The following is a 45,450-nucleotide window of genomic DNA, read 5'->3' as shown; positions in this document are numbered from 1 at the left end:
AGCGCAGGGTGCGAGATGGGCTTCCGCTCGCAGTGAGTCCATGAGCCGAAGAGCCGGATGCGGGAATTCCGCACGTCCGGATCCGTGGGGGGCCGGGGAGGTAACTCCCCGGTCTACCCGACCAAGTCTGACGACACCGCGCCCGGAGCGCTCCCTCCTGCTCTCCCGTACACCAGTCGTAGTCGACTACGATTGATGTGGGATAAAGGCATACGCCGCTCGTAGTCGACTACGAGTGAAGGGGGCGGCGGGCACGGTTTGCGTGGCCCCAGTCGGAACACTCAACCTGCTAAGTTGAGGTTCTACGAGGTAGGCCCCGCGTGTCCACACATTCGCCCTCTCCCAGCCCCGAGAACCCCGTCCCCCCGCACGGCGCGGGCGCCCAGCATCCCTTCGAGACGCCGCCGCTACCGCCCGGCACCCGCATTGGCGGAGACGTGGTGGAAGGAGTGCTGGGCCGCGGCGGCTTCGCCATCGTCTACCGGGTGCGCAGCCCCGAGGGCCGCCTGTTCGCCCTCAAGGTGCTGCCGCTGGAGGCAGGCCCGGAGCGCGCCGAGCGGGCCTGGCGCGAGTTGTCGCTGGGCATGCTCCTGCGCCACCCCAACCTCGGGCGCCAGGTGGGCGCCGGCCAGTGGCCCGAGCACGAGCCACGCTACGTGTGGCTGAGGATGGAGTTGATTGAAGGCACCACCCTGGACGCGTGGGGGCTGGCCCCCGGGCGCACCGTGGGTGAGGTGGTGGACCGGGTGCTGGAGGTGGTGTGCGGCCTGGCGGTGGTGCACGAAGCGCGGGTGGTGCACCGTGACGTGAAGGAGGCCAACATCCTGGTGCGCCAGAAAACGGGCCAGGCGGTGCTGGTGGACTTCGGCGCGGGCTACCACGAGGGAGACCCCACGCTGACGAAGGGGATGTTTCCCCCGGGCACGCTGCCCTACCGCGCGCCGGAGGCCTGGGCCTATGGACGTGCACACGCGGGAGAGCCGGGCGCGCACTACCGGGCGGGGCCGGGAGACGACCTGTACGCGGTGGGCGTGGTGCTCTACCGGCTGCTCACGGGCCGCTTCCCCTTCCGGCCCGCCGAGCACGGGGGCGAGGACGTGGAGGCGGTGCTGCACCAGACGCCCCTGCCTCCGCACCTCGTCAACCCGAACGTGCCGCGGGCGGTGGAAGAGGTGTGCTTGCGGCTGCTGGCCAAGACGCCCGAGGCGCGCTACCCGGGCGCGGTGGCACTGCACGCGGCGCTGGAGGAGGTGAGGGCCCGCGCGGACGTGGACTGGAAGCAGGTGCTGCACCCGGAGCGGCGGCGGCCGGTGAAGCCCTGGGTGCGCTGGGGCCGGCTGTTGGCGGCGGTGGGCGTGGGGTTGGCCGTGGTGCTGGGGGCGTGGTGGCCCGGCTCCAGCCAGGAAGTGGCGCCGGGGAGGCCAGCGCCGGAACCTGTGCGGGCCGTGGCCGCGCCTCTGCCCGAGGCGCCTCCGCCCCCGGCCGCCGCCCCGCCGCTGGCGCCCCGAAAGGACAGTGCTCCCGTGAAGCAGCCGCCGCAGACAACCCCCGGCCCCCAGCTCGAAGCCGCCCCGAAGCGCCGGGGCACCGCCATGCGCAACGCGTGTCTCGGCCTCACCGGCGCCGCCTTGCAGTCCTGCGTGGGGGCCGCGCAGCAGGTGCCCCCCGAGCGCCCCGCCCCGCCTCCCCAGGCCTGCCCCGCCGGGGCCCTGGAGACCATGACGGGTACGCTTGGCTTCCGCCTGGGAGAAAAGAAGAGCGTGGAGTGGAGCGACGTGCGCGGCAGGTATGTGCGCGTGGACGAAGACACTCCTGCCTACCTCGCGGGCGACTGGGATGCGGGAGCCGATCGCTTTGGCTATGGAGGACGCTTCGCGCTGCCGGACAACACCCGGGTCTCCGGGCGGCTCTACGTCAAGGAGGGGCGGGTGTACGGCCGCTTCACCGAGGCACGCACGCCCAACGGGGTGACGTACCCGGTGTGCCTGGAGTTGCTGGACACGGACAACAAGGTGGGCCTCGAGATCGAGCCCGGCAGCCCGCCGGGCAAGATGATGGTGGACCCCGTTGCGCGGGTGCGGGTGGTGGACCGCTTCAAATAGGGGCGTCCGGGAAGCGGGACGGTGGTGGGCCGGACACGACCGGGCAGGAGGTATGGTAGAGCCCCACTCCCGCGGTTCTGTCCACGTCCTCGGGAGACTCCTGCCCCATGCCCGTGTTGTCCTCCGCTGCCCTGTTGCGACTCGCGTTGCTCGCTGCCCCCCTGGACGCCTCCGCACTGTCCGCCCCATCTGGCTGTGTGACGGGGACGCGCCACCTGGAGCTGACGGAAGACATGCACGGAGAGGCACTCGAGGTGTGCATCCACCCGGGCCTCACCACCAGCTTCCTCTTCGACGCGAAAGTGGGGCGCGTGGAAGTGGCCGGGCGGGAGCGTTTCCGGGTGATGGAGGATGAGGCGGGCCTCACACTCGTGCCCTCGCGAACGCTCATGCGCGGAGAGCGCGTACCCATGACGGTCTCCTTCCAGGACGGCGCGGCCCCGGCGGACGTCACCTTCTCCCTGGTGGTGCACCCCTCCGAGGCCGCGCGGCAGGTGGAGGTGACACGCCAGCCACGCCCGCCCGCCTCCTGCGGCGAGGGCGAGCAGCAGGCGCGGGCGGAAGCGCGACAGTGCCAGGAGGACAAGGCGCGCCTGGAGACGCGGTGCAGTGGGCAGGTGGGGTTCCTGAGCCTGCTCGCTCAGCAGCTGCTGGGTGAGGGTGGCATCACCGATAAGAACATCACCCGGAGCGTCACCTCGCCTCCAGGCAACACGCTCACCAGCGTCAGCGCACGCAGCTACCGCTCCGGCACGACACGCGCGGAAGGTGAGCGCGAGGTGGTGCGGCTGGCCGTGGAACTGGAGTTGCAAAACACCGGGAGCATGCCCTGGACGCTGGCGGGGGCGGTGCTGGTGGGGCCCGAGGGCGAGGAGTGGAAGGTGCTCGGCGCGTGGCAGCGGGAGCCCATTCTCCCGGGGAAGTCAGGCAGCATCGGGGTGGAGGTGGAGATGGACGAACAGGAGGCGCGCGGAACCTTCTCGCTGAAGCTGCGGAGCCAGGAGGCGAGCGGCGGAGGCGAGCGCTTCGACGGCGTGACCTTCCCATAGCGCCACCGGGCCCCGCCGGGCCCTCATCGCCCGAGCAGCGCCTTCACCTCGCCCTGCCAGCGGGCGCCCAGCTCCGGGTGCACCATGCGGACATAGGCCGCGTAGCCCTCCAGCCAGCGCTCGAAGTCCGGCCGGCCCCTGGCCTGCGAGGCCACGCCGTGCTCGCGGCAGTTGGCGAGGATGGCCTTGAAGCGCCGCCGCTCCTCGCGGGGGATGGAGACCTTCTGGTTCACCGTGAGGCCCGTCACCCGCTGGCGCGAGCCCTGGCGCATCACCCGCCGCTTGGCGCCATTCTCGGTGAAGCCCTCCTGCTGGAGGATGGCGTTGAGCCACCAGAAGAAGCGGCCGAGGCGCTCGGGAGGCGCGCGGAAGGAGAAGGACAGGTCGTCCGCGTAGCGGGTGTAGGTGGCGCCGAACTTCCCGGCCAGCGCGGTGAGGCGCGCATCCAGGCGCCGGCAGACGAGGTTGGCGATGGCCGGCGACGTGGGCGCGCCCTGGGGCAGCACGCCCGGCCACACCACCGTCCCATCCGGCAGCTTCGCGCGGTGCGTGGTGAGCCCGGCGAGCACCCCGGCCACCTCGTCCCCGTAGCCGTGGGACAGGAAGAGGCCCTTCACCCGGCGGTAGTGCACCGTGGGGAAGAAGTCCTCCAGGTCCACCCGCACCACCGCGGTGGCGCCCACGTGGGGCTCCGCGTTGCTCACCGTGGAGCGGCCCTCGATGAAGCCGTGCGCGGCCGGGTGCGGCGTCATGCGCGCGAGCACCTGGTCGAGAAGGGCCCGCTGCACCTCCTTGAGCGCCTGGCGCGGCGCCGAGATGCGGCGCACCCCGCCCGAGCGCTTGGGGACCTCGAACTCCACGTACCCCGAGCCCGCCTCCGTGCCCGGACGCATCAGCGCGTCCAGCGCGGACTCGTCCACGCCCACCAACCGCGCCACATCGGCCCGGGTGCGCAGCGCGGGCAGCTCGCCCGAGGTGGGGGGCGGACGCTTCACCCGCCGCCTGTAGCCATGAATCTGGTTCGCGAAGAGGCCGAAGTTCCAGCCCGTGGGGTTCCACCCGCCCACGGCACCATGGCGGTAGCGGGGGTCCCCCCGGAGATCCGGCGGCGCCACGTCCGCGAGCCCCAGCTTGCGTACCGCGGAGCGCGCGCTCTGGGCCACCCGGTTGTCGGGATCCTTCACGCGCTGGCGGAGCCACCGGGCCGCCGTGGTGCTGGAGAAGAGCAGCGGGAGCTGCCGCACGCCCTGGAGCCGCTCGCGCGGGTCCACGCTGCGCAGCCTGCGCTCGACGGGGGCCTGCCAGTGGCGGCTCACGAAGAAGCGCGCCACCTCGTACTCGGCCAGGTCCTGGTGACGCTCCAGCAGCTCGGTGATGCGCTCGAAGTTCGCGTCGGGGTCCGCCAGCAGGGGCTTGAGCTCGAGGAGGAGGCTGGCGAGGTTCATGCGCTGTACCCGGCGAGGAGGAGACCGGTGCTCCTGGAGCCGCCGCCACCTGCACGGCAGAGGCAGACGAGGTCGGGAGGCCCGCAGGCAGACCTCGTACTGCATCGTTCTTCAATGGGTAACGTCAGCAGCCGCGACGTGACATCGCGGACGGAAGGCTGGCTGCACGCGACCCCAGGAGCACCGGAGACAAGCTCACCACAACCCGGACGGGGTGGGAAGGACACGCGCCTGCTCGCCCCACTTCCCTCTCCTTCCGGCGGAGGGTGATCAGCGTCGCGAGCGGCCCAAGAGGGGCCACACCAACCCCAGCAGCGCCGCCGCGCACACCAGGGCCAGCACCCAGGCCGCGATCTGGAAGAACCCGGCCGAGCTCCGGGCCGAGGCCACCAGCTCCGCCTTCGTGCCACCGAAGACGCGGGTGGCGTTCACCTCCGGCGCCGCCCCTCCGCTCGCCAGCGAGCCCAGCACCACCACGTCCTGGCCCGCCTCGAAGCCCGTGTACCACTGGGTCCCCGTGGACGGCCGCGATGGATCCCACGCCCCCTCGTCCTTCTCGTCCCGCCACGAGGTGGGGCCCCGCTCGTCCAGCTCCCCGGGCTCCTTCGTGGCCGCCCCGAGTTGATAGTCCTCGTTGCGGATGCGGACCCGCCCCGAGCCCGTCTCCAGCAGCAGGGGCGGCGTCACGCGCTCCCTCACCCGCCAGCGCGTCCGCGCGCTGCTCCCCGAGGTGTCCCGGTACGGCTCGAAGTGCAGGTACGCCACGTACCGGCGCAACCGCACGGGGTTGTCGCTGGCCAGCCGCCCCCCCACCAGCACCGTCTCTCCCGGTGCCATTCCACCCAGGGTGGAAGCCTCCAGGACGGGGAGTGACTCCGCCTGTCCCGCCTCCTCCCGGGCCACGCGTGAGGAGTACCCCATGGCGACGGCGAGCGCGCCGGACACCAGGGCCGCGAATCCCAACGCCAGCCACACCCCCTTGGAACGCCTTCGGTTCGAGGTCATCCCGAGGACGATGCCATGCTCCCCGGAAAAATCGGCCGGAATCACGCAACTCCCGTGGCGACTCCGCGATAATGGGGTCAGCGTAGAATTCCGGGCCTTTTTCGTGGCTCCCGCCGGAGAACCTCCATGCCTCCCATCCGCCGCTCTGATTCGAACGTCTACAGCAATGCCCGCAGCAGCGGCATCGAGGTGAGCAGGCAGAAGGCGACGACGGGCAATGGCTCCTCCAAGAGCGCGGTGAAGGAGAACCGCGTCACCACCACGACGACCCGCTCCAACGAGCAGACGTCCACGACGACGAAGTCGAAGACGTACGACAACAAGAAGACCGGGACGCGCGACCAGTACGACTACAAGGGCAAGGACACCAAACCCACCCAGAAGGGCAAGGTCACCCCGCAGGGCACGACGACGCTCCTGTCCACCAAGGGCAAGGACTCCAAGCCCCTCTACGAGGCGGGCGGCGCCACCCTGGCCGAGGGCAAGGGCAAGCTGCCGGGCGGCGTGGACGTCAGCGGCAAGGTGACGGGCCCCAGCTTCAAGGTCGATGGCGAGGCGAACGTCCAGACCAAGGGCCTGAGCGGCGTCGACATCAACCTGAAGCTCGAGGTGGAGGCCAACCTCGTCAAGGCGGAGGGGTCGGCCGAGAAGGAGTTCAAGTTCAAGGTCAACGGAGAGGACATCTCCGTCAAGGTGAAGCTGGGCGCCGAGGGCAACGTCGGCATCGACGGCTCCATCAACCTCAAGGTGCACGTGGGCAAGGACGGCGTGTCCGTGACGGCCGGAGCCGAGGGCTTCGCCGGCGCCAAGGGCAGCCTGTCCGGTGAAATCACCACCACCATCAACGGCAATGAAGTGGCCAAGGGCAAGCTGGGCGTCACCGCGGCGGCGGGCGCCATGGCGGGCGCGGAGTTCGAGGCCGGCTTCACCCACTTCAAGGCCAAGGCCTATGCGGCCGTGGGCGTGGGCGTGGGCCTGGACGTCTCGGGCAACGTGAACGCGGGCAACCTGGCCCGCGAGGTCCCCGGACTGCTCACCACCTGGGACGACTGAGTCCCCCCAATCCCCTGATGCGTGCCCGGGGGAAGGGCTACAATGCCCGGCGCCATGAACCCTTCCGAGCACGCCCAGCCAGGTCTTCAGCTCCTCGCCCGACGCGATTTCGCCGCGGCGGTCTCCGCCTTCGAGGCCGCGCTCCGCTCGCAGCCCCAGGACGTGGACTGCTGGTTCGGCCTGGCCCGGGCCCAGCTCGCCCTCGGCCAGCCCGAGGCGGCCCGGAAGTCGCTCGCGCGCACGGTGGCGATCTCCCCCCAGCACCCGGCCGCGCGCGCCCTGAGCGCCTCCCTGGACGATGATGGGGACAGCCCCGGCATCCTGAAGGAGCTGGCCAGCCTGGCGCAGGCCCCGGGCGCCGGTTTCGCGGAGCACTACGCCCACGCCCAGGCCCTGCTGCGCCGGGGCATGGACGCCGAGGCCTCCCAGGCGCTGCGCGCGGCGCTCACCCTCCATCCCGAGAGCCCCCAGGCGTTGGTGGACCTGGGACAGGTGGCCCTGCGCCAGGGCCGCCCGGAGAAGGCCAGGGAGGCGTTCCGCGTGGCCAGCGGGCTCGCCCCCGGCGAGTGGATGCCCCGGCTGCTGCATGCCCGCGCGCTCATGGCCCTGAAGGACTTCGGCGCGGCCATGGGCGTGCTGACGGAGGCCGTGACCGCCCACCCCCGCGAGGCGCCGCTGCAGGAGGCGCGCTTCCAATGCGCCCTGGTGATGGGCGAGCCCCAGAAGGCCGTCGAGGCGGCGCGCGCGCTCGAGGCCCTCAAGCCCGGGGATGCCAACCCCCTCTACCAGCGCGGCCTGGCCCTGCTCACCATGGGGAAGCTGCCCGAGTCGGCCCAGGCGCTCCAGGAGGCCATCCAGCGCGCCCCCGAGGCGCTCGAGCCCCGGCACGCGCTCGCGCAGGTGCGCACGGCGCAGGGCCAGCACGCCGAGGCGCTCGCGGTGCTGGAGGAGCTGCACCGCACCGCGCCGCGGGCCCTGGAGCCCATGTTGGATCTGTCGCGCCTGTACCTGGCGGAGGAACGGGCCGCCGAGGCGGAGCGCGTGCTCCGCGTGCTGTCCGAGGAGCACCCGAAGGAGCCCCGGGTGGGCCTCAACCTCGCGCTGGCGCTCTTCAAGCAGGGCCGCAAGCCCGAGGCCCTGTCGGCCCTCGAGCCCGTGAAGGCCAGCAACGACGCGGCCCTGGTGGAGCAGGCCCGGAAGCTGGAGGCGCAGATCCACGGGGCGCCCATGCGGCCGCCCATCATCCGCGGCTGATCAGTCGCAGACGCCGCAATCGCGCTTGCAGCTGTCGGCGCGGTTGCCGGTGCCGCAGGACTCGTTGGGCCGCTGGCAGATGCCGTCCCCACACGTGGAGATGTCCTGGGGACGCAGCCGCGTGGTGAGCGGGTGGTAGGTGACGCCGTTGACGGTGCACCGGATGAAGTACGAGCCCGTGATGTCCGGCTGGCAGCGCGCGTGGCAGCTCCCCACATGGGTGAGCGGCGGGCACGCATTGCCGCTCGAGAGCGCACAGGCGCGGAGGCTGCTCTGCTCCGGGAACAGCATGCCCTGATCGTTGCCGGCGAACAGTCCCTCCCCGTTGAAGAGGTTGCCGAAGAAGCACCCCTCCCGGAGGGTGAAGCTGCCCCGCTCCGAGGCCGTGGTGGGAATGGACCGCCCCAGCGCATTGGTGCCCAGGATGGAGATGAGCACGGTGCGCCCGTACTTGTTGACGAGCGAGGCCAGGCACGCGGAGACGACCTGCTGCTCCTCCAGCGTCGCGGGCGAGCCGTTGGACCAGGCGGGTGCCAGCCCGAGGCCGCCGTTCCAGACATGGGTGGCCGTGCCATCCGAGTACGTCCGGGTCTGCCCGGCCGGGACGGAGCAATGGACCAGGTACTTCATGAACTGGTTGGACTCGGCCGGGTGCTGCTGGAACCAGGACGAGAAGCTGGCGCTGGACAGGCCGTTGAAGGCGAGCCCGTTGAAGGCGAGCCCGTTGAAGGCCAGGCCGTTGAAGGCGAGCCCGTTGAAGGCGAGTCCATTGCCCTCCTCGAGGGCCTGGGCCGCCGTGTGGGCAGGCGCCCCGGACGGGTTCACGGGTTCATCCACCGGGCCACAGCCTCCGGTGAGGACCAGCAGCATCACTCCGAGCACTTGGGTGGCTTTCATGGCGTATTCCCCTGGAGCCCGTGGGGGTGGGCTCCAGGAGAAGTGTCGCCGCGCGGGTTCACGTGGATGCTCCAGCACACACCGGCTCCGTTGCCCGTGAACAGTCGCCACGCTCTCGAATTCTCAGACGCCGGGTGACTCCTCGTCGAGCAGCGCCAGCAGGGTGTCGCGCGTGCCTCCCGGGGCCTGACGCACGAGGGCATTGAAGCGCTGGTTGCCCGCTCGTACGCGCTCGCCGTGGGCACGCATCGCCGCCAGCACGTCCGGCATCATCCAGGGGCGCTCGAGCACCTCCAGGTTCTGCCTCAGCTCGCGGTGGTTGCGCGGTGCGCTGAGGCACGCGCCCACTCCGGGCTGGGACAGCGCATAGCGGTAGCAGTCCACGGCGCTGGGGAGCGGCGTGTCCGGGGGCTCGCCCGGCGCGGGCCGCAAGAGGCGCCCGTAACAGGTGGCGGTGAAGGTCAGTACGCCCGTCCCGCGCTCGAGGGCCTCGGGGAAGAGCGCCGCCTCCGCGCCCGGGTGCGCGGCGCTGTGGCGCGTCATCACCACCGGCCACGGGTGCTGGCTCAGAGCCTCCCGTGCGAGCTCCCGGTGGTGGGTGGAGAAGCCGAAGGCACGGAGGCGGCCCTCGGCGCGCAGGGCCTCGAGCGCCTCGAAGTTCTCCGCGTCCAGCCGCTCGCGCGAGCGCACCCAGAACAGCAGGAAGACATCCAGGTGGTCCGTGCGCAGCAGGCGCAGCGCGGCCCGCACGTCCCGGCGGATGGCCTCGGCGCCCGAGTGGTACGTGCCCGCCACCACCACGAGCCCGTCCCTCCGCGTCCGGCCCGAGCGCAGGAAGCGCGTGAGCTCCGTGTAGCGCGGCTCCCAGAAGAACGCGTTCACCCCGGCCTCATGGGCCTCGGCCAGTGCGCTGACCGGCAGGCCGTGGGCACCCGAGAGCACGAGCGGCGAGACGCTCAACCCCGTCCGGCCCAGGAGCCGCCGGGAGGAGTGCAACGGGGACTCGGGTGCCGCGCGGACTGGCGCCTGCATCCGCTGCGAACGCGTGGGCCGGCGGCGCTCGATGTCGGGAGCCCGCGCGAGGGCCTCGTCGGGGAAGACGAGCGTCAGCGCCTCCAGGTGCGAGGCCACCCGCTCCGGCTCGGAGGCATCGCGCAACACGGCGCACAGGCGCTCGAAGGCGGCGTCATCCCCCTGGCGGAGCCACCACGTGTAGGCGGAGACACGGACGTCCTCGGCCCGCTCCGCCCCGGGGCCGTGCAGCAGGTCCGCCAGCCGCACGTCGAGCGTGTCACACGCCTCCAGCGCCGAGGCCGCCGCGGCCCGCACCATGGGCGAGGTGTCGAGCGACAGGCGCAGCAGCGCGCCCAGCTCCTCCCGCTCCCCCTCCGCCTGGAGCAGCCCGGCCGCGCGGGCGCGGATCCACGGGTCCGGAGACCCCGCTCCCAGGAGCGCCACGGCGCGCGAGTCCGGGGCGGACAGCGCGTGCCGGCGGGACACGAGGAGGTGCATCGCCGCGCGGCGCACCGGCAGGTCCGGGTCGCTTCCGCACGCGGCCCTCGCCGAGTCCGTGTCCAACACGGCGGCGCGGATCCACGGATCCTCGTGCCGGGAGGCCTCGCGCAGCTCCGCTTCGGAGAGCACCCCGAGCTCCAGGAGCGCCGCCAACGCCACCGCGCGGATGGACGGGTCCTCGTCCCCCGAGGCCCGGGCCAGCGGGAGCTCGTCCTCCAGGAAGGCCGCCGCCTCCGCCACCGCCCGGCGCTCGCGAGGGGAACGGGCGCGAGGCGCGAAGGCCACCAGCGCCCGGGCATGGGCCTCGAGCGCCTCCGGGGCCACCGGCCTCCGCTCCCACGCGGCGAGCACCTCCTCGCGCACCGTCTCGTCGGAGTCCTCGAGCGCGGACAGGACCAGGGCCCGGCTCTCCGGGTCATGCACGAGCCCCGAGAGCGCCGCGCGCCGCACCGCGGGCTCGGGGTGCCGGGCCAGGGGACGGACCCGCTCCAGCAGCCCCGGATGCGCCCTGCGCGCGGCCACCCATGCCGCCAGCCCCACCGCGCCCGGCCTCGGCGGCTCGTCGAGAATCCGGAACGCGAGCGCCACCTCGTCCACGTCGAGCCGCTCGAGCAGGGCCCGGACCTCGTCCGCGGCATGCGGGACACGCGGCTCGTCCAACCACCGCAGCGCGAGCCGCAGGGCCTCCGGCTCCCTCCGCTCGCGCAGCCGCCGCCGGGCCAGGGCCCGCAGCGGCTCGTGGGGATCTCCGAGCCACTTCACCAGCTCGGCCACGGGCACGTCCGAGGCGGGCATCCGCTCGAGCCGCGCCGTCACCACCGCCGGATCCTCGTTGTCGAGCGGCCCCGCCATTCCCTGGGACGGCCCGGGCGTGGGCAGGAGGGACTCGGCCGAAGCCGGAGCCGCCCCACCCCACACGCCCTCCAGGTACGCGGCGGCGGCCTTCACCGCGCCCTTCCGGGAATCGCTGGCCCCGGCGCGCACCCGCTGCCGCACGAGCGCGTCCGCCTCTCCCCACCAGGCCAGCGCCTGCACCGCCGCGTTGCGCACGCGCCAGAAGGGGTCCTCCAGCGCCTCCAACAGGAGCTCCAGGGCCCCCGAGCCCGCCACCGAGGCCGCGGCCCGGATCGCCGCGCGGCGCACCCACCAGACCGGCTCCTCGCGAAGGGCCCGGGGCACCCGTGTCAGCAGTACCTCCGAACCCAGCCGGGCCAGGGCGCGCCAGGCCCGGTCGCGCACACTGGCCATCGGGTCTCCCAGGGCCTCGAGCAGCGCCGGGACGAAGCGCCCATCCCGGAGCTCCCCCAACCGGCGCGCGGCGGAGGCGCGGACCTCGGCGTCCTCGTCCGTCAGCAGCGCCTGACGCAGGGCGAAGCGGCCCGGCGCGGCCGAGGTGTCCACGGCCTCCACCGCCTCGCGGCGCACCTCGGCGTTCTCGTCGAGCAGCCGCACCACGGCTGGATCCAACAGGCCCATGCCCTCGGACTCTACGCGCCCTGATAGAATCGGGGACATGCCCGACATGCTGGCGATCATCAGCAAGGCCGTGTTCGAGAAGGAAGCGGCCGGACGTGCCCCTGGCGAGGTACTCCCCACCGATCGCTACCGCAGCGCCAGCAAGCACCTGGAGCCGCTGCGCGCCGGAGGGCGCCTCTTCCTCGTCACCGTGCGGCCGCCCTCGGAGTCACTCTGGCTGGTGGCGGTGCTCGAGGCCCTGCGCTTCGAGGACGGCGAGTGGCGCGCCGCCCCCAACCGCGTGCCCATCACGGACGTCACCGCCCTCATTCCCCGCCTCCGCTTCGAGTCGGGCAAGGGCATCCAGGCCGCGAAGGGAGCCCTGGGCATGTCCCTGCAGACGCCTCGGACGCTGACGGCCGGGGACGTGGCGCTGCTGGAAGGGGGGCCGCGCATCAACCTCACGGCCCACGATACGCGGGGACCCCTGCCCTGCCTGTGCCGCCATTGCCTTCCCCGGAGCGGCGAGCGGGCCGAGTCGGGAGGCATGTCCTTTCTCCGCACCCGGGTGGAGGCCGAGGGCCGGACGCTCTTCTACTGGCTCCCCGAGGAGCTCCAGCCCGACACCGGGCGGGTCGCCGAGGCGGTCCAGAACATCCTCGTCCACCGTCTGCGCTCCACCGGCTGACGCCGCGCCTCAGACGGGCCGGCCCGGCAGGACGCCGAAATCACTCCGGGCGCTGCCGCCCACGCGCGTCATCCAGCGCAGCAGGCCCGGCGCGTGATCGAAGAGCACGTAGAAGACGCCCAGCGAGCGGGGCACGTCCACGATGGGCCTGCGCCGCCCGATTCCCTCCAGGATGGCCTCCGCCACCTCGTCGGGGCTCAGGGGCCGCACGAAGTCCGCCAGCCGGGGCATACGCGAGGAGGGCACGTGCTTGCCGAAGAACTCCGTCCCCGCCACCGTCCCCGGACGCACGAGCATCGCGTGCACCGGCGTGTTCCGCAGCTCCTCCTGCAACATCTGCGTGTACCCGCCCACCGCCGCCTTCACCGCCGCATAGGCCGCGGACGAGCTGCCCGCGAAGACGCGTCCCGCGGACGAGCCCACGTTGACGATGTGGCCCCGCCCCTTCTCCAGCATGGAGGGCAGCACCTTGCGCGTGGTGTACACGATGGCGTTGAAGCCCACCTCCATCGTCCGCTCCACGTCCTCCACGGACATGTCCAGCACGCTCTCCCACCGGATGAAGGCGGCGTTGTTCACCAGCACGTCGATGCGGCCCTCCTTCTCCAGCACCCCCTGGCACCACGCCTCCACTCCCTGCCGGTCCGCCACGTCGCAGCGGGCGAAGTGGAAGCGCCCGGGCCAGGGCAGCTCGGCCGCCCTCGCCGACGCCGTCTTCAGGTGCTCCTCGGAGATGTCGCACACGTACACCGTGCCTCCGGCCTCCGCGAGCCGCCGCGCCGTCGCCCAGCCGATCCCCTGGGCCCCACCCGTCACCAGGCACACCCGGTCCTTCAGGAAGTCCTTCGTCATGGCAACCCTCGTTTCACAAGCACCTTCCGTGCACCAGCCCCGCTCGGGGAAGGCACACGGGTTGCCAGCTATGCTGGAATTATCCAGTAATCCAGTAAAAAGCCGTGATTTATCCGGGTTCTCACGAAACGGGGTTGACCCGTTTCCACCCGGTGCGCGGGCGCTCCCAGCGGGCGTGGATCCGAGAGAAGTCCGAGGTCGTGGCATCCTCGCGCTCACGCCCCGATGAGACAGACCCCGGCCGCGGTGCTCCGTCCGCCCGATCCTCCCGGCCTCCCGGCGAGCGATGCCGCCTCCACCCCCGTGCCCGGTCTCCAGCCCTGGGTGCTGCGCCTGACACGGGGGGCCGGCACGGGCATCCGATACCCTCACCCCGTCCCTCTCCCGGAGGGAGAGGGGATATCGAAGCCGGGTGGGCACGAGCCCGAGCTGCTGCACATCGCCGAGCTCGACGAGCACCTGATTCCGATGGCCGAGCAGTACTTCGAGGCGCTCAACGGGAAGGCCAGCCGGCGCGCCAACGTGCGCGTGGACGTGATGGACGGCCGGCACGTCCTGAAGATGAGCCCCGACACGTACGACGTCATCCTGTCGGACGCGATGATGCTCGCGAGCGAGGACGGCCTGCGGCTCTACACCCAGGAGCACTTCCGCGAGGCGCGCCGGCACCTGCGGCCCGGGGGCGTGGTGCTTCGCACGTGCCGCTCATCAACCGGGACATGAATCCGGTGCTGGACTTCCTCCCCCGGGAGCCACCCGGGGAGAGCGCCGCCACCGTCGAGCGGCTCGTCGCCGGTGGGCCGGGCTTCATCTTCGAGCACCTGCACGCGGCCCCCGGTGGTCAGCAGGCCCTGGAGTCCCTGCGCGCCCGCGTCCAGCGGATACACGAGGCGGCCCCATCGGTTTCCCGGTGAAGCGGGCCTGATTGCCTGGAGGGCAGGCAGCCTGGAGGATCGTCGCGACGCGGGCGCTTTTCTTGATATCCTGGATCTGGACCCGGAATGAACGCACCCAGACCCCAGAGCTGGCTGCTCGCGGCACTGCTGCTGCTGTGCGCATGCACGCCCACGCCCGAGCCCCGGCTCCGGCTGGGCACGACGCCCTGGCCCGGCAACGAGCCGCTCTTCCTCGGCCAGAAGCTGGGACTGCTCCCCTCCGAGCGCATCCACCTGGTCGAGTACGTGTCCTCCGCCCAGCTCATGCGCGCGTTCCGCAACGGCGCCATCGACGCGGTGTCCACCACCCTCGAGGAGGTGCTGTCGCTCGAGCAGCTCGGCCATGATCCGAAGGTGGTGCTGGTGCTCGACGCCTCGCACGGGGCGGACTGCGTGATGGCCCGGCCCGAGCTGGAGTCGATCTCCGCGCTCCAGGGCCGGCGGATCAGCTCCGAGGAGTCGGTGCTCGGGATGTACATGCTCACCCGGGCGCTCGAGCAGGCCGGGCTGCGGCACGAGGACGTGCGGCTGGACATCCGCCCCCTGGAGACCCATGTGGCGGCATGGCAGCGGGGCGAGCTGGATGCGGTGGTGACCTTCGAGCCGTATTGCCAGCGGCTCGCCAGCCTGGGCGCCCGCAGGCTCTTCGACAGCTCCCGCCTCCCCGGGGAGATCATCGACGTGGTGGTGGTGCGCGAGGAGTTCCTCGAGGCCTGGCCCCAGCACGTGGACGCGCTGCTGCGCGGCTGGTTCTCCACGCTCGCCTGGAAGCAGCAACATCCCCAGGAGGCGATGCAGCGGATGTCGGGCCGGCTCGGCCTGGACCCCCAGCGCTTCCAGGAGGCCATGGCCGGCGTGCGGCTCATGGACGAGCCGTCCCAGCACACCCTGCTCACCGGCCCGCGGCCCGTCCTGCGGGAGACGCTCGAGCAGATGGGGGAGTTGCTGCGGCACCACCAGCTGCTTCCCGGGCTCCCAGGACGGACGGAGTCCTCGCGGATGCTCGAGACGGCGCCACTGACGCGGGTGTCGCCATGAGCGCTTCCGTCCCCACACGGCGCGCCGGGTGGCACCGGTTGCTGACCATGCGGGTGCTCGTCCCGCTGCTGCTGCTGGCGTATGCGTGCTTCTTCGGCCTCTACACGCTGGGGCGCGACATGGTCCACCGCGAGCAGCAGGTGGAGGAGCACGTGCGCGAGGACGTCACCCAGCGGATGACGCACCTGCAGGGGACGCTCGAGTACCTGCTGCGCACCGGACAGCTCGAGGCCGTGCGCGAGGAGCTCGCGGACCTGGGCTCCAATCCCCACCTGACGGTGGGACTGCTGCTCGATGACCAGCGCAACGTGCTGGCCGCCACCCGGCTGGACCTGCTCGGCCATCCGGTCTGGGAGGCCTGGCCGGAGCTCATCCGTCCGGGAGCCCTCGCCCGCATGAAGACCGCGAGGGTGCGGATGAGCGGGGACGTGCAGGTGAGCGAGGACGGCTCGCGGGTGGAGGGCTACTACCCCATCCAGCTCAGCCCCCAGCCCCTGGGGAGCCAGGTGGGCATCCTCTACCTCCAGCACGACCTGACGCAGCTCAAGGCCGCGCAGCGCTACCGGGCCGAGCGCTCCGCGCTCCGTTCGAGCCTGCTGCTGGTGCTGATCGCCGGGCTGCTGGGGCTCTTCTTCCACTTCGCGCTGGGGAGGCGCGTGCGGCGCCTGGAGTTCGTCGCCCACCAGCTCGCGGGGGGAGAGCTGAGCGCACGCGCCGGGTTGCGCGGGATGGACGAGATGGGGGCGCTGGGCCGGGCCTTCGACGAGATGGCCGAGCGCCTCAGCCAGGAGCGGGAGGCCCTGCGGCGCTCGGAGGCGAGCTTCCGCACGCTCATCGAGCGCACGCCGGACGCCGTCTTCGTCCACCGGGAGCGGAGGCTGCTCTTCGCCAACCCCGCGGCCGTCGCGCTGCTGGGCTACACGCGCGAGGAGGAGCTGCGGGGCCGGGCGGTGGAGGAGCTGCTCATGCCCGGGGAGCAGGACTCGCTCGCCGAGACGTCCCAGCCCGGCTCGGCGCGGGAGGTGCGTTTCCGGTACCGGGAAGGGCAGCAGGTGCTGGGCGAGGTGGTGACGTTCTCCATTCCCTTCGATGGGCAGCCGGCGGTGGTGTCCATCGCGCGCGACGTCACCGAGCGCAAGCAGGTGCAGGAGAAGCTGCGCACCACGGACCGGATGGTGTCGCTGGGCACGCTGGCGGCGGGCGTGGCGCACGAGCTCAACAACCCCATCTCCTACGTGCTGAGCAACCTGCGCTTCGCGGTGGACGAGCTGGGGGAAGCGGGCGAGGCGGGCAAGCCGCTGTCGGACGAGCAGTCGCGGGAAGTGCAACAGGCGCTGCGCGAGGCACTCGAGGGCGGCGAGCGCATGCGCAACATCGTGCATGACCTGAGGAGCTTCTCGCGCCGGGAGGACGAGCACTTCGGCCCGGTGGACATCCACGCGGTGCTCGACTCGTGCGCGAGCCTGGCGCGCACCACCATCCGCCACCGCGCGCAGCTGGTGAAGGAGTACGGGGAGGTGCCGCGCGTGCTGGCCAACGAGTCGCGGCTCGGGCAGCTGTTCCTCAACCTGCTCGTCAACGCGGGCCAGGCCATTCCCGAGGGGGACGCGAAGGCGCACAGCGTCCACGTCATCACGGAGCGGGTGGACGAGAGCTGGGTGGTGGTGTCGGTGCGGGACACGGGCGTGGGGATTCCGCCGGAGAACCTGCAGCGGCTGTTCAAGCCGTTCTTCACCACCAAGCCCGTGGGCGTGGGGACGGGGCTGGGCCTGTCCATCTGCCATGGCATCGTCACGGCGATGGGGGGGCGCATCGAGGTGTCCAGCGAAGTGGGCAAGGGCACCACCTTCCGCGTCTACATGCCCGTGGCCGACAAGGTCGGGAAGGCCAGCGGCCAGGCGAAGTCCGCCTGAGCGGTGGTGCCCGAGGCCTACTTCCGCGCGAGCGCGAGGTCGAAGCGGATGACCACCGCGTCACCCACCTTCATGGTGCCCAGCATCAGGGTGGGCGGGCGCACGCCCCAGTCCGTCATGCGCAGCAGGTACCGGCCCTGCACGCGCAGCTTGCCCTCGGGCGTGCTCGAGGCGCGGGCCACCAGGTCCACCGGCTTCGTCACCCCCGCCATCGTGAGCTCGCCGCGGATGCGCAGGGGCACCTGGCCGTCCTTTGGAGCGCTCGCCTCGTAGCCACTCATCCGGAAGCGGATGGTGGGGTGCTGCTGCTGCTGCAGGGCGTTGGACATGTGCTCGTTCATCGTCCCGTTGGCGCAGTCGAGCTTGCTGGTGGGAATCTCCAGCTGAGCCTCGCGCAGCGCTCCGGCCAGTTGCTCCAATGTGAGCGCACCGCCGGCCTCGCCCGGGGTGAAGCGGGCGTCCATCCCCTTCGCCTTGCAGGTGAAGCTGCGCACCGTGGACGTCCCGTCGATGGCCAGCTCGCCACCCGGCTGCAACTCCACGGCGGTCTGCGCGGCGGCCAGCCCCGGCCAACCCAGCGTCATCATCAACAGCGGAACAAAGCGTTTCATGGTTCGGCTCTCCTCTCGTTGTCCGGCGGGCGCGGCTCGAGCTCGAGGACCAGCTGCCCGGCGACGGGCACCTGCGACTCGATGCGCACCGGCAGCCGGCGTTCATCATCGGTGAGGTACAGACGCAGCAGGCCGCGGCCCCCGAAGCGCTCGGGGTCGCGCACCTCCATCTCCACCACCACGGTGGAAAACTCTCCGGCCGGGACGCGCAACGGCTCGCGCCGCAGCACGCGCACCACCACCGGGTTGCGCCGCGCATCGAAGTGCCGGTCCATCCGGTGCACGCGCCCGGGCGTGAGCTCCATGGTGCGCAGCGCATAGAGGAAGGACAGCTCGTCCAGCGGCTCCGGCGAGCTGCTCCGTCCCTGGGTGGTGGGCCGCACCCACCGCCCCTCGTCGGGGAAGATCTCCACCCGCTCGCGGACGGACTTGAGCGGGATGCGCTCGTCCACCTCGTAGCGCAGGGCCGCCATGCGCCGGGAGCTCAGCCACGAGCGCGAGTGGTGCTGGATGCGGAAGGGCCCCACGCTCGTCTCGAAGTCGAAGCGCAGCAGCACCACCGGCTCCTCACGCAACGGCGGGGCGGACTGAACGCGCAACCATCCCGTCCCGCTCCGCCCGTGCTTTCCCAGCGAAACCTGATAGGCGAGCACCTCGCCTTCCATGAAGGGCCGCTCACCACCCGCCTGGGCCTCCTGGGCCCGGACCGACGGAGCCAGTCCCCACGACAGCAGGAGAAGGAGCGCCGCTCGGAGAAGGCCCGCGGGGCGGCTTCTGCTCCATTGAGAGGGATTGGGCATCGAGGTCTCCATCGGGTACGCCCCACCCTCCTTCAAGCCATGTGCCGTGGCGGGTCACGGAGCGGAGCGGAGCGCCTCACGGTGCAAGACCTGCGCGGGCGGAGGGATCCGCGCAGATGATGCGGGCCCTTTCCCTCTCCTCCTCTTGGGAAGCGAGTTGGCGCGCGGCTTGCTCTGTCGTCGCGGCATGAGGCGGCCGGTTCAGTCGCCCATCAAGAACCCTCGAGAGGAAGACCCCATGAAGCTCAAGAATCTGGCAGCAACCCTTGCCGCTGCACTCCTTGGTGTGTCGGGCGTGGCCCAGGGCGCGGAGGTTCTCAAGACGGAGAACGCGACCATGAACGTGGGAGGCCGGCTGCAGCTGCTCGGCTTCGCCCAAAGGCTCGACGACGGCGCCCGGAACGACGAGCGGCTCTACCTCTTCCTCAAGCAGGGCCGGGTCATGCTCTCGGGCAACGTGGAGGACTGGCGCTACGGCGTGATGCTCGCCTTCGGTGGCGAGGACGAGATCAAGGCGCCGACTCCGGGCATCTCGCTGGGCCTGTTGGACATGTACGTGGACATCCCGGTGAAGATCCTCGGGAACTCGTACGTGAGGGTGGGCCAGTTCCGGGTGCCCTACGGCCGCGAGCGCCTGACGGAGTCGGGCACCCTGCTCTTCGCGGACCGGTCGATCCAGAACCTGGCCTTCCGGGTGGGCCGGGACGTGGGCGCGACCTTCCACACCCAGGCGGGCCCGTTGGTGGCGGGCGTGGGCATCTTCACGGGCGGCGGCCGGGGCATCCCCGAGCGCTACCTGCCGCAGACCCTCGGCACCCCGATGGTGGTGTTGCGCGCGGGCGTCGACACCGGCATCGGCGAGGACGTCTTCGCGACGCGCAACCTCCAGGCCATGCCCGACAAGCTGCAGATGGCGTTCTTCGTGAACGGCTTCTACATGAAGGACTCGCTGGTGGGCCACTCGACGGTGCTCAACACCCGGCCGGCGGAGAAGTCGCTGCTCATCAACGGGAACTGGAACCCGTTCCTCGCGCAGGCGCCGTTCACCCTGGGCAGGCTGTGGCAGGTGGGCGCGGACGCCGCGGCGCGCGCGCCCGTGGGCCCGGGTGTGTTGTCGGGCGAGTTGGAGGGCAACTTCGGCGTCTACCAGAATGACTACGGCGACATCCGGGTGGCGGGTGGCCGGGCGCAGGTGGCGTACCAGTGGAATCCGGTGCAGGTGGCGCTGCGGTACGCGCTCGTGCTCCCGGACGAGCGGTTCGCCGTGGGCAGCGCGCCCATCACCGGCAAGCGCGCCCTCCAGGAGGTGACTCCGGCGATCACCTACTCGTTCAAGGGCTTCGGGGCGAAGATCATCGCGGACCTGCCCATCCAGCTCAACACTCCGGTCATCTTCGAGGAGTCGGTGGGCTCGTACCTCCTCACCGATCAGCCGGATCAGACCAGCCTGCTCAAGAAGGGAGCGCCCATCTCGCGGCAGAACGTCATCGCAGCGCGGCTGCTGGTCCAGGCGACCTTCTGACGCGCATCCGCCAGTCATCTCCCCTCCAGTCATCTCCCCTCACCCCTTCAACAATATCCCCTCTCCCCTCGGGAGAGGGTCGGGGTGAGGGTATCTGTCCCCGTTCTCCAACCCGTGGCCCACCTCGTGGACAGGGGGTTCAACCTGGGATGCGTGGCACCCTCACCCCGTCCCTCTCCCGGAGGGCGAGGGGAAATGAGCGCGGTGTCAGCGCTTTTTCTCAGGGGCACGCCTTCGCGGACGTACCTGAAGGGGATTAGGCTGCCGGCGCGATGACGCCATCGGGCTCGACGCGCCGGACAGTCAGCGGGTGGCTCATCCCCGGATTGGGGCTCCTCGCCGGAATGGGTCTCGTGTACCGCCCCCTCCTTCAAGGGAAGGTGCTGGCCGGGCGCGACGCCTTCCGCATCTTCATCCCGGACTCGGCCTTCCTCCTCGAGGCGCTGCGGTCCGGGGAAGTGCCCCTGTGGAATCCCTACCCGCGGTTGGGGCAACCGTTCGCCGCGACGCTGTACTCGCAGGTCTTCTATCCGCCCCGGCTGCTCACCGTGCTGCTCGCGGGCCCGGAGCTCGGCCTCACCCTCCAGCACCTGCTCCATGTGGTGCTCGCGGCCGTGGGCACCTTCCTGCTGCTGCGTCACCTGCGCGCCTCCCGCCCCGCGGCCATGCTGGCCGCCGCCGCCTTCGCGCTCTCGGCCCCCTTCGCCGACCTGTCCGCTCAGCAGAACGTGGTCAGCGCCGCCGCGTGGACGGGCCTCCTCCTGCTGGCCTCGCGCCGCGCCGCGCTCCAGCCCTCTCCGCGCCGGGCCGCGCAGGTGGCGCTCGTCGCGGGCCTCGCCTTCCTCGCGGGCTCGCCGGAGACATGGTTGTGGCAGGCCCCGCTCGCCCTCGCCGTGGCGCTCGCCGCGCGGAGGGACGTGCGCACGCTGGTGGCCACCGGGACGGGGCTCGCCTGGGGATTCGTACTCGGGGCACTGGTGGCCCTGCCCGCGCTCGAGTTCGCCCGGAACTCCACCCGAGGCGCCGGACGGACGGACCAGCTCGAGTGGTCCCTCTCCTGGCCCCAGCTCCTCTCCGTGGCATGGCCCTTCGCCGAGCACCCGCGCTCGCGCTACTGGGAGGGGGACGACCAGTTCTTCATCCTCGTCCTCTTCCTGGGCACCCTCGTCTGCGCCCTGGCGCTCGCGGGCCTGGGACGCTCGCGGCGGGCCCTGCCCTTCGGCCTGGGGGCGCTCGTCCTCACGCTGCTCGCGCTCGGCGCGCACTTCCCCCCGGCGGCGCTCGTTCTCCAACTGCCGCCCTTCCACCTCTTCCGCTACCCGGTGAAGTACTTCGTTGGAGCGGCCTTCTGCCTCGCGGTGCTCGCCGCCTTCGGACTGGACGTGCTCGCACGCCGGGCCCGGAGGGGACGCCGCTCCCTCGTGCACGTGGCCGCGGTGGTGGCCGCGCTCTTCGCCGCCCTGCTCGTGGGCCCTCCCCTCGCCCGGCTCCCCGTCTTCCGCTCCGGCGTGGAGGCCGGACTGCCGTGGGTGGTGCTGGCGCTCGGCGCGGGTGCCCTCGCCCTCATCCTCCCCGCCGCCGGCCCTGGCCGGGGGCTCCGCGTCCGCCGGGCGCTGGCCGTGGTGGCCCTCGTGGAGCTGGGCGCCTTCCACCTGCTGCAGGGAAACACGGGCAGCGCATCCCTCGCTTCACTCCGCCGGGCGTCCCGGCTCGCCGCCGCCATTCCGCCCGGGTACGCGGGCCGCGTCAGCGTGGACCTCGGCTCGGACGAGCTCTCCGAGGTCTCCGTCACCCCGAGCGCCACCGCCGCGCCCCTGCCCGGCGAGGAGGGCTCGTACATCGCGCTCAGCCGGGACGCCCTGGTGCCCAACCGCTTCGTCGAGGAGCGGCTGCGCGTCTTCGAGGGCTATGGCGCGCCGGAGCCGCTGCGCATCGAGTCCCTCTACGAATCGGGAGCGCGCGCGGCCTTCGACCTGGCCGGGGTGGGCTACTACGTGCGCCGGGGCCCGCCGCCCTTCGAGGACCTGGTGCCCGTGCTGACATTGCCGGGACTGCCCACGCTCTACCGCTCGGACACCGCCGTGCCGAGGGCCTTCGTGGTGCACACCGCGCGCGTGGCCGGTGACGCCGAGGCCCAGGCGGCCTTCATGGACCCCGCGCAACCGCTGCGCCGCACCGCCCTGCTCTCCGAGGGCGAGCCCCTGGAGGGCCCCGGCTGCGAGGGCTCGACGGCCCGGGTGACGGAGTCCGGCCTGTCCCGGGTGGAGGTGTCGCTGGAGGCGTGCGGTCCGGGCTACCTGCTGCTGAGCGACTCGCACTATCCGGGTTGGGAGGCCACGCTGGATGGAGCCCCCGTGCCGGTGCTGCGAGCCAACGCCGTCATGCGCGCGGTCCGCGTGCCTCCGGGAACGCACGAGGTCCGCTTCGACTACCGCCCGCTCAGCTTCCGGCTGGGAGCGATGCTCTCCGTGCTCGCACTCGGCGCGCTGGCCCTGGCGCTCCGGCCTCGCGGGCCCGAGCGGCGAAGCGTGGAAGCCGGACTCACCGCGCGGTGAGATCCACGGCCACCTCCACCTCCTGCCCCTCGCGCACGGCCTGCTCGGAGACGAGGGCGGTGCCACCACCCCCAGCACAGTCGAGGCGGTAGAGCCCTCGGGCGAGCACATCGGCTTCACGGGTGTCTCGGGTGGTGGGGTACGCCACGCGCAGGGCGAAGGTGCCATCCGGCCCGGTGGTGGTGCGCGGCTCATACCGGAGCGTCTGGCCACGAGCCGTCTCCAGTTCCAGCACGGCCGTCACGGGAGCGCCAGGGCCGCAGCGGCCGCGCAGCACGGCACCGGGCACCACCTCGAACAAACGGGCGTACGGGAGCCCGGGCTTCTTCCGGCGCGACTCGGCCGAGTCATGGACGAGACGGAAGTGGCTGCTCGCGGCACGGTCTCCGGTGGCCAGCCCCGCGTGCTCGTGGAGCCAGGGCGAGACGGTGCCCTCCAGGGACTGACCGGGACGGCCGAGCAGCGCGTTGAACGGGGTGAGCAGGAGGTAGCGCGCGGTCAGCTCGCGGGCCCGGGCATAGGCCTCGTCCTCGGTGGAGGCGCCGAGGACGGCGGTGGCCTGGGCATTGGCGCGCTGGTGCACGGGCACCTGGGAGAAGGGCGTGGCCACCGCGGGGCGCTCGGCCCAGAGGACCAGCAGGTGCCCCATGTCGTACTGCGCGACGACGCCCCAGTCGGGGTGGACGCGCACGTCCCAGGGCGGAGAGGGCCGAGGGGTGTGCTCCCGCATCCACAGGAGCGTGGAGCGTACGGGAGCGATGGGGCTCGGCTCCGGGGAGGGCGGCCGGGGCATGGCCTCGCCGAGCAGGGGCAACCCCACGAGCGCGAGCACGGCCACCGAGGCCCGCCGCAGCAACGGACGCAACCCCCGCGGGACCCCCGCCAGCGAGGAAGCGATGAGCAGGGCCGCGCTCCCCACGAGGGCCTGGGTGAAGCGCGCCTGGAGGAGTGAGGCGGCGGTGAGCGAGAGCGCGACGAGGAAGACGGGGGCCAGGGACACCTCCCGCTCCCGCCACAGGCGCACGCCCGCGGCGACGAGCGCCACCGGAAGCAACAGGAGCACCGGCCCGAGCAGCTCGCGAGCGAAGTCCGGATCCTTCCAGAGGGGAATGGACTCCATGACGACGGCGAGCAGCGGATCCCCGAGCAGGAGGTGCTGGAAGGCGCGAACCCCCTCCGGGACGAGCGGCAGCGCACACGGCAGGGCGAGTCCGAGCTGGAGGAACCCACCGCGGCGGCGCTCGAGGAGGGAGGCGACGCCCGAGGCCCCGGAGAGCAGGGCCAGGGCGAGCAGGGGCTGGAAGGACGTGAGGCCGTGGTACGTGAGGGACGAGGGCTCGCCGAACAGCGCCACGCCGAGGGCCAGCACCGCGGCGGCGCCCAGGCCCATGGCGAACCCCACGCGGCCCATGCCGGGGCCCGGGACGTCCCGGCCCAGCAGGGCGGCCAACGGAAGAGCGGCGGCGAGACCCGGCAGCAACACGAAGCCGCTGGTGGTGAAGAGCGGCGCGAGCCCCAGCACCGCGCCCGTGACGGCACCGAGCATGACACTGCGCCGCGCCAGCGCCCGGCCCAGCAGGAGCGCGCAGAGGGCGGCGAGGGTGGGCTCGTGGACGTGGTGGTCCGCGGTGCCGAGCGTCCCGGCCATCACCGCGGAGGGAACCAGGGCGAGCAGCGCGAGTGTCCCGAGCGCCACGCCCCTCCCCCACCCTCGGCGGATGAGCAGCGAGAGCAGACCCAGCTCGAGCAGGGAGACGACGGGACCCACCCACGCGGCGGCGCGCTCGGGCTGCGCCGGACCCAGTGCGAGGAAGAGGGCCACGCCCCACGTATGCAACGGAGGCCAGATGATGGAGGCCCCGGTGGGGTGGTTGATGTACGGGTCGAAGGGCTCGAAGCGCGGAAAGGCGAGCTGCTGGAGCCGGGCGAAGCGGATGTAGTAGTGCGAGTCGGTGGGGACGAGCTCCACGAAGCCGCCGCCGAGCACATTCCGCCCGTCCGCGGTGCGGGCGGCGAGCGCGAGCGCGAGCAGCGTGGCCCAGGCCAGCCAGAACAGGGCGTTGCGCCAGGTGGGTCCAGTTCCCTTCAGAGGAGGCTCCCCGGAAAAAGCAACAGCCCCACGCGGCCTCGGAGGCCACGCGGGGCTGTGTGCGGCCACCGCATCACGCGGTGCCCACGGTGCTTCAGTCGGCCTGGTTGGCGCCGAAGTTGGTCAGCGACTTGCGCTGCAGCTGCTGCTTGGCGGTCTGGCCCGTGTTCTTCACGTCCTCGTTACCGGCCAGGGCCTCGGCGGAGGCGCCGAAGAGCTTGCGGATGTTGTTGCCGAACAGGGTGATGACGCCGATCGCCGCGATGGCGATCAGGGCCACGATGATGATGTACTCGGTCATACCCTGACCACGGCGCTTGCCCAGCTTCTTCAGGTTCTTCTTGGTGGCGATCATGGAATCTCCGGGGGTGGCAGGTGGCGGGGGTCAGCCACCAACGACGATGTGCAACCTACATGGGTCCCCACCGCACCTCCATCCGTCATCGGGAGGATGATCGCACTTCCCTCGGATTCCATGGACCCGCCGTCTGGCGGACTTCCATGACGGCCGAAATGTTACCTGGCGGACAGCCAGGCGCCCTTCAGGGCAACCCCCGGGGGGCCCAGAGCGCCAAGTATCGGATTCTAAAGGAGAACCCCAGCCCCCGGAGGGGACATCCGGGATGTCGATTCGTTATGTTTCGCACCTGCCCATGAACCTCCACTTGCTGCAAGCCGTCCAGATCTCATGGTCCCCCAGCCTGCGAGTGACTCGCGTCGTGGGAGATGGTGAGAGCGCGCTGCATCGCCCCGCCCCGGAGTTGATGGAGCGGCCGCTCCACGTGGTGCTGGGAACCACCCCGGAGAAGGTCCGGCAGTTGGATGCCCTGGCCCGCGAGGACCGGCGGGCCGTGGAGTTCCTCTATGGCTCGCTCGGCGGGGGAGATCCGGTGCCCCTGCGGCTGACGCTCGTCATGGAGGAGGGCGAGGCCAGCGCCGTCATCGTGGACCTGCGCACCCTGATGGAGGGCGCGCCGCCGGTGCAGCTCTCGGGGCTGGCCTCGCAGCTGAGCCACGAGCTGCGCAACCCGCTCAGCTCGGTGAAGATGGCGGTGCAGACGCTGGCGCGCAACACGGGCCTGTCCGAGAGGGACCAGCGCCGGCTGACCATCGCCAACCGGGAGATCCGCACCCTGGAGCGGATGCTCTGGCAGCTGTCCGAGTACGGCCGGGGCACCACGCCCAACCTGGAGCAGCACGCCCCGCGCACCCTCGTGCAGGAGGCCATGGCCATGGTGGCCCCGGAGCTGACCGAGCGCCGCGTCGAGATACAGATAGACGAGGCACCGGACGTGCCCAAGGTCCGGGTGGACGCGGGCAGGCTGCGGCCGGTGCTGGCCCAGGTGCTGCTCAACGTGGCCATGGGGATGTCATCGGAGGGGGGCACCGTGAAGGTGGCCATCCGCCCCGGCTCCGAGGGCCGGGTGGTGATGGAGCTCGTGGAGCCCGGCGGCCTGCAGCCCGAGGAGAAACGGGAATCGATCTTCAAGCCGTACGAGTGCCACCTCGCGCGAGGTGCCGGACTGTCGCTGGCGGCCCTGCGCCGCGTGCTGCAGCACCAGGGGGGTGACGCCTCCGCCGAGACGGCTCCCGGGACCGGCACCGTGTTCACGCTCACCTTCGCCGCCTGAGGAACATGGAGACGCTTCTCATCGTCGACGACGACCTCTCGCTGCTCGAGTCCTTGAAGATGCACTTCGAGGACATCGAGCACGATGGCGCTCCGCGCTACCAGGTGGTGACGGCCACCCGCGCCTCCGAGGCGCTCCGGGTCGCGCAGGAGGTCATGCCGGGCGTCGTCATCCTCGACATGAAGCTCCCGGACCGCACGGGCCTGGACATCATCGAGGAGATGAAGAGCCTGTGCGGTGACGCGCGCATCATCCTCGTCACCGCCTTCCATGACATGGAGACGACCATCCGGGCCATGAAGGCCGGAGCGTTCGACTACATCCACAAGCCCTTCCCGGACCTGACGGCCCTGGACATCGTGGTGTCCCGCGCCCTGGAGTACCGGCAGCTGTCGCGCCGGGCGGCCACGGTGAACGTGGAGACCGCGGCGGCGCGCCTGGGGGACATCGTCGGCACCAGCCCGTCCATGCAGCAGCTGGTGAAGGAGATCGGCAAGGTGGCCGCCAGCCGCGCCACCGTCCTCATCCACGGCGAGAGCGGCACCGGCAAGGAGCTCATCGCCCGCGTCATCCACAACTACTCCTACGACGAGCCCAAGCCCTTCATCGGCATCAACTGCTCGGCCATCGTGGACACGCTGCTGGAGAGCGAGCTGTTCGGCCACGAGAAGGGCGCCTTCACCGGCGCCAACGCCGTCAAGCCCGGCAAGTTCGAGATGGCCGAGGACGGCACCATCTTCCTGGACGAGATCGGCGACATGTCGCTGATGCTCCAGGCCAAGCTGCTGCGCGTCCTCCAGGAGCGCGAGTTCGAGCGCGTGGGCGGCGTCAAGCGCATCAAACTGCGCGCCCGCGTCATCGCCGCCACCCACCGCACCCTGGTGGACGAGGTCGCCTCCGGCCGTTTCCGCGAGGACCTCTACCAGCGCCTCAAGGTCATTACCCTGCAGCTCCCCCCGCTGCGCGAGCGCCGGGACGACATCCCCTCGCTGGTGCACCACCTGCTGGAGCGCATCAACGAGAAGGTGCACAAGCGCGTCACCCGGGTGCCGCCCGAGGTGTTGGATCACCTCATGCGCCTGCCCTGGCGGGGCAATGTGCGGGAGCTGGAGAACGTCCTGACGCGCGCGGTGGTGCTCGCCCCCGGCGAGGTGCTGCTGAGCGACAACCTGCCCGCGCTCGATACCACCGAGCCCGACCATGGGGGGGCCCCCGTCAACGGCCACCCCGTCCACGGCAACGGACACGCCCTGCCCGACTTCCTGGTCGCCCAGATCGATGACCCCAGCCGCATCCCCACCCTGGAGGAGGCGGAGCGGATGCTCATCGAACTGACCATGACGGTGACCAAGGGTCACAAGGGCAAGACGTGCCAGATCCTCGGCATCAGTCGCCCCACCCTGGAGCGCAAGCTCCAGAAGTACGGTGTGCGACAGGATCAGCCGGTTTGAGCGTCAAAGGACGCCTTCCGGACATTGTCACCCGGCCAACAACTGCCCGCACGAATTGAACGAAACGTTCACGTTGATCAGACTGTTTGAACGTTCTGTTTCAGGTTTCGGACACTCGGAAGGTGAGAAACGGGGAGTGTAGCGCCAAGTAGCCGTCATTGCAGGGTTTTTCAGGACTTGGGAGAAGCGTTCGGGTTGGCACAAAGCTTGGAAAGGGACTGTTCCGTCCGCAGCACAGCAACCCAACTTTCAACCGCCTGCAGGAGTGCCCACATGCACGGTTTCAATCGTCCCCTCGGTCCCATCGGCTCCAACGTCGTTGCTCCCATCCAGACCACCAGCTCCGGGATGCTCGTCACGGCCAACAAGCTGATCCCCGGCCAGGAGGCGATCGACTTCAAGGGCTACTTCAAGGTCGAGAGCTTCCCGCACAACTCGGTCATCTACCGCCCGGGCGACACGACGGACCGCGTGTACCTGCTCAAGAGCGGCCGGGTGCGCCTGATGCGGCTGGGCAAGAACAGCTCGCGCTCGGTGGTGAGCATCCTACGCCCGGGCGACCTGTTCGGCGAGCTGTTCCGTCCCGAGGGCACGCCGGTGGAGGAGATGGCGATCGCCTCCGGTGAGGCCGAGGTGTGGAGCATCGAGGGCCGCGACTTCCGCGCGCAGCTCGAGGCCCGGCCGGCCCTGGCGGTGGACGTGGTTCGCGCCTACGCCGAGCGCGTGCGCTCGCTGCGCAAGCGCGTGCTGGGCCTGACCTTCAAGGAAGTGCCGGCCCGTCTGGCGGACACCCTGCTCACCCTGGCCGAGGCCCACGGCGAGCGCTGCCCGCACGGCGGCGAGACGGACCTGCGCGGGATTACCCAGCAGGATCTGGCGGACCTGGTGGGCGCGTCCCGCTCGTTCGTGTCCACGCTCATCAACGAGATGAAGCGCGACGGCGTGCTGGGCAACGTGGGCCGCATCCTCTGCATCCGCGACCAGAAGGCGCTGCGCAAGCTGGCCTCGAAGGAGAAGTGATTCGGCCTTGGAGCGGTTGTCTTCCCGGTTGAGCGGGCACGACACCCGAGAGCCCCGGCAGCCACCCGTTCCCACGGGTCTGGCGCCGGGGTTCGCCATTTTCCGGGCCCCGCGAGCGTGTCCGGGCTTGCCCTGTCCGCCCGGGCGACCCAGCATGCGCGCGCCCGTGACCACTCCCCAGCCCGAGTCCTCCTCCCCGCATCGCACGTACACCGAGCGCCGCGCCGCCGCCGAGGCGGAGCTGAAGCGGTTGGACGATGTCAGCGCCCGCTACGCCAACCTGCGCGCCCTGGTGTTCCTCTCGGGAGCGGCGGTGGCGGGGCTCGTCCTGTTCCACCGGCTGCCGAAGACATGGTGGTGGGCGGCGGGAGCGGCGTTCGCCGGCTACCTCGTGCTGGCGGTGCTGCACCACCAGGTGTTCCTGCGCGAGGAGCGGCAGCGGCTGTACGTGCAGCTCAACGAGCGGGGGCTGGCGCGGCTGACGCGGGGCTGGCACGACTTCGCCGAGCGGGGGGAGCGCTTCCTGACGGGCTCGCACCTGTACGCGGCGGATCTGGACGTCTTCGGGCAGGGCAGCGTCTTCCAGCTCATGAACGAAACGGCGACGCGGGCGGGCGAGGAGCGGCTCGCGGCGTGGCTGTCCTGGCCGGCGCAGGCGGAGGCGGTGAGGGCGAGACAGGGAGCGGCGCGGGAGCTGGTGCCGCGGGTGGAGTTCCGCCAGGACGTGTGCGTGGAGGCGCGCACGGTGGCGAAGGAGAAGGCGGACCCGGGCCTGTTCATCCAGTGGGCGGAGAGCGGGCCGTCGCTCACGAGCATCCGGTGGGCGAGGCCGGTGGCGGTGGTGCTGCCGCTGGTGACGCTGACGCTGATGGTGCTGGGCAGCTTCGACGTGGTGCACGGGCGGGCGTGGTGGGCGGGCGTGCTGGTGCAGCTGGCGGTGGTGAGGGCGACGCGGGGTCCGCTGCGCGCGATGGAGGAGAAGATGAGCGCGGGCGAGCACGGCTTCGTGCGCTACGCGCCCATCTTCGAGCGGGTGGAGCGGGAACGTTTCGAGCACCCGGAGTTGAGGCGGGTGCAGGCGGGGATGCAGCACGAGGGAGAGCCGCCGGTCTCCACGCACCTGAAGCGCTTCAGCTGGCTGTACTCGTTCGTGGAGTTCAAGCGGCACCAGTTCCACCCCATCGTGCACCTGTTCACGCTGTGGGACGTGCACGCGCTGTTCGCGCTGGAGCACTGGAAGGCGCAGCACGCGGCGCGGGTGCGCGGCTGGTTCGAGGCGCTGGCGGAGCTGGAGGCGCTCTCGTGCCTGGCGGGGCTGGCCTTTGATCGACCGGGCTTCACGTGGCCGACGCTGGAGGCGGACGGGCCGAAGGTGAAGACGGTGGGGGTGGGCCACCCGCTGCTGGACGAGCCGGTGCTGAACGACGTGGAGCTGCCGGGGCCGGGAAGCGCGCTGCTGCTGACGGGCTCGAACATGTCGGGGAAGACGACGCTGCTGCGAGCGGTGGGGCTGAACACGGTGCTCGCGCTGGCGGGAGCGCCGGTGTGCGCGAAGGGCTTCTCGGTGTCACCGCTGCAGGTGCTGACGAGCATGCGGGTGAAGGACTCGCTGGAGCGGGGCGTATCGTACTTCTACGCGGAGGTGCAGCGCATCAAGGCGGTGCTGGACGCGGCGGCGGCGGCGAAGGGACACGCGATGTTCCTGCTGGATGAAATCCTCCTCGGGACGAACACGCGGGAGCGGCAGATCGCCTCACGGGAGGTGCTGCGGCTGCTGCTGGCGACAGGAGCGATCGGGGGGGTGACGACGCACGACCTGTCCCTGGCGAGCCTGGCGGAGGAGCACGGCGGGAAGGTGGTGAACATGCACTTCCGTGACCACCTGGAGAACGGAAAGATGGTGTTCGACTACCAGCTGAGGCCGGGGGTGGTGGACACGACGAATGCGTTGCGGGTGCTGCGGATGGCGGGAGTCCCGGTGGAGGACCCGGAACAAGCCAATATCCCCTCGCCCCCCGGGAGAGGGACGGGGTGAGGGTGCCCGTCCCCGTTCTCACACCCCGTGCGCCCCCCGAGGTCACAACCAGTTATCCGGAATACGCGAGCGCTGAAGGTCCCGCAGTCCCTCGGTGAGCAGAGGAGACAACCGCTGTGCCTCCAAGGGCCGGGGATTCCGCCGGCCGAGCTCCGCCTCGAAGGAGCGAATGAGCGCCAGCGCCTCCTTGCGGCCGAGCCGTGAGAAATCAGGAACCCGCAACCCGAGCGCCGAGAACCCCCGCTGGATGCTGGCCCGGTGCGTCTCCTGAAAACGAGCTGCGACATTGCCATAGAAGAGCAGCCGGAGGGTCTGATCCCGCGCGCGCTCGAGCCCGAGCCGCTCGGAGGCGGAAACCTCGGGCCGGCCCAGCAGGGCCTGGAGGGTGTTGTAGTGCTCCCGCAGCGGGCCGTGCTGGGTCTCGCGCACCACCACAGCCCCCTGGAAATAGCGCTCGAACGTCACCTGCCCCGCGGAGAACCGGGCACGCAGATCGGCGGGACTGGCGCGCACGGTGGCGGTCTGGTGCCCGCCCAGACGCGACCACACCGCGAGGTTCTCCCCCTTGCGCAACCCCCGGAGCACATCCGGCCGGAGCGAATCCACGGCGCCGCGAGTCGCCTTCTCCCAACGGGCCAGATGCGCCGTGGCGCCGGAGAAGGTACCGGGAGCACTGCCGTCGTAGGCCCACATCGTCCGGAGGTTGGGGAAGAGCTCCCCCCAGGCCTCCATCGTGGCCTCGCCACCGTTGTAGCAAGCGGCGAGGCACAGGTCCTCGACCCCCGCCGCCGCCCTGGGCATGGCCGCCGCGAGCCGGGCGAAGTCCCGCCGGGTGAGCACCCCGTTCACGAAACTCCCCTCCTCGCCCCACAGGCTCGTGCCCCCACTGTGCCCGGAGAGCACGAGGCGCGTGTGGATCACCCCACCCTTCTCCGCCCGGGCCCACACCTGGGCCAGCTGTGCCAGCTCGTCACGGGCGTCCTCGCCGGCACTGGCGATGGCCGCCGCCACCTGTTGCCCCTGGGCGAGCGGCAGCCCCAGGGTGGCCACGAAGCTCCGGATGCCATCAGGGGTCCGCAGATCATGGACCCGCATCGCGCCATCCGGGCCGCTGGCCCGCACCTGATCATTCTGGAAGGAGTCCCGGACGGTGGTCACCCGGGCGCTGGGGTTGGACTTCTGGAGGGCCTCGGCCTCCGCCTGGACGTGCGGGTTCATCCCGAGCACGAGGGTGTCATCGTTCCGCCGCGAGCCTACGCTGTTCGTGGTCATGCCCGCGGACAGGGCAAGTCACGGGCCACGGCGGCACGCCGTCATTCCGAGCCCTTGCGAGACACGGCCGCCCCGGAGGTGTCCCGAAGCGCGCATGACATCCGAGGCCCGAGACAGTTCATCCACTGCTCGCTGCCCGGTGAACCCACGATGCCAGTGAACACGAAGGCCCCTCCCGGCGTGAGCCCGGAGAGGCCTCGTGATGGATGGAACCCGGGGACCCGATACCCTCACCCCGACCCTCTCCCGAGGGGGAGAGGGAGGGATGGGGCGGTCTGGGATGACTACTTCGCCAGCTCGACGAGGGCCGCGGCGCCCATGCCGCCGCCGATGCACATCGTCACCACGCCGTAGCGGCCGTTGCGGCGCTTCAGCTCGCGCAGGATGGTGGCCACCAGACGCGCACCGGACACGCCCAGCGGGTGACCCAGCGCGATGGCGCCGCCGTTCGGGTTCGCCTTGTCCAGCGGAATCCCCAGCTCGCGGATGCAGTGCAGCGCCTGCGCCGCGAAGGCCTCGTTCAGCTCGAAGACGTCGATGTCCTCGACCTTGAGGTTGTTCTTCGCCAGCAGCTTCTTGACCGCGGGCACCGGGCCCACGCCCATGATCTCCGGCGGCACACCGGCCACCTGGTAGTCCAGGAAGTAGCCGAGCGGCTTCACGCCCAGCTGCTGGGCCTTCTCCTCGCTCATCACCACCGCGGCGGCCGCGCCGTCCGTCAGCGGCGACGCGTTACCGGCCGTCACCACGCCCTTCTGGTTGAAGGCGGGGCGCAGCTTGGCCAGGCCCTCCAGCGTGGTGTCCGGACGCAGGATGGTGTCCACCGAGACCGTCACCTGGTGCGCCTTGCCGTCCTCGTCGAAGACGGTGGTGGTGACGGGGAAGATCTCCTCCTTGAACTTGCCCTGCTCGCGCGCGGTGGCGGCCCGGCGCTGGCTCTCGTAGGCGAACTTGTCCGCGTCCTCGCGCGACACGCCGTAGCGCGAGGCGATGTTCTCCGCGGTGGCGCCCATGGAGGTGTAGACCTCCGGGTACTTCTCCATGATCTCCGGGTTGGCGCTCACCTTGTTGCCACCCATGGGGACCATGGTCATGGACTCGGTGCCACCGGCCACGGCGACCTGCATCATCCCCGCCTTGATGGCCTGCGCCGCCTGGGCGATGGACTGCGTGCCCGACGAGCAGAAGCGGTTGATGGTCATCCCGGGCACGGTGTCCGGCAGGCCGGCCAGCAGGGCGGCGTTGCGCGCCACGTTCATCCCCTGCTCCGCCTCCGGCATGGCGCAGCCGAGAATCACGTCCTCGACGTCCTCGGGCTTGAGGCCGGGGACCTGGGCCACGGCCTCCTTGATGGCGAGGGCCGCGAGCGTATCGGGCCGGGTGTCCTTGAACTCTCCCTTGTGCGCGCGGGTGAACGGGGTGCGCACCGCGCTGGCAATCACGACTCGAGCGGACATCTGTCTGTCTCCTCGCCCGGGGAGCGACCCCCGGGCTTTAGAATCTCGAAACTCAGTGGATGACTTGGAAACTGGCCTAACGCCGCCGCCTCAGTTGCGCAGCGGCTTGCCCTTCTCGAGCATGTGCATCAGCCGGTCCTGGGTCTTCTCCTCGCCGCACAGGCTGAGGAACGCCTCCAGCTCCAGCTCCAGCAGCCGCTCCTCGGTGACGAGCACCTGCGGGCTGGTGTCGCCGCCCGTCAGCACGCGCGCCAGCTTCTGGGCGATCTTCCGGTCGTGCGCGGACACCTGGCCATTGAGCTCCATGTCGTAGAGCATCATGTCGATGGTGGCGTAGCCGCTGGAGCCGGGCAGGCGGAAGCGCGTGGGGCGCGGCGCGCGGAAGCCCGCGTTGGCCATGCCGAGCACCCGCTGCTTGGCGTCCGACAGCAGGAAGTCGCGGTTGGCGCTGATGCCGTCGTTGGCGTTGAGGAAGCCCAGCTCGCGCGCCTCCTCGGCGCTGGTGGCCACCTTCGCGGTGCCGATGGACAGGAACACCTTCTTGATGAAGGGGAAGGCGTCGAAGTCCTTGTCCGCCGAGTACGCGCCGTACACGTTGCGCAGCAGCTGCATGGTGCCGCCGCCGCCGGGGATGAGACCCACGCCCACCTCGACGAGGCCCATGTACAGCTCGGCCGAGGCCTGGATGGCGTTGCCGCCCATGGCCGACTCGGCGCCGCCGCCGAGCGTCAGGTTGAAGGGCGCCGTCACCACCGGCACCGGGCTGTAGCGCATGCGCTGGTTGGCCGCCTGGAAGCCCGACGCCATCTTGCGGATGGTGTCGAACTCGCCGTTCTTCGCGCCCCACAGCAGCGCCATGATGTTGGCGCCCGCAGAGAAGTTCGCCCCATCGTTGCCGATGACCAGGCCCCGGAAGTTCTTCTCCGTCTCGTCCAGGGCCGTGTTCATCATCGCGATGATGTTGTCGTCGATGGAGTTCATCTTCGAGTGGAACTCCAGCAACGTCACCCCATCGCCCATGTCCCAGAGCGTGGCGCTGTCATTGCCGGTGATCTTCTTGTTGCCGCGCTTGAGGTACTCCACGCGCGCCGTGCGGGCGTTCTCCGGCACCACCTTCACGGACTTGCTGGGGATGTCCCAGTACGTGTCCTTGCCGTTCTCCACGCCGTAGAAGGACGTGCGGCCCTTGGCGAGCATCTCCTCCACCCAGGGCGCGGCCTTGAGGCCCAGCTCCTTCATCCGCTCCAGGCCCTTCTTCACGCCGTAGGCATCCCAGGTCTCGAAGGGCCCCAGGTCCCAGGCGAAGCCCCAGCGCATGCCGCGGTCGATGTTGACCACGTCATCGGCGATCTCCGGAATCCGGCGGCTGGCGTAGGCGAGCACGTCGAGGGTGATCCGCTCGGCGAACTTCGCGGCCTTGTCCTGGCCGTTGAGCACCGTGGCCACGCGCTCGCGCACGTCCTCCACTTCCTTGGCGGCGCCCAGCGACTCGTAGCGCACCTTGCCCTGCGGCCGGTACTCCAGCGTCTTCAGATCCAACGCGAGGATGTCCTTGCCGCCCGCGCTCTTGTCCTTCTTGTAGAAGCCGCCGCCGCTCTTGTCGCCGAGCATGCCCTTGGCGACCATCTTCTGGAGGAACTCGGGAGCGGCGAACACGTCACGCTCCTCGTCCTGGGTGAGCGTGTCGTAGCAGTTCTTCGCCACGTGGCTGAAGGTGTCCAGGCCCACGATGTCCGCGGTGCGGAACACGGCGGACTTGGGGCGGCCCATGGCGGGGCCGAAGATCTTGTCCACCTCCTCGATGGACAGCTCCGCCTTCTGCATCTCCGAGATGGTGCGCATCATCCCGTAGGTGCCCACGCGGTTGGCGATGAAGTTGGTGGTGTCCTTGCCGTAGACGATGCCCTTGCCGAGCACCTCCTCGCCAAAGCGGTGGATGCTCTTCACCACCTCGGGGTCCGTCTCCGGGCCCGCCACCAGCTCCAAGAGCTTCATGTAGCGGACGGGGTTGAAGAAGTGGGTGACGAGGAAGTTCTTGCGGAAGGCGGCGCCGCGGCCCTCCAGCATGCCCTTGATGGACAGGCCCGAGGTGTTGGAGCTGATGATGGCGTCCTTGCGCGCGTGCTGCTCCACCTTGGCGAACAGGGCCTGCTTGACGGCCATGTCCTCCTTCACCACCTCGATGACCCAGTCACACTCGGCCAGCCGGCCGAGGTCGTCCTCGAAGTTGCCCACCTCGATGGCCGTGAACACCTGCTCGGACACGATGGGGCTGGGCTTCTGCTTGCGCATGTTCGCCAGGGCGCCCTGGGCGAACTTGTTCTTGAAGGCCTTGGAGGCCGTGTCCTCACCCGGCGCCGCCTTGGGGGGAACGATGTCCAGCAGGAGGGCTCGCACGCCCGAATTGGCCAGGTGCGCGGCGATGCCGCTGCCCATCACGCCCGCGCCCAGAACTGCCACTTTGCGGATCCGCATCGTCATCGAAAGAGGCTCCCGAATTCAAAAAGGGTGGCACCAGACATTGCGCCGGTTGATTCAAAAGTCAACCGGCTCTTGAAGCCCCAGTCCCGGGCCGGTGGAGGGTAAGGTGCGAGCCCCCATGGCCCGACCCGATCCGCACTCGTACAACGACGACACCCAACCCGAGACCGAGCGCCTCACCTGGAAGGCGCGCGTGGACTTCCGCACGCGCCGGCTGCACGCGGAGGCCACCCTCACCCTGAAGGAAGCATCCGCCGGCCCGTTGGATCTGGACACGCGGGAGTTGGAGATCCGCTCGGTGGTGGACGCTCAGGGCAAGCCCCTGCCCTACCTGCTGTCGCCGCCCGAGCCCATCCTGGGCAGCCGCCTGAGGGTGGAGCTGCGCCCGGGGACGAAGCAGCTGACCATCCGCTACCGGACATCCCCGAAGGCGAGCGCGCTGCAGTGGCTGACGCCGGCCCAGACGGCGGGAGGCCAGTACCCGTACCTCTTCAGCCAGTGCCAGGCCATCCACGCACGCTCGGTGGTGCCGCTCCAGGACACGCCGCGCATCCGCATCCGCTACCAGGCGGAGCTGACGGTGCCCAAGGAGCTCAAGGCGGTGATGGCGGCGGGCTTCGTGGGGCGCGAGGAGCAGGGCGTGGAGGCGCAGGAGCGCTACGAGATGCCCCAGCCGATTCCGCCCTATCTGCTGGCCTTCGCGGTGGGGCGGCTGGCGGCGAAGGAGCTGGGGCCGCGCTCGCGCGTGTGGGCCGAGCCCGAGGTGCTGGAGGAGGCGGCCGAGGAGTTCGAGGACGTGGACTCCATGCTGCGCGCGGCGGAGGAGCTCTTCGGTCCGTATGACTGGGAGCGGTTCGACCTGCTGACGATGCCGCCGTCGTTCCCGTACGGGGGCATGGAGAACCCGCGGCTGACGTTCCTGACGCCCTCGCTGCTGGCGGGGGACAAGAGCCTGGTGAGCGTGGTGGCGCACGAGCTGGCGCACTCGTGGACGGGCAACCTGGTGACGAACGCAACGGCCGAGCACTTCTGGCTGAACGAGGGCTTCACCGTGTTCGCCGAGCGGCGCATCGTCGAGGCGCTCTACGGGGAGGACGTGGCCAAGCTGCACGCGGCGCTGGGCCGGCGCGTGCTGGAGGACGCGATCCATCACTTCAAGGCGCATCCGCGGCTCACCGCGCTGCGCACGCACCTGGCGGGCGTGGATCCAGACGAGGCCTTCTCGCAGATTCCCTACGAGAAGGGATTCCTGTTGCTGAGGGCGCTGGAGGACGCGGTGGGCCGGCCGGCGTTCGACGCCTTCCTGAAGCGCTACCTGGAGGCGCACCGGTTCCAGGCGCTGACCACGGAGCAGTTCACGGCGTTCGTGGAGAAGCACCTGCCGGGGGCGCTGGCGAAGGTGGACGCGGAGGCGTACCTGGACAAGCCGGGCATTCCGGGCAGCGCGCCGGTGCCGCGCTCGGAGCGCCTGGAGCGCATGGCGGGCTACAAGGGCAAGGTGCCCACGAAGGACGAGGTGGAGAAGTGGACGCCGGCGGAGTGGCAGCTCTACCTCCAGTCCCTGTCGCAGGGGACGTCGAAGGACACGTTCCGGCAGTTGGACGATCGCTTCCAGCTGACGAAGAGCCAGAACGCGGAGGTGCTGGTGTCGTGGCTGACGGTGTCGCTGCGGGCGGGCTGGGCACCGGCGCTGGGACGCACGGAGGCCTTCCTGGGCGAGGTGGGGCGCATGAAGTACCTCAAGCCGCTGTACGGGGCGCTGGCGAGCACCACCGAGGGCAAGGCGCTGGCGCGCAGCCTGTTCAACCGCTACGCCGAGCGCTACCACCCCATCGCCCGAGCCGCGGTCGAGTCCATCCTCAACCGCGCGTAGCCGCGAGGCTCTTGGAGGCGGTGGGTTCGATTCCCGCCGCCTCCACCAAAAGTTCCCCGCCGCTCTGAGCCGAGCCTACTCCTAACGAGGATGCGCGACTCGCCTTGGGGTACACGCCGGCCCAGGCCGTCCTCCCAGGAGGGGTGCGGCAGGGGACCTGGGCCTCTTGGCTGTCTTGAGCCTCAACACCACGCGGCCTGGGGTATCCCTCGCGCTGGGGCCAGACGCGCACCTGCCATGGGCAATCCCAGGTGCTCCAAAATCGCGCGCACCCCTCTCGCTTGCTTCACGACAGCATCGACACACTGCCACGGGTCCTCCACCCTTAATTGAGCGCGTGACCGTCACGCTGCCGGCTCACCCTCTCAAGGGAGTGAAGCTGCCGGTCGTCCGGTTCATTCGCAGCCAGGACGGCCGACGCTACATACGCCAGCACCCGCCGCCTGCCTCCACACCTGACGCAGGTGAACACGTCCACCGCGAATGTCCTGCGCAGCAGCCCCGCGAAAGTCTACTGGCGGCGTCCTCTCCTTCCTCCGCTCCTGCCTCGCTCCTGCCTCAGGCGCCACGCTCGCCTCCTCTGCTACTTCCTGGGGGCGCGTCACGCTCCTCTCCTCCGCTCCTGCTTGGGGGAGCACGCAGCCACGACGCGCCCTACGAGGTCTTGCTCCAGAAGCCCGGGTACGAATACTGTCATCCACAATGCACGCCGAGCCAACCGTGGATGCGAAGTTCGAGGCCCATTTTTCCCGTCTCGTACAAGATCGAAAGCCTTTCGAGCGGGGTGGGACGGCGATTGTATTCGGCAAGGCACGCAACGCGCGTACGGTGCTCGAGAACGGGGCGTCGAAGGTCTTTCTCTTCCTCGAAGAGTCTCATGGCCGGCTCACGTCGGAGGCGGAGCGGTCTCTCGGAGAGCTGGTCGGGTCGGGGAAGGTCACCGTGCTCCCCGGCTTTCGAGATGTATTCGGCAGCAATGTCGTCACCGAGTCCATCAGCGCCGTGGTCTTCTCGGCAACGCCCTGGGAGTGGTGTACGGAGGGACGCATTCGCAACATCTTGTCCTTCCTGGCTCCGGTGCTCCTCCCGACAGCACTCGTGGTGCGAGCGGGGAACGGAATCAGGCCTGACGTGATCATCGACTGGAGGAAGGAAGTCGACGCCGGGTTTGCCGCGCAACCGAGCGGACTATTGCACTGGCTCATGTGGCAAATACCCGCGCTCTACCGGTTCTCGGGCGACTGGCACCTTTCGGCTGGGGAGCCAACCCTTTCGGATGCGTTCGACCGCAGTCTTCTCCCTCGAGCCGGGCGTGCATACGATCTCGGTTGCGGAATAGGGAAGAACTCGCAGCTCCTGTGCCGGGCGGGCCTCGATGTCGTGGGCATTGACCGGGCGGATCTCGCGATTCGAGTGGCGTCTACCCATGCGGAGCGCGAAGGGATGAAGGTGCGGTTCGTCTGCGGTGACGTTCTGGACGGATCGTTTTACGACAAGCCCGCATCGCTCGTGGTCGACCGGGGTTGCTTCCACTGCCTTCTTCCCGCGCAGAGACTCCGCTATCTAGACAGGGTGTGGAATGCTCTGGAGCCAGGGGGCATGTTGTTCCTCCAGGTGTTCGCCGGCGAGTTCCAGGCCAGCATCAACGTGTCATCCTTCTCCGAGGCCGAGCTTCGGAGGCTCTTCGAGCCGGGCTTCGAGTTTCTCGAGGTACGTCGCGCTCCGTACGTTGGATTGCCCACAGGGTCCTATGTCGCAATCATGAGGAAGCGCGTTTCTCCGGCCTCCCCTCATTGGATCAGCGAGAAGGAGAGTGCCGAAATAGGTCTGGGCTGCTCAACGCTCGAAGAGCCCGGTGCTGAGCTGGTCAGGGTGATTCCCCCATGGCTCCACCCTTGGCTCTGGATGAAGCTGCGCTGGCCCGCGGGAACGCTCTGGGGGCGGATCGCGATCACCGCTCCCAGCTCCGTGGTTCTGGATGCCCTGGTGGAAGAGGCCTCCCTCAGAGTCTGGTACCATCAGGACTTCCGGATGAGCGCAGGCGCCGGTGTGTTCCAGGTCGACGGCGTTCCGCACGCCATGCGCGTTCATCGGGTTGACGATAGAACGGTGGAATGGCGATTCGAACAGCCTCACGGGTTGCGTGGCTCTTCCGTGCGGATTCAAGTGGGCGATGGTTCGAATGGCCGCTCCATCGTGAGCGTAGGCCACGCTTTGAACTCTGTTCGGTCAGGAAGGCCCTTCGTCAAATCTCCTGTGCTTGGCTGGCGGCACGCACTCGAGAGACTCAAGTCCCACGTGACCGCACGCGTTGATGCATAGGGGCCCGTGGTGGCGTGGTGGTGTCAAAGAAGTCGAAATGCGGGACTCGAACGCGAACGAGACTCGGCGTAGACGGGTGAACCTCGCGGCCTCCAAGTCTTTCCGAGGAGTTGCGGCTGGCCCGCGGGGTGCATCGACCTCGCGGACGGTGCGGAGGGAGAGGGGATGGGCTGGCCGCTGAGGATGTTCCAGGAGGAGGGCTACTACTTCGTCACATCCAGGTGCTACCAGGGACGGCTGCTGCTGCGTCCCAGCGTGGAGATGAACGAGGTGGTGGGGGGCGTGCTGGCACGAGCCGTCCAGCAGAGTGCGGGCAGCGTACGGCTGCACGCCTTCACCTTCGCCTCCAATCACTTCCACCTGTTGGTATGGGCACGGGGGGCCGCGCTCGCCTCCTTCATGCAGTACCTGCGCGCCAACCTCTCCAGGAAGGTGGGGCGCCTGGTGGACTGGAGTGGCGGCTTCTGGGAGAGGCTCGTGAGCTTCACTCAGCAGAACGGATTGCGCCTCCTTGAGGTCGGCGCGACTCGTCCGATCTGTCCCTCCTGCGCGGCTGCCATCGAGGGAGCAGGAGCGGTCCCCGTGACGCCGCTGAAGGTGCCGTGATCATGTTCCGCTTGGATTCGATCTCTCCCGATCTGGCCATGAGGAAGGCGATGAAACAAAGAGGCCGGATGTGCTTCGGCTCTTCTCGAAGGCTCGAGCAGCTTCCGCTCTCGGGTTCGCCCTCTCCGAGGACCCCGGACAGCTCCACGAGGCGCTCTACGAAGCGCTTGCGGCAGTGGACGATGCCACTGAAGTCATCCGGCCGGTGGCGGAGGCGCTCCAGAGCTGACCAAAGCCCGGGGAGGGTGTCAGAGGATTCGAGTCGGACGATGCGCTTTACGAATCGTCTGACACCTTCTCCGGTGTGACCCCTTCGGCTCTTCTGCCCGGAACGGCTTGGAGCTGGCGCACGGGCAGGTCGAGCTGCTGCACGGCGCTCTCCCGGGCCTCGGGCGCGAGGTGGGCGTACCGCATGGACATCTCGATGGTCGCATGGCCCATCAGCGCCTGGATGACCTTGAGAGGGACACCCCGCATGGCGAGGTGGCTGCCGTAGGTGTGCCTCACCCCTCCTGCTCCCTTCCCGTACGCCAACACCCTTAAGCCTGCCTCCACACCTCAAGCACGCGAACACATCCAGGGCTTTCCGTCCTGCGCAGCAGCCCGGCCTGGTCCAAACGGGGTGTGGGCTCCCTCCTCCGCTCCTCCACCGTCGCGGCAAAGGCGGGGCTCTCCTCCTCCAGCCCCGGCTCCGCCCCTGCTTGAGGGAACCTCGTAGCCCAGGGTGTGCACCAACCGCCCGAGCTCGGCGAGGTCCGCGGCGTGTTCGGTGTCGGAGACGCCGGGGAGCTGGACGCCCACCAACACGGCGAGAGGGCGCGGGGAAGAGGATGGCGACATGCCACCCTCGTATCACGTCGGGCCGGAACCGGCCCGAGCGCACCCGTCGCCGCGCTCGGGTCCCCTCCAGAGATGTGCCCGGCCGGGAGGAGGCCTGGCTTCCAGGCATCCTCCGGCGCCGCGAGGCTCCCGGGCGCTACGGCACGGTGAGCAGCCCACTGAGGGCTTCCGCGTAATAGTGCGGCCACTGGAGCAGGTACGGCGCGCTCTGGACCGAGTGGCCCGGCTGCTGGTGGGCGGTGATGCTCATGAAGTAGTGCTTGCCGGACCGCAGGAGACCGGGCGGAACCTGCACGCGGGTGCCCCCCGTCAGCACCCGTCCCACGCCGGAGCCGCGCGAGAGGCGACCCGTGGCGGGGTTGTAGACGAGCTCGGTGAAGCGGACCTCGTAGTGCGTCGGGGTGCCCACCGCGGGCGGCGTCCACGAGACGAGCGGCGTGGGATGGATGGACTGGTCGAGCCAGGCGCTCGCGCCGTCCAACTGGGGCTCGCGGACCGGGCTCACCCCCGGCACCAGCGGCTCGACCCGCGGGCCGCTCACCAGCTCACGGGTGACGATGCGGCCGTTGACGGTCGTTTGGGCCGTCCCGCCCTCCGGCTTGGAGAACGTGTAGGGCACGAAGAAGAGCGTCTCCGCACCGAGGAACTTCGCGTAGCTCGCCGGAAACGGGTTGCCGTAGACGAATTGGAACGAATGATCCGGCTGGCCGCCAGACGAGACGTACGACACGAGGTCCGGCGTGGACGCATAGGAGCCGTGGGCCGCCGTGGGGATCACGTCCAGGTAGAAGCTGTTGTAGTTGAGGAGCGCGTGGGGGTTCACCGCCGTGCGGTAGCTCCCGAACGAGCCCGGAGTGCCCTCGTCCACCTTCCAGTCCACCGCGTAGCTCTGGTCCTGCGGCACGGAGGAGAGCACGCCATAGACGTTCGAGGTCTGGCCGTCACGCACGGTCAGGCTCGAGGTGATGAAGACCCTCGCGACGGACTGATAGGTGAACCCCATCGAGACGCCGGCATCATCGACGACTCCCGCGTCATGCGTGGAGAGTTGGGTGAAGACGGCCGTGTCCCCCTTGGCCGCATCCACCAGCTTCGGGGGGAAGCCGTTCCCCGCGAGGCGCCCATAGTCGGTCAGCTGGTCGAACGTGGTGTCGCCGGGGTCGGGAATGGCCGGGCTGTTGAGGCCGCCATTCGTATCGTAGAAGTGCAACTGGATGAACCACGCACCCGCGTTCGACGAGTACATCTGGAGGTCGTCCGAGTTGCCGCTGTGATCGTTCTGCCACGGGCGCATGCCGGTCAGCGTGGTGTGCACCAGCGTCCCGGCGTCGCCGCGCTGCACGTCCGGGCGGCCCTGCTGGTAGGTGGACAGGTCGGGTTCGCGCTCCGAGGTGAGCACGTAGTCGTTGCCGAACCGCAGGTAGTAGCTCTGGAGCGGGACGCCCGGGATGGAGAAGGTGCCCGCGTCGGTGCCCGTGCCCGCGTAATAGGTGAAGCCGCCATCCTCCTCGGCGACGTACGCCCCCACCTGGGCGCTGGAGAGGTCGGACGGCCGCGCCACCTCCCCGGTGTCGGTGACGTAGTGCAACGTCCGGGTGCCGGCGACCTGGGGAGGCAGGATCTCGAAGGTCTCGCTGGTGGCGCCGTTCAGGCCCGAGGCGCTGGCGGAGAGCGCATAGCCGGTGCCCACCTTGTCGATGTGGAGGGAGAAGGTGGCCACGCCCTGGGTGGCGTTCACCGTGGTGGTGCCGAGCAGCTCGCCACCGGCCGGATTGGCCGCGAGGCCCAGCGTCACGGCGGCACTGGAATCCGAGAGCGCATTGCCCTGCGCATCCCGCACGGTGACGCTCACGGTGAGCGGGGAGCCCGCGGGGGTGTTCGAGGGCTGGGTGGTAAAGGCCAGGCTGGCCTCCTCCTCCGGCTGCGTCTGTTCCCCCGGGCATCCGAACAACACCAACGCGGCGAGCGCCAGCCCGCATATCGACTGCATCTTCATCTGTCCCCCCCTCTTGGGAAATGTCGGGCCGCACCATCTCAGGCCCGCAGTGGCGAGGTCAATGAAACCGTTGACGCAGCTTCGCGCCCAGCTCGGCGTATAGGCAGGATAGAGGCCGTGTTGAGGGGGAGGGCTGGTGCAGAGGGGCCAAGGAGGGCCGAGGACGACCCAGGTGCTCCAGAATCGCTCTCACCCCTCCTGCTCACTTCACGGCCCGCCAACACCCTTAAGCCTGCCTCCACACCTCGAGCACGCGAACACATCCAGGGCGAACGTCCTGCGCAGCAGCCCGGCCTGGTCCAAACGGGGTGTGGGCTCCTTCCTCCGCTCCTCCACCGTCGCGGCAAAGGCGGGGCTCTCCTCCTCCAGCCCCGGCTCCGCCCCTGCTTGAGGGAGCAGAAATGGACGCACTTTCGCGCCTGGGGCAAAGACGCCGTGGAACCTCGTCAGGTTTGCCCTCGGAGGAGGCACCAGGCTGGCCAGCCGGCGGAGCAGCGTAAGCCCGGTGAAGAGCAGATGCGTCGTGCCGTCCGGCAGCGGGCGCTTCATGCGGTAGGCGATGCGGCCATCCTCCGCTCGTGACAAACGCTCCAGTGCCAGCGCACCGCGTGCTCCGTAGCGGCATAGCCGCTCCAACCCGTGCCTGTCGTTCGCATGCAGGTGCGTATTGGCGTGCAGGGAGAATCCCTCCAGGAAGGCGCACCGGGGCTGTTTTCGGGGAGGGAGCCGCACATCCACCTCCGTCCAGCGCATCCGCTGCTGCAGGGAGTGCGCCTGAGCACCCGGTGCCGCACCACCCGCAGCAGTCGCTCCACCTCTGCTTGCGTGGGCGGAGGCAACGGCTCGAAGCGCACGCCGCCCTCCCGCGGCAGGAAAACACCGTCCGGCACCAGCGAGTGGAAGTGCGGTGTCACCTGCAACGCCGAGCCGAAGAACTGGATGAACGACACGGCCCCGACCTGCCCACGACGGATACCCTGCCTCCGCGCTCGCCGACGTTGTAGGGCGAACACCGCGCGCAGGAAGACGGTGAGGACGTCCGAGAGCAGTCTTACGTCCTTGAGCAGCACCCAGCGCACCCGATGCGGAAAGGACAGCGTCCACTGCCGGTAGGGCACGCGCGGCAGCACCTGCTCCACCAGATGCACCGCCGTCACCTGCGCCCGCTTCGCGCTACAGGAGGGGCACACCCCTCGTCCCTTGCACGAGAAGGCGACGAGCAGTTCGTCCTTGCAACTCTCGCAGCGCACCCGCGCGAAACCGTGCGCCAGCACTCCGCACTCCAGGTACCTGGCGAAGTCCCGCTCCACGTACCGGGGCAGGGCACACGCTACCGCCAGGCTCCCACGAGACTCCGCCAGGCCCGCTCTGGGAGTGGAGGCGGCAGGTTCGATTCCCGCCGCCTCCACTTTTTTACGCCGTGCTTATGGGTGGTTGGCATTGTGCAGGTCGACCCGTGCGGCGGCTGCCGACCAGTCGTTCAGCCACCCCAAGTAATGTGAATCAGCTGCGGGAGACCATGTGTGCGCGGAGGCGGAGCGCTTCCCCGAAATGGGAAAGATTGAGCCTGCCCCGGTTTTGTGGACACACCTCATAAGTCGGCTACACGGGAGGTAGTGTTCATGGAGCGAAGGAAGAGGCGGAGTTTCACCCCGGAGTACAGGGCCGATGCGGTCCGACTGGTGCGC

The 45,450-nt window shown here is 70.1% G+C and carries 33 protein-coding genes and 1 pseudogene; 18 read left to right on the top strand and 16 right to left on the bottom strand.

Annotated features, from left to right (window positions below):
* Window positions 1-320 precede the first annotated feature (320 nt).
* Together AC16DP_RS15475 and AC16DP_RS15470 are read left to right on the top strand one after the other, a co-directional pair.
* Window positions 321-2,102, top strand: coding sequence for a serine/threonine protein kinase (locus AC16DP_RS15475; protein WP_483956734.1), 1,782 nt, complete (start codon window positions 321-323; stop codon window positions 2,100-2,102).
* 107 nt (window positions 2,103-2,209) lie between these two features.
* Window positions 2,210-3,151, top strand: a complete 942-nt coding sequence (locus AC16DP_RS15470; protein WP_329731204.1) for a DUF2381 family protein — start codon at window positions 2,210-2,212, stop codon at window positions 3,149-3,151.
* A gap of 23 nt (window positions 3,152-3,174) precedes the next feature.
* Here the strand turns inward: AC16DP_RS15470 and AC16DP_RS15465 are convergent, their stop codons facing one another.
* Together AC16DP_RS15465 and AC16DP_RS15460 are read right to left on the bottom strand one after the other, a co-directional pair.
* Window positions 3,175-4,596 carry a reverse transcriptase family protein gene (locus tag AC16DP_RS15465; protein WP_329731203.1) on the bottom strand — a complete coding sequence of 474 codons (1,422 nt, stop codon included), beginning with the start codon at window positions 4,594-4,596 and terminating at the stop codon, window positions 3,175-3,177.
* Between the two features lie 270 nt (window positions 4,597-4,866).
* Window positions 4,867-5,601 carry a hypothetical protein gene (locus tag AC16DP_RS15460; protein WP_329731202.1) on the bottom strand — a complete coding sequence of 245 codons (735 nt, stop codon included), beginning with the start codon at window positions 5,599-5,601 and terminating at the stop codon, window positions 4,867-4,869.
* A 126-nt stretch (window positions 5,602-5,727) separates the two neighbouring features.
* Between AC16DP_RS15460 and AC16DP_RS15455 the strand changes: the two genes are divergently transcribed.
* Complete coding sequence (locus AC16DP_RS15455) at window positions 5,728-6,654, top strand: transporter (RefSeq protein WP_329731201.1); 927 nt, start codon at window positions 5,728-5,730, stop codon at window positions 6,652-6,654.
* Between the two features lie 54 nt (window positions 6,655-6,708).
* Window positions 6,709-7,908: a tetratricopeptide repeat protein gene (locus AC16DP_RS15450; protein ID WP_329731200.1), complete on the top strand. Its 1,200-nt coding sequence runs from the start codon at window positions 6,709-6,711 to the stop codon at window positions 7,906-7,908.
* Here the strand turns inward: AC16DP_RS15450 and AC16DP_RS15445 are convergent, their stop codons facing one another.
* Both AC16DP_RS15445 and AC16DP_RS15440 read right to left on the bottom strand, forming a co-directional pair.
* A complete protein-coding gene (locus tag AC16DP_RS15445; RefSeq protein WP_329731199.1) occupies window positions 7,909-8,805 on the bottom strand; it encodes a hypothetical protein in 897 nt (298 codons plus the stop codon).
* 123 nt (window positions 8,806-8,928) lie between these two features.
* Window positions 8,929-11,796 (bottom strand): aldo/keto reductase, encoded by a 2,868-nt coding sequence (locus AC16DP_RS15440; RefSeq protein ID WP_329731198.1) that lies wholly within the window; start codon window positions 11,794-11,796, stop codon window positions 8,929-8,931.
* A 37-nt stretch (window positions 11,797-11,833) separates the two neighbouring features.
* Between AC16DP_RS15440 and AC16DP_RS15435 the strand changes: the two genes are divergently transcribed.
* Complete coding sequence (locus tag AC16DP_RS15435; RefSeq protein WP_329731197.1) at window positions 11,834-12,463, top strand: hypothetical protein; 630 nt, start codon at window positions 11,834-11,836, stop codon at window positions 12,461-12,463.
* 9 nt (window positions 12,464-12,472) lie between these two features.
* On the opposite strand, the gene AC16DP_RS15430 is transcribed toward AC16DP_RS15435, so the two are convergent.
* A complete protein-coding gene (locus tag AC16DP_RS15430; RefSeq protein ID WP_329731196.1) occupies window positions 12,473-13,315 on the bottom strand; it encodes an SDR family NAD(P)-dependent oxidoreductase in 843 nt (280 codons plus the stop codon).
* Between the two features lie 225 nt (window positions 13,316-13,540).
* Here AC16DP_RS15430 and AC16DP_RS15425 point away from each other — a divergent pair, with 225 nt between their 5' ends.
* From AC16DP_RS15425 to AC16DP_RS15410, 4 genes are all read left to right on the top strand, one after another.
* The gene (locus AC16DP_RS15425; RefSeq protein WP_329731195.1) at window positions 13,541-14,038 is read left to right on the top strand and encodes a spermidine synthase; all 498 of its coding nucleotides are present in this window, start codon (window positions 13,541-13,543) and stop codon (window positions 14,036-14,038) included.
* On the top strand, window positions 14,014-14,229 hold the full coding sequence (locus AC16DP_RS15420; RefSeq protein WP_329731194.1) for a hypothetical protein: 216 nt from the start codon (window positions 14,014-14,016) through the stop codon (window positions 14,227-14,229). Before AC16DP_RS15425 ends, AC16DP_RS15420 begins: the two co-directional genes overlap by 25 nt.
* An 87-nt stretch (window positions 14,230-14,316) precedes the next feature.
* Window positions 14,317-15,288: an ABC transporter substrate-binding protein gene (locus tag AC16DP_RS15415; RefSeq protein WP_329731193.1), complete on the top strand. Its 972-nt coding sequence runs from the start codon at window positions 14,317-14,319 to the stop codon at window positions 15,286-15,288.
* Entirely contained in the window at window positions 15,285-17,201 is a 1,917-nt protein-coding gene (locus tag AC16DP_RS15410) for an ATP-binding protein (RefSeq protein WP_329731192.1), read from the top strand. The genes AC16DP_RS15415 and AC16DP_RS15410 overlap by 4 nt, the downstream gene beginning before the upstream one ends.
* A gap of 17 nt (window positions 17,202-17,218) precedes the next feature.
* Here the strand turns inward: AC16DP_RS15410 and AC16DP_RS15405 are convergent, their stop codons facing one another.
* Window positions 17,219-17,812 (bottom strand): YceI family protein, encoded by a 594-nt coding sequence (locus tag AC16DP_RS15405; protein WP_329731191.1) that lies wholly within the window; start codon window positions 17,810-17,812, stop codon window positions 17,219-17,221.
* Window positions 17,809-18,612 (bottom strand): DUF3108 domain-containing protein, encoded by an 804-nt coding sequence (locus AC16DP_RS15400; RefSeq protein WP_329731190.1) that lies wholly within the window; start codon window positions 18,610-18,612, stop codon window positions 17,809-17,811. The genes AC16DP_RS15405 and AC16DP_RS15400 overlap by 4 nt, the downstream gene beginning before the upstream one ends.
* Window positions 18,613-18,850: 238 nt before the next feature.
* Here AC16DP_RS15400 and AC16DP_RS15395 point away from each other — a divergent pair, with 238 nt between their 5' ends.
* Window positions 18,851-20,134 (top strand): porin, encoded by a 1,284-nt coding sequence (locus AC16DP_RS15395; protein WP_329731189.1) that lies wholly within the window; start codon window positions 18,851-18,853, stop codon window positions 20,132-20,134.
* 344 nt (window positions 20,135-20,478) lie between these two features.
* A complete protein-coding gene (locus AC16DP_RS15390; protein ID WP_329731188.1) occupies window positions 20,479-22,689 on the top strand; it encodes a YfhO family protein in 2,211 nt (736 codons plus the stop codon).
* Here the strand turns inward: AC16DP_RS15390 and AC16DP_RS15385 are convergent.
* On the bottom strand, window positions 22,676-24,847 hold the full coding sequence (locus tag AC16DP_RS15385; protein ID WP_329731187.1) for a glycosyltransferase family 39 protein: 2,172 nt from the start codon (window positions 24,845-24,847) through the stop codon (window positions 22,676-22,678). The genes AC16DP_RS15390 and AC16DP_RS15385 overlap by 14 nt on opposite strands.
* A 25-nt stretch (window positions 24,848-24,872) precedes the next feature.
* Complete coding sequence (locus AC16DP_RS15380) at window positions 24,873-25,133, bottom strand: hypothetical protein (protein ID WP_329731186.1); 261 nt, start codon at window positions 25,131-25,133, stop codon at window positions 24,873-24,875.
* Window positions 25,134-25,431: 298 nt separating this feature from the next.
* On the opposite strand from AC16DP_RS15380, the gene AC16DP_RS15375 reads away from it, so the two are divergent.
* The 4 genes from AC16DP_RS15375 to AC16DP_RS15360 all read left to right on the top strand — a co-directional run bounded on the left by AC16DP_RS15375 (window position 25,432) and on the right by AC16DP_RS15360 (window position 30,915).
* A complete protein-coding gene (locus AC16DP_RS15375) occupies window positions 25,432-26,409 on the top strand; it encodes a sensor histidine kinase (protein WP_329731207.1) in 978 nt (325 codons plus the stop codon).
* 5 nt (window positions 26,410-26,414) lie between these two features.
* Window positions 26,415-27,860, top strand: a complete 1,446-nt coding sequence (locus tag AC16DP_RS15370; RefSeq protein WP_329731185.1) for a sigma-54-dependent transcriptional regulator — start codon at window positions 26,415-26,417, stop codon at window positions 27,858-27,860.
* A gap of 273 nt (window positions 27,861-28,133) precedes the next feature.
* Complete coding sequence (mrpC, locus tag AC16DP_RS15365) at window positions 28,134-28,880, top strand: Crp/Fnr family transcriptional regulator MrpC (RefSeq protein WP_043411430.1); 747 nt, start codon at window positions 28,134-28,136, stop codon at window positions 28,878-28,880.
* Between the two features lie 154 nt (window positions 28,881-29,034).
* Window positions 29,035-30,915 (top strand): MutS-related protein, encoded by a 1,881-nt coding sequence (locus tag AC16DP_RS15360; protein WP_329731184.1) that lies wholly within the window; start codon window positions 29,035-29,037, stop codon window positions 30,913-30,915.
* A gap of 42 nt (window positions 30,916-30,957) precedes the next feature.
* Here AC16DP_RS15360 and AC16DP_RS15355 read toward each other — a convergent pair whose 3' ends face one another.
* The 3 genes from AC16DP_RS15355 to AC16DP_RS15345 form a co-directional block, all read right to left on the bottom strand.
* Window positions 30,958-32,187: a hypothetical protein gene (locus tag AC16DP_RS15355; protein WP_329731183.1), complete on the bottom strand. Its 1,230-nt coding sequence runs from the start codon at window positions 32,185-32,187 to the stop codon at window positions 30,958-30,960.
* A gap of 284 nt (window positions 32,188-32,471) precedes the next feature.
* Window positions 32,472-33,644, bottom strand: coding sequence for a thiolase family protein (locus AC16DP_RS15350; protein WP_329731182.1), 1,173 nt, complete (start codon window positions 33,642-33,644; stop codon window positions 32,472-32,474).
* Window positions 33,645-33,734: 90 nt separating this feature from the next.
* The gene (locus AC16DP_RS15345; protein WP_329731181.1) at window positions 33,735-36,125 is read right to left on the bottom strand and encodes a 3-hydroxyacyl-CoA dehydrogenase/enoyl-CoA hydratase family protein; all 2,391 of its coding nucleotides are present in this window, start codon (window positions 36,123-36,125) and stop codon (window positions 33,735-33,737) included.
* A 118-nt stretch (window positions 36,126-36,243) separates the two neighbouring features.
* Between AC16DP_RS15345 and AC16DP_RS15340 the strand changes: the two genes are divergently transcribed.
* The 3 genes from AC16DP_RS15340 to AC16DP_RS15330 all read left to right on the top strand — a co-directional run bounded on the left by AC16DP_RS15340 (window position 36,244) and on the right by AC16DP_RS15330 (window position 40,926).
* Entirely contained in the window at window positions 36,244-37,998 is a 1,755-nt protein-coding gene (locus tag AC16DP_RS15340) for a M1 family metallopeptidase (RefSeq protein WP_329731180.1), read from the top strand.
* 720 nt (window positions 37,999-38,718) lie between these two features.
* Window positions 38,719-40,320 (top strand): class I SAM-dependent methyltransferase, encoded by a 1,602-nt coding sequence (locus AC16DP_RS15335; RefSeq protein WP_329731179.1) that lies wholly within the window; start codon window positions 38,719-38,721, stop codon window positions 40,318-40,320.
* Between the two features lie 165 nt (window positions 40,321-40,485).
* Window positions 40,486-40,926, top strand: coding sequence for a hypothetical protein (locus AC16DP_RS15330; protein WP_329731178.1), 441 nt, complete (start codon window positions 40,486-40,488; stop codon window positions 40,924-40,926).
* Window positions 40,927-41,202: 276 nt separating this feature from the next.
* Here AC16DP_RS15330 and AC16DP_RS15325 read toward each other — a convergent pair.
* The 4 genes and pseudogenes from AC16DP_RS15325 to AC16DP_RS15310 form a co-directional block, all read right to left on the bottom strand.
* A pseudogene (locus AC16DP_RS15325) lies at window positions 41,203-41,433 on the bottom strand (tyrosine-type recombinase/integrase); the annotation flags it as partial.
* Between the two features lie 469 nt (window positions 41,434-41,902).
* A complete protein-coding gene (locus AC16DP_RS15320) occupies window positions 41,903-43,762 on the bottom strand; it encodes a hypothetical protein (protein WP_329731176.1) in 1,860 nt (619 codons plus the stop codon).
* A gap of 207 nt (window positions 43,763-43,969) precedes the next feature.
* A complete protein-coding gene (locus tag AC16DP_RS15315; RefSeq protein WP_414640763.1) occupies window positions 43,970-44,398 on the bottom strand; it encodes a transposase in 429 nt (142 codons plus the stop codon).
* Window positions 44,308-45,036 carry a transposase zinc-binding domain-containing protein gene (locus AC16DP_RS15310; RefSeq protein ID WP_329731175.1) on the bottom strand — a complete coding sequence of 243 codons (729 nt, stop codon included), beginning with the start codon at window positions 45,034-45,036 and terminating at the stop codon, window positions 44,308-44,310. The genes AC16DP_RS15315 and AC16DP_RS15310 overlap by 91 nt, the downstream gene beginning before the upstream one ends.
* Between the last annotated feature and the right edge of the window lie 414 nt (window positions 45,037-45,450).

The sequence above is a fragment of the Archangium sp. genome (assembly GCF_057119385.1).
This window is presented reverse-complemented; position numbering and strand designations above follow the sequence as displayed.

Excerpts from the sequence above, each read along its gene's own strand:
- AC16DP_RS15330 (WP_329731178.1), top strand. The coding sequence starts at position 40,486 with ATGGGCTGGCCGCTGAGGATGTTCCAGGAGGAGGGCTACTACTTCGTC.
- AC16DP_RS15390 (WP_329731188.1), top strand. The coding sequence starts at position 20,479 with ATGGGTCTCGTGTACCGCCCCCTCCTTCAAGGGAAGGTGCTGGCCGGG.
- AC16DP_RS15470 (WP_329731204.1), top strand. The coding sequence starts at position 2,210 with ATGCCCGTGTTGTCCTCCGCTGCCCTGTTGCGACTCGCGTTGCTCGCT.
- AC16DP_RS15415 (WP_329731193.1), top strand. The coding sequence starts at position 14,317 with ATGAACGCACCCAGACCCCAGAGCTGGCTGCTCGCGGCACTGCTGCTG.
- AC16DP_RS15375 (WP_329731207.1), top strand. The coding sequence starts at position 25,432 with ATGAACCTCCACTTGCTGCAAGCCGTCCAGATCTCATGGTCCCCCAGC.
- AC16DP_RS15400 (WP_329731190.1), bottom strand. The coding sequence starts at position 18,612 with ATGCCCAATCCCTCTCAATGGAGCAGAAGCCGCCCCGCGGGCCTTCTC.
- AC16DP_RS15350 (WP_329731182.1), bottom strand. The coding sequence starts at position 33,644 with ATGTCCGCTCGAGTCGTGATTGCCAGCGCGGTGCGCACCCCGTTCACC.
- AC16DP_RS15445 (WP_329731199.1), bottom strand. The coding sequence starts at position 8,805 with ATGAAAGCCACCCAAGTGCTCGGAGTGATGCTGCTGGTCCTCACCGGA.
- mrpC (WP_043411430.1), top strand. The coding sequence starts at position 28,134 with ATGCACGGTTTCAATCGTCCCCTCGGTCCCATCGGCTCCAACGTCGTT.
- AC16DP_RS15425 (WP_329731195.1), top strand. The coding sequence starts at position 13,541 with ATGAGACAGACCCCGGCCGCGGTGCTCCGTCCGCCCGATCCTCCCGGC.
- AC16DP_RS15370 (WP_329731185.1), top strand. The coding sequence starts at position 26,415 with ATGGAGACGCTTCTCATCGTCGACGACGACCTCTCGCTGCTCGAGTCC.
- AC16DP_RS15440 (WP_329731198.1), bottom strand. The coding sequence starts at position 11,796 with ATGGGCCTGTTGGATCCAGCCGTGGTGCGGCTGCTCGACGAGAACGCC.
- AC16DP_RS15405 (WP_329731191.1), bottom strand. The coding sequence starts at position 17,812 with ATGAAACGCTTTGTTCCGCTGTTGATGATGACGCTGGGTTGGCCGGGG.
- AC16DP_RS15430 (WP_329731196.1), bottom strand. The coding sequence starts at position 13,315 with ATGACGAAGGACTTCCTGAAGGACCGGGTGTGCCTGGTGACGGGTGGG.
- AC16DP_RS15455 (WP_329731201.1), top strand. The coding sequence starts at position 5,728 with ATGCCTCCCATCCGCCGCTCTGATTCGAACGTCTACAGCAATGCCCGC.
- AC16DP_RS15410 (WP_329731192.1), top strand. The coding sequence starts at position 15,285 with ATGAGCGCTTCCGTCCCCACACGGCGCGCCGGGTGGCACCGGTTGCTG.
- AC16DP_RS15340 (WP_329731180.1), top strand. The coding sequence starts at position 36,244 with ATGGCCCGACCCGATCCGCACTCGTACAACGACGACACCCAACCCGAG.
- AC16DP_RS15355 (WP_329731183.1), bottom strand. The coding sequence starts at position 32,187 with ATGACCACGAACAGCGTAGGCTCGCGGCGGAACGATGACACCCTCGTG.
- AC16DP_RS15465 (WP_329731203.1), bottom strand. The coding sequence starts at position 4,596 with ATGAACCTCGCCAGCCTCCTCCTCGAGCTCAAGCCCCTGCTGGCGGAC.
- AC16DP_RS15460 (WP_329731202.1), bottom strand. The coding sequence starts at position 5,601 with ATGACCTCGAACCGAAGGCGTTCCAAGGGGGTGTGGCTGGCGTTGGGA.
- AC16DP_RS15395 (WP_329731189.1), top strand. The coding sequence starts at position 18,851 with ATGAAGCTCAAGAATCTGGCAGCAACCCTTGCCGCTGCACTCCTTGGT.
- AC16DP_RS15380 (WP_329731186.1), bottom strand. The coding sequence starts at position 25,133 with ATGATCGCCACCAAGAAGAACCTGAAGAAGCTGGGCAAGCGCCGTGGT.
- AC16DP_RS15450 (WP_329731200.1), top strand. The coding sequence starts at position 6,709 with ATGAACCCTTCCGAGCACGCCCAGCCAGGTCTTCAGCTCCTCGCCCGA.
- AC16DP_RS15345 (WP_329731181.1), bottom strand. The coding sequence starts at position 36,125 with ATGACGATGCGGATCCGCAAAGTGGCAGTTCTGGGCGCGGGCGTGATG.
- AC16DP_RS15360 (WP_329731184.1), top strand. The coding sequence starts at position 29,035 with ATGCGCGCGCCCGTGACCACTCCCCAGCCCGAGTCCTCCTCCCCGCAT.
- AC16DP_RS15320 (WP_329731176.1), bottom strand. The coding sequence starts at position 43,762 with ATGAAGATGCAGTCGATATGCGGGCTGGCGCTCGCCGCGTTGGTGTTG.
- AC16DP_RS15435 (WP_329731197.1), top strand. The coding sequence starts at position 11,834 with ATGCCCGACATGCTGGCGATCATCAGCAAGGCCGTGTTCGAGAAGGAA.